The sequence below is a fragment of the Streptomyces sp. NBC_01142 genome (assembly GCF_026341125.1).
In the GTDB taxonomy this organism is placed as follows: domain Bacteria; phylum Actinomycetota; class Actinomycetes; order Streptomycetales; family Streptomycetaceae; genus Streptomyces.
The window spans coordinates 1,250,704-1,308,374 of record NZ_JAPEOR010000003.1 but is presented as its reverse complement, the minus strand read 5'-3'; the positions used below and the strand labels follow the sequence as shown (position 1 = coordinate 1,308,374).

Sequence of the window (57,671 nt, the reverse complement as noted above, 5' to 3'; positions counted from 1 at the left end):
GTGCGCTTCGATGGCCAGCAAGAATTGACGGCGGGCGCACACGATCTGGATGTTGTATCCCTGCAGGTAGCCGCCGCGTTTGCCGGGAATCAGCCGGGAGTCGGGATCGCTCAGGCAGGAACGGGACTCCGGGGAGGGGGCCGGTCGGGGTGTGCGGGCCCGCTCCAGCCAGGCCCGCATCTTCACCAGTCGCGTTCGCTGGCGAACGAGGACGGTCTTGTGCTCCATCGGGACCGGCGGCCGTCCGTTCGCTCCACGACGTCCTGCCGCCCGGTCCTCTCGGACGCGGAGCTCGTACTTCTTCAGCTTCTCCTGGTGAGCCTCGGTCTCGGCGGCCAGGCGCTTCTCCGCGCGGGCCACCATCCGCTCGGCGGCTTCGACCTTGATCCGGATCTCGGTGGGTGAAGGCATAGCCCGTTCATGCAGTCTGTCCCTGGCCAAGTGGGCCCGGGTGAGCCGGTCGCACAGCCGGGACAGGCGAGGCCAGTTGTCGCACGCGTCCTCGCCATCTCCCTGTGCTGCCGAGTCATCGGCCTCGACGCTCAGCGCGTGGTCGACTACATCCTCCATCAACGCGTGGATCTCTTTCTCGTACTGGGAGATGGTCTCCTCCAGGCGCTGGAGCCGCTGGTTGGCGTCGCGTGAGGCGTTCGCCTCCATCGGTGAGCCGTCCACGGCCACCGCCGAAAGATCGACCAGGCCACGTCGGCCGCACAGCGACAACACCTGCACGAACAGTGAGTTCAAGGCGGCACGGTGGCGTCGTACGAACCGCGCGACGGTGGAGTGGTCCACTCGGCGGTTCGCGGTGATGATTCGGCAGCCCACGTCGTCCCAGCAAGCCTGCTCGATGCGACGGGAGGAACGCACTCCCTTGCTGTAGCAGTACAGGAGCAGCGCAATCAGGCTCGCGGGAGGGTAGGCCACCCCGCCCCGCCCGTCGTCACGGTAGCTGTTCTCGAACGCCGACAGGTCAAGTAGCTCGACGACGTCGAGCACCTTCCAGCACAGGTGCTCGGGCGGCAGCCACTCCCGGACATCCCGCGGCATCTCAAGATCACGTTCACGGTCGCACGACCAGAAGTTCCGCCCCACCAGCCAAGATTCCGACGCCTCCTGGATCCTCGGAACCGAACAACGAATCGCTCTTGACCTTCACCGGGCAGGAGCCGTGCGACAGCCTCCCGACTGCCCAACCCGTGTTCCCAAACCCCGAGGCGCCGGCCCCGGACGGCCACCCGGCGCCAAGAACAAACACCGGGCACCCCGCTACGACGTCGGCAAGACCGTCAAACGCGCCGAGACCCTCAAGGCCATCGGCAAGCCCGGAAGATCTTGGTAGATAAAGAACAAGCTTAGACGGTGTCTTGATTGGCGATCGCTCGTTGCTCTGGGCATGGACATGGTTGTGCGCCTGGTGCCGGACGGGCTGTGGGAGATCTTCCAGGATGTGGCGCCGGAGCCGCCGGTACGCGCCCAAGGTGGAGGCCGCCGGAGGTGCGATGACCGCGCGGTGCTGGCCGCGATCATCTTCGTCGCTACTTCGGGCTGTACCTGGCGGCAGGTGCCACCGGTCTTCGGGGCCTCCTGGCAGACGGTCCACCGCCGTTTCACTGATTGGTCCGCGGCCCGGGTCTGGGCCAAGCTGCACCGCGTGGTCCTCGACCGGCTCGGCGCGAACGGCGAGCTGGACTGGTCGCGCTGCGCGATCGACTCGGCCAGTGTCCGAGCGGTCAAAGGGGGCCCCTGACCGGACCGAATCCGACCGATCGCGGCAAGCTCGGATCGAAGATGCACGTCATCTGTGACCGCAACGGACTGCCGATCTCGGTGGGTATCTCCGGCGCCAACCTCCACGACAGCCAGGCCCTGATCCCGCTGATGCGCGGCATCCCGCCGATCCGCTCCCGCTATGGACCCCGGCGCCGCCGCCCGGCCAAACTCCACGCGGACAAGGGCTACGACTTCGACCACCTGCGAGGATGGCTGCGCCGTCGGCAGATGGTGCCGCGCATCGCCCGCCGCGGCGTCGAACCGTCCGGCCGCCTGGGCCGGCACCGCTGGGTAGTCGAGCGCACAATGTCCTGGCTGAACGGCTGCCGTCGCCTGCACCGCCGCTACGAGCGCAAGGCCGGGCACTTCCTCGCCTTCGTCGGCTTGGCCAGTGCCCTGATCTGCTGCCGGCGCCTCAACCGATCAGGACATCCTCTTAGACGGTGTCCTATGTGGTGATCACTCGTTGGGTTATTCATGGGGCGGGGTACGTGGAGTTGGATTGTTCCGGACGGCTTATGGGAGCTCGCCAGGCCGTTGATTCCGGAGGAACGAGTGCGACCGCAGGGCGGTGGAACACCGAACACGCCTGATGAGACGTTGTTCGCAGCGATCATCTACGTGCTCGTCAGCGGCTGCGCCTGGCGGGCCCTGCCACCGTGCTTCGGCATATCGAAGTCGACCGCGCATCGCCGGTTCATGATCTGGTCGAGGGCCGGGGTGTGGGGCCGGCTGCACGAAGCGGTCCTGCACCAACTCGACGACGCAGGCCTCATCGACGTCTCCCGAGTCGTCCTCGACTCCGCCCACGTCCGGGCTAAAAAGGGGGCGAACTCACAGGTCCGAGCCCCGTGGACCGAGGCAAGCCGGGTTCCAAGATGCACGTCCTGTCGGACGCGAGCGGACTGCCCCTGGTCGTCGGGCTCTCCGCCGCCAACACCCATGACAGCGAAGGTCTGAAGCCCATGGTGGCGGGTCTCCAAACGAGACACGACCCCCACCGCGGCCGTCACTTCAGGCCCCAACGCCTGCACGCCGACAAGGCCTACGACATCCCCCACCTGCGTAAATGGCTACGAGGCAAACGCATCGGGGTGCGGATCGCCCGCAAAGGCATCGAGTCCAGCGAACGACTCGGCCGTCGCAGGTGGGTCATCGAGCGGACCATGTCCTGGCTGACCGGATACCGCCGCCTCAACCACCGCTACGAACGCCACCCCCGGAACTACCTGGCCTTTCTTGGCCTCGCCGCCGCCCTGTGCTGCTACAAGCGCCTCATCCGCCTAACCACATAGGACACCGTCTAAGTGTGCCTACGGCCGTACTGCGACCCGCTCCGCCTACTCGGTCTTGATGGCGGTGAGCATGTTCACCCGGGCCGCGCTGCGGGCGGGCCACACGGCGGCCAGCAGGCCGACCAGCGCTGCCAGCAGCAGGAAGAGCGCGAACTGGCCCCACGGCAGCACCAGCGCGTATCCGGGGATGTCCGCCTTCGTGATCTCGCAGACGGCCCAGCCCAGGAAGGCACCGAGCCCGATCCCGATCACCGCGCCGAAGAGCGAGATGACCACGGCCTCCAGCTGGATCATCCGCGTCACGCCCCGCCGGTCGAGCCCGACGGTTCGCAGCATACCGACCTCCCGCTGCCGCTCGAAGACCGACATCGCGAGGGTGTTCACCACCCCCAGCACCGCGATGACCAGGGAGATCGCAAGCAGCCCGTACATGACGTTCAGCAGGGTGTTGAGGTATCCGCTGAGATCGTTGCGGATGTCCTCCCGGTCGCCGATCTTGACCCCCGGGCGCCCGGCGAGGGCATCTCCGAGTGCCTTCTCGTTCGTGCCGCCATCCGTCTTGACGTAGATCTTCGAGATGGACGTCTCGGTGGCGTGCGGTTCGATCACGTCCGTGGAGACGACGACCGGCAGGACGACCTCGTTGAACTCGAAGACGGCCCCGACGGTCAGCTTGCCGCTCTTGCCGGATCCCCCGTACGTCACGGGCAGCCTGTCCCCCGCCTTCCAGCCGTTGGACCGGGCGAGGTTCTCGGCGACGGCTATCTGCCCCTTCGCGAGCGTGTTCTGGGAGCCGGAGACCACCGGGAGGTGGAGGGCCTTTTGGAAGTCCGCCGGGGTGACGCCGGAAATATCCTCCTGGATGCCGTCGATCCTCATCCACGCCTGCTGCTCCTGAGACACCGCCGTGACGCCCTGGACCTTGCGCAGGGCGGCGACCGCCGAGGCGTCCAGGCCCGCGCCGTTGTCCGTGACCATGTAGTCGGCCTTGACGATGTCCGTGGTCATCCCGTCCACAGACTGACCGAGGGTGACACCGAGCACGGTCAGAGCGCTGACCAGCGTGAGCCCGATGGCCAGCGCGGAGGCGGTGGCGCCGGTACGGCGCGGGCTGCGTACCGCGTTCTGGCCCGCGAGCGTGCCGCAGACCCCGAAGCCGCGCCGCAGCAGGGGCTGCACGACGGCGATCACGGGCCGGGACAGCAACGGGATCAGCACGATGACACCGATCACCGCGAGGAAGGCACCGAACCCGACGAACCCCCCGCCGTCGGAGCCGCCGACCCCGGCGCCCATGACGACGACCGCCATGCCGAACAGCGTGATGGCGGCGCCGAGCAGGTTCCGCAGAACCAGGGACCTGGCGGTGGCCGGCAGGTGCGCGCTACCGATCGCCGCGACCGGCGGGATCTTCGCGGCACGACGGGCCGGCAGCCAGGCCGTCGACGTGACGATCAGCGGCCCGTCCGAGATGTTCCCGCCGCCGAAGTCGACCGTGGAACGCGCTACGGCGGCGATGGCGGCGCCGAGCCTGAGGCCGGCGGCCGCGGCAACCGCGCCGCCCGCCATCGCCTCGATCAGCACGGACCGGGTGACCTGCCCGCGGGAGGCGCCGACCGCGCGCAGCAGAGCGATTTCCCTGGTGCGCTGGGCGGCCAGCATGGTGAAGGTGTTGGAGATCAGGAAGACACTGACGAAGAGCGCGACGCCGGCGAAGGCGAACAGGAGCCCGTTGAGCAACTCCGCGTCTCCCGCCACCAGCCTGTTCTCCTCTTCTGCGAGTTCCCGACCTGTCCTGGCCTTCGCGGACTCCGGAAGCACCTTGCCGATGGCTGCGGCGAGCTCGGAGCTCGAAACGCCGGGGGCGGCGGTGACGGTGACGTACTCATACAAGCCCGGCTCGCCGAAAACCCGCTGAGCGACCGGCGTGTCGAACAGCACCAGGCTGCCGCCTGCGGCCACCATCTCGTTCTCGGTGGTGAAGATGCCGGAGAGCCTGTACTTCTTCGTCGGCCCCTCGAGGGCCACGGACACGGTGTCACCGACGGCGTAGCCACCCTTCTCGGCGGTGTCCTTGTCGAGCGCGACCTGCCCGGGCCCGGTGGGCCCCCTGCCGTCGGTGACCGCGTAGAGCGGGTCCTTGCCGTTCTTCCCCGGCGCGAAGTTGGCGCCCGTGTTGAGCGAGCCACTGGCGATGAGACCGCCGTCCTCGTCGGCGACAAAGGCCTGCCCGGTGACGCGCCCGGCGGCCGAGGCGACCCCCTCGACTCGGGCGATCTTGTCGACCGTCTTCCGACTGATGCCGTTGGAGTCGCCGGAGTAGTCGGTGTTCTCCACGACCTGGACGTCCACGTGGGCGTAGCTCTTGGCCGTCGTGCTGTTGGAGGCGTTTTCGTAGGTGTCGGTGAAGATCAGAGTGCCGGAGACGAACGCGACGCCGAGCATGACGGCGAGCACGGTCATCAGCAGCCTGGCCTTGTGCGCGAGGACGTTGCGCAGGGCTGTACGGAACATGGCGGTGTAGTCCTGGTGAGTGAGGGAGGACGGGGGTCGATCTGGGGGCGCCGGTTCATACGGTCCGGTTCCGCCCGGTTCGGCTCAGCTCGTACGGCCTGCTCGGCTCAGCTCGTACGGAACTTGGTGTCGAAGGCCTTCATGCGATCGAGGACCCCGTCCGCGGTGGGCTCGTACATCTCGTCGACGATCCGCCCGTCGGCGAGGAAGACGACCCGGTCCGCGTAGGAGGCGGCGACCGGATCATGGGTGACCATGACAACGGTCTGGCCCAACTCCCGTACGGAGTGGCGCAGGAACCCGAGGACCTCGGCACCCGCGCGCGAGTCCAGGTTCCCCGTCGGCTCGTCACCGAAGACGATGTCCGGCTTGGAGGCGAGGGCCCGGGCGACGGCGACACGCTGCTGCTGGCCGCCGGAGAGCTGGGCGGGACGGTGGCTGAGCCGGCCGGACAGGCCGACCATCTCTATGACGATGTTCAGCCACTGCTTGTCCGGCGCGCGGCCCGCGATGTCCATCGGGAGCGTGATGTTCTCCAGCGCGGTGAGGGTCGGCAGCAGGTTGAATGCCTGGAAGATGAAGCCGACCTTGTCCCGGCGGAGAGCGGTGAGCTGAGCGTCCGTCAGGGAGCCGAGCTCGGCGTTACCGACGCGGACCGAGCCTGAGGAGAAGCTGTCCAACCCGGCCACGCAGTGCATCAGCGTGGACTTGCCTGACCCGGAGGGCCCCATGATCGCGGTGAACTGGGACTGCCCGAAGCCGACGCTGACCCGATCGAGGGCGACCACCTTGGTATCGCCCTGTCCGTAGACCTTGGAGAGCTCTGTGGCCCAGGCGGCCACGGTGGGGGCGTAAGAAGCAGCGTGCGAGGCGGTTGTCATGGGTACTACTCCGATCGGACGCCAGAGGCGGCGCAGGGCGCGGGCCGCAGACCGCATAGACGGCCCATGGACGCGGGAGTCCATGCCCCACCCCGCTGGGAACTTCTCCATCGTCCGGTTCGTACGAGCCCCTCGGATCAACCGAAATCCCGACTGCCCGGGTCTGATGCGAGAGACGGTCTCGTCATCCTCAGGTATGCCGTTGCATCAGCTCCGGGGATGACGCCCGGTCGAAACCGCCTGGGGACATGGGGCTCCCGCAGGGGGCTGACGTCCCCCTCGCCGGCGGGACGCGCCTCATGACCGACAGGACCCACCCGTCGCCGTCTCGGCCATTCGGCCGATGCGCAGCCAAGTCGAGCTGTGCTCCGCCCTCGCCGCCACGGCTGACTCGTCTCCAAAACCGTCAGCCCCGCGTCGATGTCAACTGGTCGACTGTACTGTTCAATTGCTCACTATCACCCACCTGGATCCCCTTCTCACACGGCCCGATCCACGCCGCCCTTCGCCGGTACGCGCCCGCATTCAGCCAACGCTCTCCCCCATCCGGCCGATCCGGCGGCACCATCCGGGCCCCACGACGCAGCGGGCGATGATCGTGTCACTTCTCGTGGTGTAGCTGATCATTCGGCGGTCGTGTGGTGGTGCTGGGTAGCGCGGGGGCGCTTTCGGGTCACTCGGCAGGGTAGATCTGGTCCGCGCTTCCCTCTACCGCGAGCTGGGCCCGAAGGGCGGTATCCCCGTCGTCTTCTTCGTCCACCTCGCCGCGACCCTGGACAACTGGGACCCCCGCATGCAGGTAGCGGCGGGACCAGTGCCCAAGCCCATCGTGAGGCGCTGCGGGTGGCAGCGGTCGACTGACCTGCGGCGCCGGACGCGCCATCGGGCCTCACGCGCCCGCGGCAGGGCCGCCCAGTCGTCGTGGGGCCTCTGCCGCGACCCCTTCCTCGATCCGGCGCACCGCGTCCTGCAGGTCATCCAGGTGACGACGCGCCACTTCCTGTGCGGACATGACCGTCCTGCGCCAGGTCACGTTGACGCACCCCAGCACCTCTCCATGCACACGGATCGGAACGGCGATCGAGTTGCGTCCGTCGAAGTCGTACTCCGGTGCCCGCACGCTGTACCCACGTGACCGAGTGGTCGCCAGGAGACGGCGCAGCCATCCAGCGTCGTGGGCGTACTCGTTCCCGGGGGCGTCGTGCTCGCAAAGGCGGCGCAGGACCGCTTCCCGCTCCCGCTCGGGAGAGAAGGCGATGTAGGCCCGGCCCGAGGCCCCGAGCAGCATGTGCGAGCGGAAGCCGATGGGAGCGACGGGTACGACCTCGTCGAAGTAGGCCTTCGGGCTGTTCGTGTCGATCGTCTCCATGTAATCGAGGCGTGGCACGGTCAGTACGGAGGGCCACATCACGCGTTCGCACAGCTCTTCCAGAACCTGCGACGCCAGTTCGCCGAGCCACTCGGCGTCGTCGTACGGGGCGCGCTGCGGTCTGAGGCTCGCGATGAACGCCCCGTCGGCCAGCCGCTGCCACACCAGGTCCTGCTGGTTGCACGTGTGAAGGATCCGGAGCAGCGTGGCCTTGGGGATGCCGGTTGCCTGGTGCAGATCGTGGAGGCTCGCGGCACGCATCTCCTGAAGGACCCGCAGCACCTGAAGCCCGCGTTCCAAGGAGCTGATCGTTTTCACCTGGTAGTTCCGCATGGGACCTGCTCTCACCTGCGGAGATGCCCTGTCGATTTCACTGGGTGAAAAGTTAGCAGGCGATGGTTGCCTGCGCTATGGCCTGTCGTGGACCGTTCGTTCCGTGACGCAAGGAGGCGACATGGCCGTCAAGGCAGCAGCGAGCTCACCGGTCCCTGATTCGAGGCCCGGCACGGCCGACGAGCCCGTGACAGTGGCCGAAGGCGAGCTGCTGTGGACGCCCGGCCCGCAGCGGCTTGCCGAGGCGAACATGACGGGCTTCCTGGACTGGCTGGTCCGCGAGCGCGGACAGCGGTTCGACGATTACGACGAACTGTGGCGCTGGTCCGTCACCGACCTACAGGGTTTCTGGGGTGCGCTGTGGGACTACTTCGACATCCGGTCCGCGACACCCTACTCCGCGGTGCTCGGCAGCCGGGACATGCCGGGCGCGCAGTGGTTTCCCGGGGCTCGGCTGAACTATGCCGAGCGTGTTCTGCGCCACGAACGCCCCGGGACCGACGCCTTGCTGTTCTGCTCGGAAGGCGCCGCTCCGGCCGGTTTGCCCTGGGAGGATCTCGCCGGCCAGGTGCGCATCCTGGCGACCCGGCTGCGCTCGCTCGGGGTACGTCCTGGCGACCGCGTCTGCGGCTATCTGCCGAACGTGCCGCAGGCCGCGATCGCGATGCTCGCGACGACGGCCGTGGGCGCGGTCTGGGCGAGCGTCTCCCCGGACTTCGGATCGCGAGGTGTGGTCGACCGGTTCGGCCAGCTGCGTCCGAAGGTCCTGTTCTGCGTCGACGGCTACCGCTACGGCGGGAAGACCTTCGACCGCCGGGAGGAGGCACGCCTCATCGCCGAGGCCCTGCCGGGCCTGGAGCACGTCGTCCACCTGCCCGGACCCGGCGACGGGGACACCCGGCCGGTCGTCGACGGTGGCCTGCTGTGGGAGGAGGTTCTCGACCACCCGCCCGTGTCGGCCGAGGACTTCGCGTTCGAGCATGTTCCCTTCGACCACCCGCTGTGGGTGCTCTTCTCGTCCGGTACGACAGGGCTGCCCAAAGCGATCGTCCACGGCCACGGCGGCATCCTGCTGGAGCAGCTGAAGCTGCAGACCTTCCACATGGACCTGCGCGAGGGCGACCGGCCGCTGTTCTTCACCACCACCGGCTGGATGATGTGGAACTTCCTGATCAGCTCCCTGCTGGTCGGGGCCTGCCCGGTGCTGTACGACGGGAACCCGGCCCATCCGGAGCCGGACGTGCTGTGGCGGATCGCGCAGGACGCCAGGACCACCTTCTTCGGCGCCAGTCCGGCCTATGTCGACCTCATGAGCAAGACCGGCATCGTGCCCGGCGAGCGCTACGACCTGTCGGCCCTGCGCACGGTCATGCCGGCCGGCTCACCGGTGTCGCCGCAGTGCACCGCCTGGTTCTACCGCAACGTCAAGGCGGATCTGTGGGTCACGACCGGTAGCGGCGGCACCGACTGCTGCACCGGCTTCGTCGGCGGGGTGCCCACCCTCCCCGTGTACGCCGGTGAGATGCAGGCACGGTCCCTCGGTGTCGCGGCGTACGCATATGACGAGAACGGTCACGAAATCGTCGACGGGGTCGGCGAGTTGGTCATCACCGAGCCCATGCCGTCCATGCCGGTGACGTTCTGGGGTCCGGACGGGGACGAGCGGTACCGCCGCTCGTACTTCGAGGACTTCCCCGGTGTCTGGCGGCACGGAGACTTCTTCAAGGTCAACACGCGCGGTGGCTGCTTCGTGCCGGGCCGGTCCGACGCCACGCTCAACCGGCAGGGTGTGCGTATCGGCACCGCGGAGATCTACCGCGTGGTCGAAGCCCTGGACCAGGTCGCCGCGGCCTTGGTCGTCAGTCTCGACCTGCCGGACGAGAAGTTCTTCATGCCGCTGTTCGTCGCCCTCGATGAGGGCGTGGCCCTCGACCCCGGTCTCGAGGACGCGATCCGCACCCGGCTCCGCCAGGAGTACAGCCCCCGGCACGTACCGGACAGGATCATCCAGGTCCCGGCCGTCCCGACCACCCTGACCGGCAAGAAGCTCGAGGTGCCGGCGCGCAGGATCCTGCTCGGCACACCCGTAGAGCAGGCGGCCGACCGCAGCACGGTGGCCGACTCTCGCGCACTCGACGCCCTCGCCCGGTACGCCCGTACCCAGCGCGACTATCCCCTGACCGTTGCCGCCACCACCGCTAGCTGAGCCGCACCCTTGGAGAGCACCGTGAACGATGCCAGACCCGTCTCTTCCTTCCCTCTTCCCTCAGAGCTCACCGACGTCGCGGGCGCCGAGGACTGGGCGTCGATGTACCCTAATTACACCCGGTTCCAGCCCGAGGACGACCAGCGGTTCTGGTTCTACAACGCGATGCACTTCCCCGAGCCGATGCCCGCGTTCGACGCCGTCACGGCGGAGGCGCCCTACACCGCCCTCGGCGCCAACACGGCACGCATGTTCGTCTTCCCCACCACGCTCGGCATCGAGCACCGCATCGTCAACGGCCGGGTCTACATCACCGCCAACCCGGTGACCGACCCGGAGGAGATCCAACGCAGGCTCGCGCTGTTCAGCGAGCGGGCGGGCCACTACTACGAGAACTGGGACGAGCTCTACCAGGGCTGGGTCAGCCGCATCACCGGCCTGATCGACGAGGTGCAGCGGATCGAGGTGCCCCGGCTGCCCGAGTTCGAGGACGCGGACGTGATCTTCGAGGCGAAGGGCGTGGCGCAGAACCACTACCTGCGCGAGAACTACCACCGGCTCATGGACCTGTACTCCAAGATGTGGCACCACCACTCGGAGTTCCTGATGCTGGGGTACGGCGCCTACGTGGTGTTCTTCGAGTTCTGCAAGACGTCGTTCCCCGAGATCCCCGACCAGGACGTCGCCCGGATGGTCGCGGGGATCGACGTGATCCTCTACCGCCCCGACGACGAGCTGAAGAAGCTGGCGAAGCTTGCCGTCGAGTACAGCGTCGACGATCTGTTCGTCGAGGGCTGCGACCCGGACAAGGTACTGGCCGCACTCGCAGCCCGCGGGGACGACGGCCGGAGGTGGCTGACGGCCATGGACGACGCGCGGGAGCCGTGGTTCAACATGTCGACCGGCGCCGGTTTCTATCATCACCACCGCAGCTGGAACGACGACCTCACGGTGCCGTTCGCGGCGTTGCCCGGCTACGTCGACCAGGCACGGCGCGGCGAGCTGCTCGACCGCCCCACGGAACAGCTCAGGACGGAGCGCGAACGCATCGCCCAGGAATACCGCTCCCTGCTGTCCGGCGAGGACGAGCAGGCGGCCTTCGACCAGATGCTCGGTCTGGCCAGAGCCGTGTTCCCCTTCATCGAGGACCACAACTTCTACTGCGAGCACTACTTCACCACGAAGTTCTACGGGAAGGTCCGCGAGTTCGGTGAGCTGCTGCGCGACCAGGGTGTCCTGGCCGACACCGAGGACGTCTTCCAGCTGAGCCACACCGAGGTCGGCCAGGCCCTGACCGATGTGATGCTCGCCTGGGCGGCAGGAACCAAGCCCGTCGGGTCGGCCCGGGTCCAGAGAATGGTCACCGAGCGGAGGGGGATGCTGGAGACCCTCGCGGGCTGGTCCCCGCCGCCGGCGCTGGGTCCCGTCCCCGAGGCGCTCAACGACCCGGCGGTGCGCATGCTGTGGGGCATCACCGCGGAGACCATCCAGGCCTGGTCGACACCGGCGGTGGCGGGCGACCACGAGGTGCGTGGGTTCGCCGCCTCGCCGGGCGTGGTCGAGGGCACCGCCCGGGTGCTGATGAGCGCCAACGACATCGGTCAGGTGCGGGAGGGCGAGGTGCTGGTCTGTCCGGTGACCGCGCCCAGTTGGGGGCCGGTCTTCGGCAAGATCGCGGCCGCTGTCTCGGACATCGGCGGCACCATGTCGCACGCGGCGATCGTGGCCCGCGAGTACGGGCTGCCCGCCATCGTCGGCACGGGACACGCCACCAAGCGGATCACCACGGGTCAGCGGCTGCGGGTGGACGGCGACCGCGGCATCGTCACCATTCTCGACTGACTCCTCCACCACGCAGGGAGCACCACGATGGACACCTCACTCCTCGTCAGCCGGTTCGGAGATCTCCGGCTCACCGACCGGCCCACCGTCGGCGGCAAGGGCGCCAGCCTGGGCGAACTCACCTTCGCCGGCGCCCCGGTACCGCCCGGATACGTCGTGACCACCGCCGCCTTCGAGGCCTTCCTCCACGTCCTCGACCCGGGTGGCGAGATCCGCGCCCGCGTCGAGGCTCTGGAGGCCGAGGACACCGAGGCGATCGCCCACGCGACCGCACCCATCAGGGAGCGCATCGAAGCGGCCGAGCTGCCGGAGGAGGTCGCGGCAGCGATCCGGGACCACTACAGGGACCTGGACAGCGAGTCCGACACCCCCGGTGAGCCCGCCCCCGTCGCCGTACGCTCCAGTGCCACCAGCGAGGACGCGGAGGACGCCAGCTTCGCCGGGCTCCAGGACACCTACCTGTGGGTGCGTGGTGAAGACTCCCTGGTGGAGCACGTCCGGCGTTGCTGGGCCAGCCTCTACAGCGTCGAGTCGGTCAGCTACCGACGGCGGCTGGGCCTACCGGAGCAGGACCTCGCGATGGCCGTCGTCGTCCAGCGCATGATCGACCCGCGCTGCGCCGGTGTCATGTTCACCCGCAGCCCACTCACCGGGGATCGCTCCGTCGTTGCCCTGGAAGGCTCGTGGGGCCTGGGATCGGCCCTCGTCGGGGGCGATGTGACGCCCGACAAGTACGTGGTCGGCAAGGTCACCGGGGACATCTGCTCCCGTACGGTCTCGGCGAAGCTGCGACAACACCGGATGGACCCGAGCGGGGCGGGAGTCGTCGAGGAGGACGTACCGGAGTACCTGCAAAACGAGCCCTGTCTGTCCGACGCGGAGATCCACGAACTGGTACGGATCGGCCGACAGGTCGAATCCCACTACGGGACCCCGCAGGACATCGAGTGGGCGATCTCCCGCAACCTCGTGCCCGGCCACAACATCTTCCTTCTCCAGAGCCGCCCCGAGACGGTATGGGCGAATCGTGAGAAGGCGCCGACCGCCGCACCCAAGGCCAGGGCGTTCGACCACGTGCTGTCACTGCTGGGCGGAGCCGGCAAGGGCGGAGGCACCCCGTGAGCCTGACCGGCGAGGACGTCCAGGACATCCTCCGGATCATCGACGACATGGATGTCGATCGCCTCCAACTGCGCACCGGCCGGTTCGAACTGTCGCTGCGCCGTGCAAACGACGGCGAGTGGACACAGTCCGCCCGTACGACTGCCGAGCCGGTGCTGGTGGTCCGTGAAGCGCGGGAGCAGCCGGCGGACGGGGGCGGCACCCCACCGGACAAGCAGGCGGTGTCCGCCCGCGAAGGCCTGACCGAGGTACGTACGCCGTTGCCGGGAGCCTTCTACCGCGCGCCGAAGCCCGGCGCGCCCCCCTTCGTCCAGATCGGGGACGAGGTCACCGAGACCACGGTGGTCGGGATCGTCGAGACGATGAAGTTGATGAACTCCGTGTACGCCGGAGCGAGCGGCACGGTGGCAGAAGTCGCTCTGGCCGACGGTGACTTCGTCGAGCAGGGCGCCGTGCTGATGCACATCGACACGACCTCCGCAGGAGCGGTGACGCCGTGATCCTGCGACGTGTCCTGATCGCCAACCGGGGCGAGATCGCCCTGCGGATCCTGCGTACCTGCCAGCGGCTCGGCATCGAGTCGGTGCTCGCCGCCTCCGACGCCGATCTCGCCTCCGTACCCGCCCGGCTGGCCGACCGGGTGGTCCGCCTCGGCCCTTCCGCACCGTCGGCCAGTTATCTGGATGTGGACGCCGTGCTCACGGCGGCGAAGACCGCGGGAGCCGACGCCATCCACCCCGGCTACGGCTTCCTCTCCGAGAACCAGCGGCTGGCCCAGGCCTGCGCCGAGGCGGGCATCGTGTTCATCGGCCCCACCGTCGAGCAGCTCGCGGCCGTCGGCGACAAGTTGGAAGCCCGTCGGCACGCCATCGCGGCCGGGCTCCCGGTGGTACCCGGCGGACCGCTCGACAACGCCGGGGACGCCGCGCAACTCGCCGCGGAGATCGGCTTTCCCCTCCTGATCAAGGCGGTCGGCGGTGGCGGCGGCCGGGGCATGAAGCAGGTGCACGACCCGGCCGCGCTGGCCGCCACCATCGACCTGGCCATGGCGGAGGCGGGCGCCGCCTTCGGTGACCCCCGTGTCTACCTCGAACGCTTCGTCGCGACCGGACGTCACGTGGAGGTCCAGCTCCTCGCGGACGGCGAGAACGTCGTCCACCTCGGCACCCGGGACTGTTCCGTGCAGCGCCGCTACCAGAAGCTCATCGAGGAGGCACCCGCGCCCGTCCTTGACCCGGCGCTGCGCGAGGAGATGCACCGCGCCGCGGTGACCCTCGGCAAGCACCTGGAGTACCGGGGCCTGGGCACGGTCGAGTTCCTCGTCGACGTCGACCGGGGCACCTTCTACTTCTTGGAGATGAACGCCCGTATCCAGGTCGAGCATCCGGTCACCGAGGCCATCACCGGGCTGGACCTCGTCGCCGAGCAACTGGCCGTCGCCGAAGGCCGATCGCTCTCCTTCGGTCAGGCGGACGTCTCCTTTTCCGGCCACGCCATCGAGTGCCGGATCAACGCCGAGGACTGGGCCCGCGACTTCCAGCCGAGCCCGGGGACGATGACCGAGGCGGTCTGGCCACTCGGTGAGGGCATCCGGATCGACACCCACCTCCAGGCAGGCGCCACTGTGCCGCCGTACTACGACTCCCTGCTGGCGAAGCTGATCGTCCACGGACGGGACCGGGACGAGGCACTGGCCCGGTTGCGCGGCGCCCTCGCGCGCTGCGCGATCGACGGGGTCAGCACCAACACCGCCCTGCACCAAGCGGTGCTGGAGGAAACTGACTTCGTCGAAGGCGGTGTGGACACCGCCTGGTTCACCCGGTTCCTTCGCGACCATCCGGCGACCCCATCGACCGACACCGCCGGATCGGCGACCGGAGGAGGCAGCCATGGCTGACATCCAGCTCGTCGACGTGTCGCTGCGCGACGGCAACCAGAGTCTGTGGAGCGCCACCGGACTGGACACCGGCAAGATCCTCCAGATCGCCCCCGTTCTGGACCGCGTGGGCTTCCGGGCCCTCGACTACACCTCCAGCACCCACATGGGCATGGCGGTGCGGACCCAACGTGAGGACCCCTGGGAACGTATCCGGCTCACGCACCGTGCCATGCCCAACACCCCCCTGCAGTTCATCGGCACCGGGCTGCGCTTCATCTCCTGGGAGGTCGCCCACCCCGAGTTCATGCAGCTGGTCTACGACCGGCTGGTGGCCAACGGCGTCACCCGGTACGTCGTGCTCGACCCCATGCACGACATGGACGCCGTGCGCGAGTCCGCGCGGATGATCCGGGCGGCCGGTGCCACGGAGATCGTCGGAGCGTTGACCTACACCGTCAGCGACGTGCACGACGACGCCCACTACGGCTCGCTGGCCTCCCAGATGGCGGCCTGCCCGGACATCGACCGCGTCTACATCAAGGACCCCGGCGGACTACTGACAACAGAACGCGCCACCACGCTGATCCCGGCCGTCATCCGCAACCTCTCCGGCAAACCGCTGGAGCTGCACTCCCACTGCACCATCGGACTGCCCGGCCTGACCTACCTCAAGGCGGCCGACCTGGGGGTGCAGGCGCTCCAGGTGGCCTGCGGAGCCCTCGCGGGCGGCACTTCGCTACCCAACGCCCAGCAGGTGGTGGCCAACCTGCGCGAGTTCGGCCACACCGTGGACGTCGACGACCGGCTGCTCGGCGTGGCGGCGGACTACTTCCACCACATGGCCGCGGCTGAGGGGCTGCCCGTGGGCGGTCCCCGGGACTTCGACGCCGCGTTCATGCGCCACCAGGTGGCGGGTGGCGTGATGACCACCCTGCGCCGCCAGCTCGACGAACTGGGCTTCAGCGACCGCTTCGACGCGGTCATCGAGGAGGTGACCTGGGTCCGCGCCGAACTGGGCCACCCCATCATGGTCACCCCCTTCCCGCAGATGGTCTGCACCCAGGCGCTGTACAACGTGATCGGCGCCGAACGCTACGAGAACGTCTCCGACCCGGTGATCCGATACGTGCTCGGCAACTTCGGCAGGCCGACCGGTCCCGTCGACCCGGACGTCACCGATCGCATCCTGGCCCGGCCGCGGGCCAGGGAACTCGCCGAGGAACCGCCACCGCCCACCGTCGCCGAGCTACGCGGCCGATTCCCCCGCGGCATCAGTGACGAGGAACTGCTCCTGCGGGCCACGATGCCCGCCGAGCAGGTGGACGCCATGGTGGCCGCCGGCCCCGCCCGGCAGCACTACAACCCCCGGCTGAAGCCCGTGCTCGACCTGCTCAACGGCATGCGCACGCGCCCGGCGACACCCGAACTCATCCTGGAACGCCCCGACTTCCGACTGGAGCTGCACCGTGACCGCCGAGCCGACTGACGTAGGCGCCGTCTCCCTGACCGATCGTCTGCAAAGCGTCCGCGGCATCGTGTTCGATCTCGACGGCACCCTCGTGCTGGGCGACCGGCGCAACCACGGGCTCACGCCCCTCCCCGGAGCCCTGGAGCTCACCGCCGCGCTCACCGCACGCGGCCTTCCCTGGCTCACCTTCACCAACGGAACCACCCGCACACCCGAGGCATACGCACAGACACTGCGCGGGATCGGCTTCGACCTGTCCGACGACGCGATGCTCACCCCCGCCACCAGCGCCGTCGACCACTTCCTGGCCAAGGGCCACCGAAGGGTCCTGGTGCTGGGCGGCGAAGGCCTCAAGGAGCCGCTGCGCCAGGCCGGCATCGAGATCGTCGAGCCGAAGGGGAAGCCGGAAGCCGACGCCGTACTGGCCGGCTGGTACCGCGAGTTCACCATGGACGACCTGGAAGCGTCCTGCCATGCCGTCCTCGGCGGCGCCACCCTGTACAGCTGCTCACAGTCGGTGTTCTTCGCCACCGCCGACGGCAGGGCCCTGGGCACCTCCCGGGCCATCTGCGCCATGATCAGCAGCATCACGGGCGTCACCGAACAGGTCGTGGGCAAACCGTCGCTGATCGGGCTGCACTGCGCCGCGCAACGGCTGGGCGCCGCCCCGCAGGAACTCGCCGTCGTCGGGGACGACCCGGAACTGGAGATGGCGATGGCCCGTCGCGCCGACGCCCTCGCCATCGCGGTGGCCACCGGTATCCACCCAGCGGATCACTTCATGGCACTGCCGCAGGAGCGGAGACCCCACCTCACCATTGACGGTGTGGGCAAGCTCCTCGTACTCCTGCCCCCGGCCGCCTGACCGCAGCCGCCAACTGCATGCTCTGCCCTCGCTGCAGTTTGCCGCACCGGCGGCCCCGCCGACATTGCCGAGGCAGCCTCTTCCTGTGCTCACCCGGCGCCTGTTACATCGCCGGCGTCGTCCTCGATGTCGACGGGTGCCTCAGCATCGGGTCCTCCATCCGCTGACCCTTACGCGGGCGCAGAGCCTGGGCCCGCCCCGGTAGGAGGCGGGCCTCGGCTCGATCAGTGTCGGCTTCTGGCCGAGGACTCAACGAGGTCTTTCAGGTGGGGGTGCTGTCGCCGTGTATTGGGCGAGCTTTTCACCCTCCAGGTCGACTTGGGGCAGGATGCGGTCGAGCCAGGCCGGCAGAGACCAGGCACGGTCACCCAGCAAGGCGAGGGCCGCGGGCACGATGGTCATACGGACGACAAAGGCGTCGAAGGCGACAGCGGTCGCCAGGCCGAAGCCCAGGGCCTTGGTGACCACTTCGGAGGCGCCCACTAAGCTGGCGAACACGCTGATCATGATGAGGGCCGCGGCGGTGACGACCTTGGCGCTGTGCTGGAAACCGGCGGTGATTGCGGCTGACTGCCACTCCGAAGACACCAGCCATGCGCGCACCCGCCCGGCCAGCAAGCGCGAGGCCGACCGCAGCCAGTGTCGACCGCAGCCGCTCGGTCCACCGGCCGTACCGCCGCGTCAGCCCGGCTATCTGTTCGACGAGGGTCCGCCGTTCGCACGACGCGTTCCCGCAGACGAACCGGCGGACCCGCAGACACAGCCGAACTCGCTTCCCCGCGCTGGGGACGTCAGCAGGAAACCGCAGATAGAAGCTGTGAACCCGCTCCGACCAGCCTCTGCACCCAGCACAGTTGGCCCCGGCCATCGTGCACCGGGCCTCTATCAGTACCGCCTCATCGTTCACGTCGACCGACAGCACCGCGATATCCGCGATCGACGGGAACAGCAGCTCCTCCAGCCGGAGCACCGTCTCCTCCACGGACCCGAACTCTGAGCCCATCCAAGATCGCCGCTGATGATTTTCAGGCAACTTCCCGACGGCCAGGACGGCCTCCAACCGTCACCCACGGTGCCGCTTCACGGAAAGTGAGCCAGAGCCGCTACCTGTGAATAAAGCCAGATGGCGTAAGCAGACCACCTGGCCGCCGGACCTCGTGGTTGGAGCATGCGTCCGTCGGCAGCCGATGCGTACTCTCCGACTGCGGACGGAGGGCGCCGGGAGTCACGTGTGCATGTCGCGGGGAGAGGGCGGGGCGCTGGGCCGGGACATCATCCGCGTCCGCGGTTCCGGGTCTCAGCGGAAGAGCGTGCCCGGCGCAGGACCGGGCAATCACAGAACCACTCGTCGTCCTGACGGTCCCAGACCATCCAGACTCTCGTCAGAGTCCGGCGGCAAGACCACGCAGGCGATGTGCATGCTCCTGCACGACGTCACTGCGGCAGTTCAACCACAACGGCTGGTAGCCCGCGATGCCAAAATCGAACATTGCGTCATCTTGTCAGAGCTGCCTCACGTCGCAGCCCACGCGACAAGCGACCAACCACTTCTCAAACACTCCTGCCGGGTCAAAACGCTCTTTCAAGCCTGTGGGGACCTGTGCTCTTGCGGCATGAGGACAGCAGCCGATGGCGGGTTCATTCACCGTTCAGCGGCCATCGTGGGCCCGTCTTCGCGTCATGGGCCCACGCGTACTGATGGTCCGGCTCGACTGTCAGCCCGTAGTCGTAGACGTCAGGCATGTCCTGGTCCAGCCACGTGTCCCAGGCTTTGTCCAGCTCGTCGGCCAGGCGGCGTGGGCCGCCTTGGTGGGCGACGGTCGTGCCGCCGCCGAGGGCGGAGAGCGACGCCCACGAGCTCTTGGAGTCGTGGAGCCAGGCATTGAGTCCGTCGGCATCGGCGGCGACGGTGATGTGCACGTCGGGAAGGGCGACGCGCAGGGCGAACCTGAGGTTCCAGTCATCGCGCAGCGGTCCGATGTCTCGTTCGTAGGGTCGCTCGTCGTCGACCGGATCGGTGCCGCGTACCTGGCTGAAGTCCCGATCGGCTCGCGTGCCTCGTGGCGGCATGAACTGGGCCAGGCCCTGTACCCAGCCGGTCGCTGACTTGCCGTCCTCGGCGACGGTCAGGGCCACATGCCCCAGTCGGCCCCAAGGGGTGACGATGCGGCCGCCCGGCCGGGTCTGAGCCACCCATGCCCACGGGACCGAGGGGACCGCGTACGTGGACATCACGAGGTCGTACTGTGCACGCGGAGGCCACCCCGCCTCGCCGTCGCCGATCTCCACCGCTACCTGAGCGTCCACCGCGTCCAGCCGCTGAAGGGCGGCGGCAGCCAAGGCCGGGTCCAGTTCCACGCTGGTCACCTGCCTTCGGCCCGCCCGGAAGGCGAGGAGTGCGGCGTTCCAGCCTGTCCCGGTTCCCAGTTCCAGCACGCGGTGTCCCGGCTCCACCTGGAGGGAGTCGAGCATGTCCACCACCACCGCCTGGCAGGACAGGCTGGAGGAGGGCCTGCCGTCGGTGACTTGAGTGACGGCCGCCGCGTCCGGATCGCCGTACACCTCGGCCGCCCACTGTTCGGCGTCGGTCCGGCGGTCCACCGGCAAGTAGGCCTGACCGTTCCAGCGCCACAGACGCTGGGGGGCGAACAGGTCCCGGGGCAGAGCATCGACAGCCTGGCGGATCCATGCAGAACGGGCAGGCCAGGCATCCCGACGCTCCATGGCGGCCGCCAGGCGTCGACGTTGGTCACCGAACTCGGACACAGCCCCTACTTCTTGTGCTTGCCGCTTGAAGGCTGAGCCGGCGGCACCTGCCCGTCGGAATTCCCGGGTGGCGGCTTGCCCTGCGAGGGGGCAGGCGGCGGCTTCTGATGCTTCCCCACAGTTCAGTTCCCCCTTCATCACCTGTTGGCGAGTCCATGGTGACGCACAATCAGGCCGCTCGGTAGACGGCACCGCCCCAGCCCCAGCTGCGCCGGTCCTCGGCCGTAGCCACCACGTTGGTCACGGCCGCGTGCGAGGCGGTAGCGGCCGAGCGCGCGGTTCATGAGGAGTCGCGTGCCCTGAGCGCGGCAATCGGCGGCGGTTTCGGATACGGGTGGTGGTCGGCGGATTGTGGGCGATGGCCCGCGGTGCCTGGACAATGGCGCGTGAACAGGGAAGTGCCGCGGGCGGTGCCCTCGACTTCGCGACCGCGGTGGTGTCTCGTGAGTGGGGCAGGGCTCGGGTGCGGGACGTCTCCGCCCTGCCCCTGCCATCTGCTGGACCCGGTTCCACGTCACCCCCAAGGCAGCCGCTCGACATACCTACTGCTCGCCCCGCTTTGTCTCCGCGAACGCTGTGTCCCATGGGGCTTGTGTCGCTTTTTGACGGCGGTCAGGTTGGGGTTGCCCACACAGGCTCGTGGGAGCACGCGTCTCGTTTCCGGGACAGGTAGCACGTCTTTGCCGCCCGGCGGCTTCACTCGGATGGGGGACCTCCAGACCGGGCTGTGGATCCGTTCATGAGACTCAGTGCAGGAGCTGGGTCACTGTTCCCGACCCGGCAGCGCGTCCGTGGAGACGGAAGGCGAATGACTGGCCGTCCTCAAGAGCGACGGGCCGTTCGAGCGTGACCGTTACCGCACCCATGTGAAGCGGTTGCAGCGCGTCCGTTTCACGAGGCAGCGTCACCACGCCCCTCACTGCGGCAGCCCGGATGTAGAAGTCGAGGCTCTCGCCGGTGAGCACTTCCGTCCCGCCCTGTTCCTCCGGCAGCAGCGTGATGTCCGCAGCGAAGGCGACGTGTGCGCCGATTGAGCCCGGTGCCGCGAGAATCTGCCCCCGCTCCACTGCTCCAGCCATCGCACCAGGTAGCAGTAGCCCCACGTTCATGCCCGCACTCGCCTCGTTGACACGCAGACGGCTCACGTCGATGTCAGTGACATGAGCGAGCGCATCGCCGCCGAAGCTGACCAGCTCCACCACGTCGCCCTTGCGAATCCGCCCGCGCTCGATCCGGCCCGTCGGCATGACCAGCCTGCTCTGCCTCCTCGGGGAGGAGACATCCTCGACAAGCATCAGGAACGGCTTCTCCATGGCACTCACCAATGCTCCCCCGAGGACCTCGCGCGTAGTTGCGAACAGGTGTCCGAGACTAACAACGGTCACGGGTCGTCCAGCGCACGCTGGATAGATACCCCCGCCGCGACTCAGCCGGCAGATGTCTCCACTGCCGCGCGAAGAACGCCTTGAGTCGCAGCAGGTTCGCCGCGTGCCGCGGAGAGAACACCGCGAGCGGACAGAGCAGGCAGACCCACGGCCGGGCCGGGCACGGCTTGCCGACCGGACCGTGCAGGCCCGTGAGCTGGTCTGCGCAAGCGGCCGTGGACACGTCGCGCTCGCCACCGACCAGCATCGTCGTCCAGGCCCAGCCGGGCTGAAGCCTGCGGGAGGTCGCGGATCACCGCGGTGATGTCGTCGTCGGCGAGTACGACCGGTGGTTGGGCGCGTCGCAGCAGGTCCGCCTGGGCGTCCTCGATGATCGCTTCGACTGCCTGCCGCTGGGCTGCGGTCCCGACCGTCAGGTAGCGGTCTCCTTCGACCTGCGGGGAGTGGTTGGGGTCGATCGTGGCGCGGCTGCTGCCGTACCAAGCTCGCCGATCCCGTCGGACGTGGTAGGTCGTCCGGATGCGCTGCCGGTGGATTGCCATCAACTGGCCATTGTCGTCGAGGAGTTCGTAGCGGCGGATCCAGGCCCGGACCGAGATGTCGGAGATTCGCATGGTCTCGGCGACGACACCGGCGCTGGGACGGTGGCGGACCCACAGACGCTCGCGCGCTGATGGCGGACAGAAGGACCGGAGCAGGGCGGAGTGCTCCAGCCAGCGCTCCAGCAGGCCGATCGCCCGTTTCGGCAGGTTCACGCTCTCCTTGGCCGTCCGGCCCTTGACGTAGTCGAGCAGGACCGTGCTGTCGCCGGCCCAGTCGATGTCTCCCAGCCCGAGCCCGTCAATGCCGTCGGGGACGATGCCGGTGTAGGCGCCGAACAGCAACTGATAGGCGATCACCACCTCCGGCGTCGGGAACAGTTCGGCGCGGGCCTCGGGCAGGCCGAACCGCGTCCTCGTGGTCTTGGACGACTGCCCCAGAAGACGACCGACCTGATCCCTGGCCAGCGGATCGTGCTGTGACAGGAACCGCCGCAGATCGTTCGGTGACGGAGGCCAGTGGCAGCCGAGCGGCAGGTCGGCGCCTTCCGCTGCTGCGGCCAGCGCCGCCCGGTAAGAGGCGAGGGAGCTGTCGGCCAGTGTCCGACACGCTCTGATCAGCCGGTCCCATTCCGTCTCGCTGTAAGGAGTGAACGGCTGGGACTTCGGGCGGTGGAAGTGCCGGCGGCCAGTGACTATCTGCCGGACCTCCGGCCGCAGGCCCGAGGTTCCCGCATCCCGACTTTCGAGCATGCGCCGGGTCTCCGACTCCCGCTGAGCGTCGGCGCCGAGCCAGTACTCGGCCAGCACAGAGCGCGTCAGCTGGCCCGCACCACCGGTGAAGCCGGCGTTCCCAAGCGCCTTCGTCATCGGCCGGACCGCGATCACGAACTTCTCCACCGAGCCCCACGACCGCAGCGTGCCGTGCGGATAGATCAGGTCCACCAGGCCCAGGAGAAGGTCCCGCGCCAACTCCGGGCAGTCGGACGTGCCCAGCGCCATGCCCGAGCGGTAGGAACGGACCCCGGAGGGGAATGTGCAGGCGATGCCCAGGGGGGGTGTGTCAATTTAACGGCCCTGTCTCACATTCGGTGGTGACGAAGGGTGAGATCATCCGAGGAGGATGCGGTGGCGGAGGAGGGTGAAGCCTGCCCGGCCGTGCATCTGCCGCGCGATCAGTTTGGTCTTGGTGTTGACGCCCTCGGTGGGTCCGTTGCTGTACGGGAGTGTGAACGCGGCGATCACAGCGTCGCGGTCTCGTTCCAGACCTCGGGTGAAGGCGTGCAGATGCGGCAGATCGGCTGTGCGGACCTGGGTGATCCAGAGTTCGAGCGCGTCGGCATTTCCTGGGTGAGGCTTCAGGAGCTGGGCGAAGGTCCGGATACAGGCGGACAGTTGAGTCGTTTCGGGGCAGGCGGCCGTGAGCCGGGCCAGGAGGTGTCGGTGCTCGGCCTTGAGGTTGTCGGGCCTGGTGAGCAGCATTCGGGCGAATCTGCGCGGCGAGATGTGGCTGCGGTCGGCGTCCGCGCGGCCTTGGTTGATGTACTTGTGCAGAAGGTTGAGACAGCCCGTGAACCCGAGGGCTTTGATCTCTTCGAAGAGGTGCAGGACGGGGACGGCGGGGTCCTCAGCCCGGCGTTTGCGCAGGTGCTCGCGGTAGGGATCGACGAGACTGGCACGGTACTTGGGGACGCGGAGCATCCGTTCGGGCTGGTCGGCGCGGGCGTAGCGTTTGACGGTGTTCAGGGCCAGTTGCAGTCGGCGGGCGCATTCGAGCAGGCCCACGCCCGCCTCGAGCAGGTCGTGGACCTGGTGCCAGCGTTCCAGGGTCGTCTGTGCACGCGGCCCCGCATACAGGGGCGCGTCCAGCACGGTAGCCCAGCAGCTGCTGTGGGCCTTGACCTCGCTCAGGGCGGCTTCGCACAGGTTGTGCCACAGGTGCCAGCGATCACCAACTTGCACCGCGTCGGGCAGGGCGCGGCGGATAGCCTCGGCGTAGGTCGCGGAGCCGTCACGGCACACGACCTCGATGCCCGGATGCTCACGCAGCCAGGCTTCCAGGGTGTCGGCCGTGCGGTCGGGCAGCACGTCGATCCGTTCATGGGTCTCGGCGTCGATCACCACGGTGGCATAGCGGTGCCGCCGGCGCAGGGCGAAGTCGTCGACCCCGATCACGCGGGGCGCCCGCCCGGTGGGCAACGGGATGCGCAACAGGGCGCGCAGGGCAGTGTGACGCGACAGTCCCATGGCAAGTATCGCCAGCAGCCGTGCCCCCGCCCGGCCTGCTAACTCCTTGACCACAGCCTTGATTTGCCTGGTCAGACGGGTCGTGCGTCGCTGGTAACGCTCCAGCACCCCGGGCACCTGCTCGCGGAAGGTCTGCCGGCAGCCGCGCGTGGGACATACCAAGCGTCGCACCCGCACCCGCACCACCACCCGCCGTCCGTCGACCGGCACGTCGGCCACCGTCCGCAGGTGAGATCCGTGCACCCGCCCCGACGACGCGCCGCACACCGGACAGACCGCGGTGCCCTGCGGAGTCCGTGCCCGCACCAGAATCCGCTCGCCCTCGTCGGTCACCTCCTCGATGACCAGCGGCGACAGCCCCGAAAACACCACATCCACAAGCTCGTTGACATTCCGCACGTCATGTCAACGACAAGCCAGCACGCTCTGTCACCACCGAATGTGAGACAGGGCCAATTTAACGGGTCTGTCCCGTAGTCGGTGGTGACGCTGGGTGCTGTCCGTGGTCATGATCTTGTGATGGATCTCAACTCCCTTGTTGCGACGGTGTTTTCCGGGTTGTCGGTGCTGGTCATCCAGGACGTGACGGATGGCGGTCACGCGGTTGTGGTCACGGCCCAGACCCGGGATGTGGCGGTTCCGTGTCCGATGTGCGGGACGCCAACGGCGAAGGTGCATGGGTACCACGGTCGGACGGTGGCGGACGTGCCGGTGGACGGCCGCCCAGTCGTCGTCTACCTGCGTGTTCGGCGTCTGGCTTGTCCAGTCCTGGACTGCGGGCGGCAGACTTTCCGTGAGCAGGTCCCGGGGCTGCTGGAACGTCATCAGCGTCGGACGGTGCGGCTGGTCGGCCAGATATCCGAGGTGGCGCGGGAGTTATGCGGCCGTGCGGCCTCCCGTCTCGCCCGCGTCCTGGCCGCGCCGGTGTCCCGCAGCACGGCCCTGCGTCTGCTGCGGCGTCTGCCGCTGCCGCGGCAGACGGTTCCGCGGGTGATCGGCGTCGACGACTTCGCCCTGCGTCGCCGCCACCGCTACGCCACGATCATCATCGATGCCGAGACCGGCAGGCGCGTCGCGGTGCTGCCCGACCGCGAGGCCGCGACGTTGGAGTCCTGGCTGCGCGAACACCCCGGTGTCGAGGTCGTCTGCCGCGACGGATCAGCCGCCTACGCCGAGGCCGTCCGCCGCGTTCTGCCCGATGCGGTGCAGGTCAGCGACCGATGGCATCTGTGGCGCAACCTGTGCGACAAGGCCCTGCCCGAGGTCCGCGCGCACGCCGGCTGCTGGGCCACCATCAACCCGCCCCGTCCCGGCGGGGTCCGCGAGCAGACCACCCGCGAACGCTGGAACAAGGTCCACACCCTGCTCGACCAGGGCGTCGGCCTGCTCGACTGCTCCCGCCGCCTGGGCCTGGCCCTGAACACCGTCAAACGCTACGCCCGCATGCCCGAACCCACCGCCCTGCGCATAGCCCCCGCCTACCGGCCCACCCTCGTCGACCCCTACCGCGAGCATCTACGTGTTCGCCGTGCCGCCGATCCCGCCGTCCCCGTCACCCAACTACTGCGGGAAATCCGGAAAGTGGGCTATCCGGGCAGCGCCAACCTGCTGGTCCGCTATCTCAACCAGGGCCGCGCCGAAGGCGACCGCCCCGTCACCACCCCGCGCCACGCCGGCCGCCTGCTGCTCACCGATCCTGAAAATCTGCGGCCGAAGGAAACGGCCCTGTTGGAGAAGATCGCCGCGGCCTGCCCGGAGATGACCCAACTCGCCGGTCTCGTACGCGGCTTCGCTACCCTGCTGAATCCTGCCGAGGGCAACGACGTGAAACTCACCAAGTGGATCACGTCCGCCCACGCCGTCGCCCTGCCCCACCTGCACAGTTTCGCCAACGGCCTTGAAATCGACCGGCTCGCCGTGAACGCCGGCCTCACCTTGCCCTACCACAACGGCCGCACCGAAGGCGCCAACACCCGCACCAAGAGGATCATGAGACAGATGCACGGACGCGCCGGGTTCGACCTCCTCCAGCACCGCATCCTCCTGCCCTGAGGGACACCCAGCGTCACCACCGACTACGGGACAGACCCGTTGATTAGACACTCCCTTATGTGGAACGCCCTGGCCGGGTACGCGGGCCTAGTCTCAGTGGGACAGCAGGCGTTCATCGGCTTCGGCGCGTACGGCACGATCCTGCTCACCCAGCACAGTGTGCAGCCGTACCTCGCCGTGGTCCTGGCTGCAGTCGCCTCAGCTCTCCTCGCCGCCGTACTCTCCCTACTCGTACTTCGGCTGCGCGGCGGCCAGTTCGCCGTCGGCACCTGGGTCGTCGCCGAGGGCATCGCCCTGTTCGTCATGCTCGACCAGAGCCTTGGCGGCGGCACCGGCATCTCCCTCCAGGGCCTGAGCAGTTACGCCCCCGACGTCCGCCGCACCTTCACCTACTGGCTCACCCTCGGCTTCGCCGTCCTCCTGCTGGTGCTGCTCTTCCTCCTGCTCAGGCATCGAACAGGCGCCGCCTGCAGGCGATCCGCGACGACGAGGACGCCGCCGCCTCGCTCGGCGTCCGGGTCAGACCGCTCAAACTCATGCTCTTCGTCCTCGCCGGATTCGGATGCGGCGCCGCAGGCGCCCTGACCCTGGCCAACACCCTGTTCATCCAGCCCCAGTCGATCTTCGGGGTGCAGTGGTCGGCGTACATGATCTTCATGGTGCTGGTCGGCGGCATCGGCACCTTCGAAGGCCCCCTCATCGGCGCCGTCCTCTTCTTCACCGTGCAGTACCTCTTCGCCGACCAGGGTGCCTGGTACCTCATCGGACTCGGTCTGACCGCCGTGGCCTTCGCCCTCTTCCTCCCGCGCGGCCTGTGGAGCCTGCTGAGCGATCGGCTGCACGTCCAGTTGCTACCGGTCGGTTACCATCTGCGGCCACAGGAGACCCCGTCCGAGCTCGCCGTTGAGGGAGACTTGACCAGGTGAATATTCCTGACCCCACGGCGACGGCAGCACCCGATCGGCGACCCCGATCACGGTCCGTCACCACATCGCTGGCGAGTGGACCGAGCCACTGGGCGGAGGAACCTACCCCAACCACGACTCCTGGACCGGAACCGTCCTGGCGACGGTCGCGCCAGCGACGCGGAGGACGCCCGCCATCCGGTGGACGCCGCCTGGGCGGCGTCCACCGGATGGGCCGAAGCCCCTTCTGGCCAACCGCGAGCACATGCTGCTGAGCGTGAGCGATGTCCTCGACCACGGCCGCGAGAAGATTATAGGCATGCTGACCAGCGAAACGGGATGCGGCCGCCACTACGCCACGGTCCAGGTCGACTTCACCGTCTCGCTGCTGCGCCAGGCCGCCGGACTCCCGTACACGGCCGTCGGACAGGTCCTGCCGTCCGATAACCCCGGCACCCGCGCCCTCGCCGTCCGTCAACCGGTCGGTGTCGTTGCGGCCATCGCCCCGTGGAACGCCCCCTGGTCCGTTCCGGCCGCAGCATCGTGGGCCCCATCGCCCTCGGGAACACGGTCGTGCTGAAGCCCTCCGAGGAATCCCCCCTCACCGGCGGCACGCTGCGGGCAGAAATCTTCGCCGAAGCCGGACTTCCCGCAGGCGTGCTCAACGTGTTCACCCACGCCCCCGGCGACGCGCCATCGCCGACGCGCTGATCTCCCACCCGACGGTCCGGCGCGTCAACTTCACCGGCCTCGACGCCCACCGGCCGCCGCCTCGCCGAGACGGCCGCCGCCACCTCAAGCGCATCGTCCTGCAGCTCAGCGGCCTCAACCCGCTCCTCGTCCTGGCCGACACGGACCTGCCCCACGCGGTCGACGAGGCTATCTACGGCGCTCTCGTCCACCAGGGGCAGCATGTGCGCCCGCCGCATCTACATCTACGTCGAGCGGCCGATCGCGGAGGAGTTCACCCGCCTGTTCACCGAGAAGGCGTCAGCACTGCCAGTCGACGACCCGCACGATCCGCGCACCGTCATCGGCCCGGTGATCAACAAGTGGGCGCTGTCCCTCTTGGAGCGCCGCGTCGAGGAGGCCGTCTCGAGGGGCGTCCGCCCCTGGCGCCATCACCTGTATCGACCCGCCGTCAGAGCCTTCCTCCGGCCCCGCCCGGTCACCGCGCAGTGCGAGCACCCGCTTCTCCCCGTGCCAGGCGAGCCGGCCGAGCAGCTGTACCGGCGCGCTTCGGTGGTGACCGCCTCGTGGACGAACCGCAGGTGCGGCAGTCCGCCGAGGAGGGCGGCGGCGCCGTGCAGGGCCTCGCTCGCGCCGAGCACCACCACCGCGCCCGGGTCTTCTGCGAGACGGCGAGCCGTGCGCAGGCACGCTGCTTCGGTCAGGCACCGCGCGATGAGCGTGATCTGGTGCGGGGAAAAGCCGCAGGTTGAACTCCTCAACCGCAGGCCAGGGCTGTTGCAAAGTCTTTCGATCTTGGGTGAGTGCAGGTCAGGCGAGGTCGAGAAGGTCCAGGGGGTGGCGGAAGCTGTCGTAGGGCATCTCGCGGAGTCCGGCCGCGATGTTCGCGTGGTCGGCTGCTCGGAGCGTGTTGATTGCGAAGCTGCGGAGGGTGGCCACGTTGTCGGGGCCGTGTCCGGTGCGGACCTTGGAGGCATCCTCGGCGAAGGTGGTGTCGCGTACGAAGTGGAGCCGGTTCTCGGTGATCCACTGCGAGCGGACGATCTTCGCGAGGCGTTCGGGGGATGCTTGGTGGCTGGTCAGGTCGGTGATGACGTAGACGGTCTCGCGGCTTCGTTTGCTGGTCTTGCGCTGGGTGCGGTGCCGGACGATCTTCGCGACCTGGACCGCGTGGGGGAAGTCGACGCCGAGTTCGCTGATGGTCAGGGCCTGCACGACGCGGGTCTCCAGGCGGCCGTGTGCGTCGGTGCGGTCGTAGAACTTCGCGCTCGCCTTCTCCCAGGGCAGGGAGGCGAGTTGGCGGTGCAGGTTCTTCTGGCGGTGAAGGCGTAGTGCGCCTTCTTCTCGTCGACGAGGAACCGGGCGTGATCACGCTGGCAGTGCAGAGCATCCGCGGTGACCATGACGCCGGACAGGTCGTAGGGCGCCAGCAGGGGGCATCCGGAGCAGGTGATCTCGTTCGTCTTGTCCGGCACGCGCAGCTGGGTGACGGTCAGGCCCGCTCCGGTGATCGCGGCCAGCAGATGGGCGGCCGGGATCTCGGCGTGGCGTGAGCCGCGGGCACTCTTGCCGTCCACCGCCAGGGTCTCGGCCCCGGCCAGATCCTGACCGAGCAGGTCGGCGAGCCCGCCGGGGCAGGCTTCAGAGTGTCCACACCACGGGAGTCACCTCAGTCCAGCTTTGCGACGAGGTCGGCTACCTGGCCGGGCATCGACAAGAACGGCGAGTGAGAGGAGTCCAGCGCTATGACGGAGGTCGGATTGTCCGGGAAGGCAGCATCGGCGTCGGCGATGAACTTCTGCTGGAGGGCCGGGCGGACTGTCATGTCCCGTGCACAAGTGACGTAGGTGCGAGGAGTGGAGCCCCAACCGTCGTGGGTCAGCGTGGTGGCGCCGAGCGCGATGCCGACCGGGGCATCGGGCGTCAGCAACCCAATGGCGGCGTCGGCGACGGCCGGGGCGACGTCACCGAAAAAGGCGTCCCGAAGCTGCTGACGGTAGCCGACGTCGTCCGAAGCAAGATCGAGTCGCACTGCTCCGATCGCGGCGGGATCGGCCCGAACGGACGGCGCGACGAGCTCGCCCGCGTTCTCCGGCATCTGAGCGTAGGCGATCGCCGGGACACCCGAGGCCGGCATGAACGCGGTCAGGTACACCGCGTGAGCCACCAGCTCGGGTGCCTGCTGCACCGCCCGCGTCAGCACAGTGCCGCCCATACTGTGGGCCACCACCGTGACCGGGCCACCGCGGCCGAGCTGCCTGATCTGCGAAATCAGCAGGTCACCCGCCTGGTCGAGGTCCACGTCCGCCACCGGCGAGACTTCGGTGGCCAGCGCCTCGGAGTCGTACGGGCGTCTGGTGAGGCACTCCGGCCGACGGGCGCGCAACCCATGCCCTGCCATGTCTACCGCGAGAGCGAGGCGGCCGGCACCCGCCACCTGGGCGATGACCTCGTTCCAGCACCAGGAACCGTGCCAGTAACCGTGAACGAACAGCAGCGAGGTAGAACCAGCGGACATGGCCACTCCTTTGTGACGGTCGGCATCGGGGCGAGACTCCACCCCCTCACCGAACGGACTATCCGTACTCCGGGAGAGCGAGTGGATAGGAGAGCCGAATTCTCACATCAGGAACCAAGACCGATCAATGCGACTTCCATCACGCGGAAGTAAATTGCGCATTTAGGGCTCTCAGAGAATCAACGTGTAGCTTCTTGCTTTCGTGCTCGTTGAATCTCAATGAGCCTTTTCCAACCTCATGCTGAGGCGTGGTGAAGGACGAGGACGGCCTTCACGATGTCGGTGATCCGGTTGGTGCTGCAGCGGAGCTTGGGTAGTAAGGCGCCAGCCTTTCAGGATGGCCATGGCCTGCTCGTCGATGCACCGGATCTTGGCGTGGGTGGTGTTGTGCCGTCGCTTCCATCGCTTGAGTCGGCGGCCCCGGAATGCAGGGCTGTTGCAAAGTCTTTCGATCTTGGGTGAGTGCAGGTCAGGCGAGGTCGAGAAGGTCCAGGGGGTGGCGGAAGCTGTCGTAGGGCATCTCGCGGAGTCCGGCCGCGATGTTCGCGTGGTCGGCTGCTCGGAGCGTGTTGATTGCGAAGCTGCGGAGGGTGGCCACGTTGTCGGGGCCGTGTCCGGTGCGGACCTTGGAGGCATCCTCGGCGAAGGTGGTGTCGCGTACGAAGTGGAGCCGGTTCTCGGTGATCCACTGCGAGCGGACGATCTTCGCGAGGCGTTCGGGGGATGCTTGGTGGCTGGTCAGGTCGGTGATGACGTAGACGGTCTCGCGGCTTCGTTTGCTGGTCTTGCGCTGGGTGCGGTGCCGGACGATCTTCGCGACCTGGACCGCGTGGGGGAAGTCGACGCCGAGTTCGCTGATGGTCAGGGCCTGCACGACGCGGGTCTCCAGGCGGCCGTGTGCGTCGGTGCGGTCGTAGAACTTCGCGCTCGCCTTCTCCCAGGGCAGGGAGGCGAGTTGGCGGTGCAGGTTCTTCTGGCGGTGAAGGCGTAGTGCGCCTTCTTCTCGTCGACGAGGAACCGGGCGTGATCACGCTGGCAGTGCAGAGCATCCGCGGTGACCATGACGCCGGACAGGTCGTAGGGCGCCAGCAGGGGGCATCCGGAGCAATGCTCAAGACCTGTGGATCGGGGCTCGGGTGGCACACGAAGGGCGTACCTTCCCGAGTGATCGATTGAAGGTCACCGAGTAGGCCGGCGTTCGCAGCGCCGGTCGGGAAGGCACGCCCGTGCTCACCGTAGTCAACCCTGACGGTTCCACGCCAAACGGCTCCCTGATCGACGAGATCGTCCGCGAGGGCGCCCGGCGGATGCTGGCCGCCGCACTGGAAGCCGAAGTCAACAGCTACATAGCCGAGCTGGCTGGTGAACGGGACGAGAGCGGTCGTCGTCTGGTCGTGCGCAACGGCTATCACCAGCCGCGGAAGGCCACCACCGCCGCCGGAGCGGTCGAGGTCAAGGCCCCGCGCGTGAACGACAAGCGCATCGACGAGGCGACCGGTGAGCGCAGGCGGTTCTCCTCGGCGATCCTGCCGCCCTGGGCCCGGAAGTCCCCGAAGATCAGCGAGGTGCTACCACTGCTCTACCTGCACGGCCTGTCCTCGGGCGACATTGTGCCCGCACTCGAGCAGTTCCTCGGCAGCTCGGCCGGGCTCTCACCCGCCACGGTCACCCGGCTCACCCAGCAGTGGCAGGCCGACCACAAAGCCTTCGGCGAGCGCGACCTGACCGGATCCGACTACGTCTACGTCTGGGCCGACGGCATCCACCTGCGCATCCGCCTGTCGGAGGCCAAGTCCTGCGTCCTGGTCGTGATGGGCGTGCGCGCGGACGGCACCAAGGAGCTGATCGCGATGGCCGACGGCTACCGCGAGTCCGCCGAGTCCTGGGCCGACCTGCTCCGGGACGCCGCCCGGCGCGGCATGCGCGCGCCCGTCCTCGCGGTCGGCGACGGCGCGCTCGGTTTCTGGAAGGCCCTCGCAGAGGTGTTCCCCGAAACCCGCCACCAAAGGTGCTGGGTTCACAAAACGGCAAATATCCTCAACGCTCTGCCGACGTCGGCCCAGCCCGGCGCCCGCAAGGCACTCCAGGACATCTACAACGCCGAGGACCGCGACCACGCCGTCAAGGCCGTCGCCGCATTCGACAAGACGTACGGCGCGAAGTGGCCCAAGGCGGCTCGGAAGATCACCGACGACGTCGACGACTTGCTGGCGTTCTACGACTTCCCCGCGGAGCACTGGATCCACCTGCGTACGACCAATCCCATCGAATCGACCTTCGCAACGGTGCGGCTGCGGACCAAGGTCACCAAGGGCGCCGGCAGCGCGGCCGCCGCCCTCGCGATGGTCTTCAAGCTCGTCGAATCCGCCCAGGCCCGCTGGCGAGCGGTCAATGCACCCCACCTCGTTGCCCTCGTGCGAGCCGGAGCCCGCTTCGAACGCGGCCACCTCGTCGAACGCCCCGAGACTCACGCAGCCTGAACAACCTCAACCGACCCACAGGTATTGACAATTACTCACAGTTTTTTGTTTGCTGGTGCAGATCTTCAAGATTGCACTGCTCTTCACCGCCATGGCGGTCATCGCCGTCATGGGCGACGGCGTGTCCTGCCGCACCGTACCCGTACCCGTCACTTTGCCGTACGTGCCGCCTGGTGACTCCCCGCAGTGGGACACCCTCCGTGTGGCATTCGTTGGGGATATCCACCTACCGGTCCGCGCCCTTCCGCGCACCACCATCCGCAAGTCAGCTGGGTAGTACCTGCTCGGCCCAGATGGTCTTACCGCGTGCGTGGTAGCGGGTGCCCCAGCTGTGGGTCAGCTGGGTGACCAGATAGAGGCCGCGGCCTCCCTCGTCGGTGTGCGCGGCGCGCCTGACGTGGGGAGAGGTACTGCTGCCATCGGAGACCTCGCAGATCAGGTTGTCCGCACGGATGAGCCGCAGGGTGATCGGTGGCTCACCGTAGCGGATGGCATTGGTCACCAGTTCGCTGACTACCAATTCGGTGACGAACGCCTCTTCCACCAGCCCCCAGCGCTCCGTCTGCTGGGTTGTCAGTTCTCGTATTCGGGGGACGACTTGCGGATCCTTCTCGACGTCCCAGGTGATACAGCAGTCTGAGGGCAGTCCGTGCGTGCGCGCAACCAGGAGCGCCACGTCGTCCTCGTGCTGCGCCGGCAGCAGTTCGCTGATCAGGCCGTCACACAGCTCGTCCAGATCGGCCGACTTCGGCGCTCGGGAGAGACGTCCGCGTAGCAGCTCAAGGCCGGCGTCGAGGCTCTGTTCCCTGGATTCCACCAGGCCGTCGGTGTACAGGACCAGCAGGTCCCCGTCGGAGAGCTTGATCTCGGCCGATTCGAAGACGACGCCGCCCAGGCCGAGCGGAGGACCCCCGGGCAGGTCGACGAAGTCGACCTTGCCTTCGCCCGACACCACCGCGGGTGGAGGGTGGCCCGCCCGGGCCATGACGCACTGGCGCGAGACAGGGTCGTAGATCGCGTACGCGCAGGTAGCACCAATTGCTTGGTCGGCATCGAGTGTGTCGTCACCGCCGCGCTCGTCAGCGAAGCGGTTCACCTGGTCGTCGAGATGGGCAAGCAACTCTTCCGGTGGCAGGTCGAGCTCCGCGAGGGTGCGCACAGCGGTCCGAAGACGCCCCATCGTCACCGCAGAGTGCAGGTGGTGCCCCTCTACGTCACCCACTACCAGCGCCACTCGGGCACCCGAGAGGGGGATTACGTCGAACCAATCCCCTCCCAGGCCCGCATGCCCGCTTGCCGGCAGGTAGCGCGAGACGGCCTCCACCGCCCGGGAAGACGGCAGGCGCTGGGGGAGGAGATTGCGCTGCAAGGTCAGCGCGGTCGTCCGCTCCCGGCCGTATCGGCTGGCGTTGTCGACGCACACGGCAGCACGGGCGACGACCTCCTGGGCCAGCAGCACGTCGTCGGTGTCGAACCCGTGGGCGTCGCGGCAGCGTGCGAACACCGCTGTGCCCAGCGCGGCGCCGCGAGCGAACATCGGGACGAGCAACCAGGAACGCACGGCGAGCTCGTGTGCCGAAGGTGTCCGACCGGGAGCGACAGCGGCGAGCGCCTCGCGGAACTCATCCCTTCTCAGCAGTACCGGCTTGCCGTGCGACAGCGCGGCCGTGGACGGCGAGTCGGCCGCAGTCGCGAACGCGTCGACGTCCCCCACCGCCACCGGCGTCCCCAGCTCCAGGGTGTCTCCGGCCCCCTGGCCGTCTTCGAACACGCTGCGGTGCACGGCGCGGCGCAGCACCATGGTTTCCGGCCGCTTGCGGTTCGGCGGATCCTGCTCGCTGAAGACGCCGTCCAGCAGGTTGACGTAGGCGAAGTCGGCGAAGCGGGGCACCGCGACGTCCGCCAGCTCCCGCACGGTCTGCAGCAGGTCCAACGTGGTGCCGATGCGCGTGCTGGCCTCGTTGCCCAGCACCAGCCTGTCGCGGGCACGTGCCCGCGCGGTCACGTCGGTCACCGCGTGGGCCAACGCGATCACGTCACCGGACCGGTTCTTGAGCGGAAGGATCGATTCCGACCAGACATAGTCGCGGCGGGACTCGTGCTGCCCGCTCTTGGACACCACGTGGCCGACGACCTCCGTGCCGATGAGGGCGTCACCGCTGTCCAGGACCTGTCGCTGCCTGGCTTCGAGAGCTTCGAAGTCCAGCAGGTCGACCGCTTGGTATGCTTCGCGCATTGTCTGTCCGACGACACTCGGCCTTCCGGCCGCGCCCCAGCGACGGTTCTGTGCAAGGAACCTGATGTTGCTGTCAAAGACATCTATATACAATGGGGAGTTGGTGAATAGTCCCTCCAACAGCGCCTGACCCAATTCGTAGGCCTTGATCGCGTCGGTGCGCGCGGCCTGGAGTAGCCACTGGCTCTCGCCGAATGGGGGCACTAGGGGGCGCGCCCACACCTCGGCCTGCACCGGGTCCCCGTCCCGGCGCCGCAATGCTATCGATCCGAGACGGGCTACGGCGTCTTTGTCCGGCCGCCGGATCAGCGCGTCGAAGTCGGCCTCAATGCCCAAGAGGCTGCTCACCGGGCGGCCGAGCGCCTCCTGCGCCGAATACCCCAGCATGCGCGCGGCTCCTGCTTCCCACCCGACCACCACGCCGCGTGCGTCAAGGAGGACGTCGACTTCGCCCCCGGGCTCAGGGAACTCCCCAGAATTGCCCTGGAAGGAAAATTCGCGCATAGAATCACATCACCCTCGATGCCTCATTTATCCACCATGGCAGTGGGTATGCGCAAGACCTATCACGGCAGGGCAAACCCGGCAACGCTGATCGCTCATGGCGAGGCCGCTCTGCACAACACGGCCACGGTGGTCCGAGGTCGCCGAGCCTCGTGACGGGGAGGGCTGGACGGAGGGCGCGCCCGCCTTTCGTCAGTCCGCCGGCTCGTCCGGCACGGTGTCGAGCATGCGGTCCGCCATCACCCGGGCCGGGCCCGAGACCCTGTCGTGGACCTGCTGGAACACCCGCTGCGCGGGCACGGCCGGCCAGTCCATGGGCAGGTGCTGCACAGGGAGCCGCGGATCGGTTCTGACCCCCTCACCACGGCCACCGACCGCCTTCCAGACCTTCCTGGACCAGCACAGCATCCCCGGTCGAAGTCCTGGCGAACGCTGGGCAGTTGAACCCCTCATGAACCATCATTGAAAACGGCGCAATGCCATGGGCCGGGACTCAACTGTGCCCCGGGCCGCAGACACCGGCCGGGGCACAGTCCGCAGGAGGTGGGGCTCAGCCGCCCGGCACCGTGACGGTGTGGGCCTCGGTGAACGCGAGCAGGCCGTCCGGGCCCATTTCGCGGCCGATGCCGCTCTGGCGGAAGCCGCCGAACGGGGCGCGGTCGTCGCACACGACGGCGTTGGCGTGGTTGATCCAGGTGGTGCCGGTGCGCAGACGCTCCGCGAGGGCGGTGGCGCGGGCAGGATCGCCGCTCCAGACCGACGAGCACAGCCCCGACCAGTCGTTGTTGACGTGGTCCAGGATGGTCTCGACGTCGTCGAACGGAAGGATCGGCAGGGCGGGCCCGAACTGCTCGTCGGTGACGATCCGCAGGCCGGGGTCGGGGTCGAGAACGAGGGCCGGACGCAGGAAGTGACCGCCGGAAGCGGCCGCGCTGGGGGCCAGGGTGCCCAGCTCGCGGATCTCGACTCCGGCGTCGGCCGCCTCGGCCAGCATGGCGGTGACCGTGTCGCGCTGGGTGGCGCTGTTGAGGGGGCCCATGGTCGAGGCCGGGTCGGTGCCGGGGCCCACGTGCTGGGAGCCGAGGGCGGTGGTGAGTTTGTCGACCAGTTCGTCGTAGCGCGACCGGTGGACGTACACCCGCTTGACGGCCATGCAGACCTGACCGCTCGTCAGGAACGTGCCCTGTACGAGGCGGCCGATGTGTTCGTCGTCCAATTGGGCGTCGTCCAGGAAGATCGCGGGGTCGTTGCCGCCGAGTTCGAGGGTGACCGAGGCGAGGTTCTGCGCGGCGGCGGTCATGATGTGCTTGCCGGCGGCGGTGCTGCCGGTGAACACGATCTTCCGTACACGCGGGTCGCTGAGGACGGGCGCGACGGCGTCGTTGCTGCCGGTCACGACGTTGAGCACGCCGGCCGGCAGGCCCGCGGCGAACAGTTCCAGGGTGCGAACCATCGACAGCGGGACGGTGGGCGGTGGTTTGACCACGGAGGTGTTCCCGGCGAGCAGCGCGTACGGCAGGCTCGCGCCGAGGATCGCGATCGGCCAGTTGAACGGCACGATGAAGGTGACCACGCCCATGGGCAGTTGGTGGATCCGTGAGGCCAGCGGCGGGCCGTCGAGGTGCCGCACTCGGTCGAGGGTGTCGACCAGCTCCAGTGCCGCCCGGGTGCGCCCGGCGAAGACCGCCATCTCGACCTGGCTCTCGAAGGAGATCTTGCCGTTCTCGCGGGTCATCAGGGCCGCGCGTTCGGCGGCGCTGTCCACGAGCAGCGTGAGGGCCTGGTCGATGATCTCGGCCCGTCGGCGGGCGGGCGTGGCGGCCCAGCCGGGGAACGCGGCGTCGGCCGCGGCGACCGCCGCACGGGCGTGTTCCTGGGTCGCCGCGGCTGCGTACCCGACGATCCGGTCCGGGGCGGCGGGATCGCGGACGGTGGTGTGGGCGTCGGTCTCGACTGTCTTGCCGTCGATGAGCAGTCCGGTCCGCACGACCGCGGCCGACTGCTCCTCTGGTCTCGAATCAACCTCGTGGGACATGCGGCTCTCCTAGCGGTTTCGGGGCGCGGCCGGCCGGCCGCGCTCACAGGGGTCCAATCCGGCCGTGGTGCCGGCATGCGGGAAGTTCCAGGTGGTGCCCGGGGCGAGGTCCGACTCCGGGAGGGGCCTGAGCGAAGCCGTGGCTGTGCGGCCACGGTTCATGCCGACCTTCGTGTTCCGGTTGTGGAGTTTGTGGCGTTGTGGAGGGGGGAGAGCGGGTCAGATTCTTCCGATGGCTTCGAGGTCGAGCGGCACGGGCCTGAAATCCTGCAGACGGTCCGCGTACGCGCCGGCGAAGAGCTCGCTCACCGAGGACGTCGTCCAGCCGTTCGGGCGGAACCGCTCCGGGGTGGGTCCACAGAGCGATCCGGTCGCCTCCGGCGGCGATGGCCTGCCCGGTCACGCCGGCCGACTCCCTCGACGCGAGGTACACGATAACCGGGGCGACGTCGTCCGCCGAGCCCAGTCCCTGGCGGCGGGCTCCCTCGGGGATCGGCTGACCGGAGTCCACCTGCGCCACGAGGTCCCCGATGCGGGGCACGGTGGCGACCATGCGGGTCAGCGCTGTGGGCACGATGGCGTTGACGGTGACATCGATCTTCGCGAGTTCCAGCGCCCAGGTCCGCGTCATCGCGACGATTGCGCCCTTCGAGGCCGAGTACGCGGTCTGGCCGAAGCTGGCCCGCTGCCCCGCGGGGGACCCGACGAGGACGAGTCGGCCGCCGTCGCCCTGCTCACGGAAGCGTGCCGCCGCCGCCCGGCCGCAGGTGAACGTGCCGCGGAGATGGCTGGTGACGACGAGGTCGAAGTCCTCGTCGGTGGTGTTGCGCAGCGTTCTGTCGCGCAGCGCGCCGGCGTTGGTGACCATGACGTCGAGGCGTCCGAACTCGTCGATGGCACGCTTGACCAGCGCGTCGGCGAACTCCGCGCTGCCCACCGCTCCGACCTGCGTGACGGCCGAGCCGCCCGCGCCCGTGATCGCGTCGACGGTCTCCGAGGCCACGTCGGCGTCCAGGTCGTTGACGACGACGGCGGCTCCCGCCGCTGCCATCGCACGGGCGTAGGCCCGGCCCAGGCCTCGGCCCGCACCTGTGACGATGGCGACTCGACCGTCGAGCATGTTGTCCTCCTGTGCCGGTACATCGGTGTCGCGATTCCTCGAGCCTAGAAACGTTCGGGGGCGAGCGGACGATGTCGTGGCTGACCGGCTACCGCAGACTAAACCACCGCTACGAGCGCCACCCGGGCAACTACCTGGCCTTTCTCGGGCTGGCAGCCGCCATCTGCTGCTACAAACGCTTCCGCACCCTCACCATGTAGGACACGGTCTTAGCTTCGTGAGGCGTCTTCGCTGCGACAGGTCAACAGCGGGGATGGCTTCCGCGCCTGGGCCGACGTGTCGCTCACGGAGCGGTCAGGGCACCTCTCTCAACTCATTTGTGAGAGACGGAGTGAGCCCATCACCAAGTTGGCGGTCCGGTAGTGGCCGTTACGTGGACGAGTATTGGCTTCTCAACCAGGTGACTGCCGCCAATACGCGATTGTTTACATTCGGAGACCCGGAGAGATGCATTTTATGCATGATTACCGAAACATGCCTCTCTACCGTGCGCTGGCTAATGATGAGCTGCTCTGCGATCCCCCTGTTTGAATATCCTTCACCGATTAGGTGCAGGATCTGCAGTTCGCGTCCCGATAGGCCGTACGAATTAGACGAGACCAGCGCCACCCTCATATCTGCATCTCCGCATCTAGTCCTAACTTCCTTGCCTGGACGCCGTTCGCGGCAGGTCGGACTGCTTTCCGATCTCCTTGTCCGCGAGCCAGGGAGATGAATTTTCCAAGTCTCGAAGCGAGGAAGTCAGATTCGTTGGTCGGCTTAGCTACATGGTCACCTGCACCGCCGCCATGGCTGTGCAGGGCATGCTGTTGACGGCCAAACCCATCAACAGCGCCGCGATCAGGGTGCGCCACGCCCTGGTGATCGTGACCGGGGGCGGCAATGTATCTCCGGTGGTTGGCTGGAAACATCCCCTGGCGTATGTCTATGTGTCATAGATCCTTGTGGAGGGGAGGTTGCGCAGGCCGGTCGGATGTGTCCCTCGGCCCGGGCCTTCTGACGGTGGCGCAGTTCCAGGTTCGCGATGGGTGCGCCGGCGGTGTTGGTGGCAAAGCAGGTCAGCCGCATGCCGTCGGCGTCGGCGAAGCACAACTGGGCACAGGGGTGCGGGCGTTCTTTGCGGACGATCAGCCGCATCCCCTTCGGCCAGCCCGGCCAGGCAGTCGCCCGGCGAGTTCGGCCACCCAGGCGCCGTCGCGGATGCCGCCGTCAGGTTCGACGGCCGGACTCCACGCCGAGGCCGGGACCTTCAGGACGGCCTGCTGGATGGCGTCGGTGATGGTCATGCCGACCGAGTACGACAGCCACCGCCCGCGCCTGGTGAGCCAGGCGACGAACTCGTGGGTGCCGCCTCCGGAGTCGGTGCGGATCAGCGTCTGCCGTCCCCGTCGGAACCGTTTCGGCAGCTGGGCCAGGGCCAGCTGCGTGGCCTTGATGTGGTCCGCGGCGGTGTTGGAGCCGCATTGCGGGCCGCAGCAGACCCACGACCGGTTCGCCCGGACCCGCCGCGGCCGTGGTCGACGCACCCCATCAGCGGGTGGTGCCCGAAGGACTCTTCCGCGTCGCGGCGGCGTCCTGCTTCTCGGAATGCGCCAGGACGAGGACGCCGTCCAGGTCGACGGTCACCTGCCCGCCCGCATCCGGCGCCGCTTCACCGGCCAACCGCCAGACATATTCGCGTACTTCGGCCGGGCGGTGCGCAGCGCGGCCAGCTCCCACTGTCCGAGGCCAGTTTGCTGATCAGCCGGGAGACCGTCGGGTCGGAGGCCACCGGCCCGAAAACCGCCAGCTCGGCCCTCAGCCGCCACGTCCGCCAGGCAGTCCCCGCCGAGCGCGACCGCGAGCGCCGCTGCCACTTCCCACCTGCGGGGCTTTCTCTCACGAGACGTCATCGAGGGTTCACGGTTGTTCACCCGTCCGGTCTTCCCCTCGCCTGTTGCCCTCGGGTGGAACGAGGGCACTTGGGCTTTTCCCCCGGAGCTTCACACCCCGCCGTTACCAGCGACGCATGTCCGGGTGGGGACAGGTCATCGGACACTGCCCCGGGGCCACTCTGTCGCCGACGCCATCGCCGACCCCCTCCCCAAGAGAACCCACTCAACACACGCGACCTCGTGTCACACCTTCACCTGAGAGTTGCTTCTTCCCTCGCAGCCAACAGGACTTTCGACGAGCCCTATCGTTGCAGGTCAGGTCAGGTCAGGTCAGGAGCACTTCTCGCGTTTCTGATCAGCCCTCGGACAGCCCACCGCGTAAAAGCGCGAGCCTAAGTTGTAAATGAGTAGTTCCACGTATATGCAAGAACTCCGGTTGAAGCGCAAGATGTTGCCCTCGCCGAACGGAAGGCAACCCTCCTGAACCGGAATTGGACACCCGGAGGCGTAATGATTTTCCTTCCGGCCTCGGTGAAAAGGGACGATCTCAGGTCCGCCTGATCGACCCTGTCGGGTGAATCGATCACCCCTACCTCGCCCGCAATCTCAAACCGTGCTGTCTGGCCAAGGACCAGAAACGCAAGTCAGGCAGGCGAGTGCTGCGGGTCAGAACCAGCGTTTCGGCATGGCCGAGACACGGAGCCAACTGGAGTACGCAATGAAGTCAAGAATCCGCCGCGCGAGCCTGGGTCTCGCCGCCATCGCCCTGCTCATCGGCGCTCCCGTCGCAACCAGCCAAGTGGTTGCTGCTGCCCCGAGTAACCAGGGCTCGTCGACTGAGAGCCACGTTGAGGCCTTTTGTGATCCCGGGCCTTTCGGCTACCTCTGCCTGCGCTGATAAGCGCTACGCATTACCTGCGCCAGGCGCGTTGGACCAGCGCCGGAAGTACGCCGTCTTCCACACCGCGGGCGATGTCTGGGCGTCGGCCTGCGGCGCCCGTCCGCCGAGCGCGGTTTGCACGGCCGCGACTCCATCGGCACCCACCTCGCCCGCGCCTACGCCATCCCCACTGCCTGACCGGCCCCGCGTAAAGGTGCACTCGGCCCCGGCGCCGCCCTTCCCTTCCCGTGGGGCGCCGCCGGGGCCGATCGCCGTTCACGGCTCACTTTTCCTGGCCGTCGTCGTCGAGGTCGACCGCGTCCGGGTCGTGCAGGGGCCGCAGCCCGTCGACAGGCTGGGAGGCGGTGAAGCTGTAGCGGCCGAGACAGTTCAAATTCCGGTGCCTGAGTGGGGACAGCCGGGCCACGTCCTCGTCACGGATCTCGTGGCCCTCGGCACGGAGCTGGGCGACGGCGGCGTCGATCCCCGCCCATCGCCTTGTGCACCGGCACCGCGAACGCTACGCGCTGATCGCCCGTAGATGACCCCCCGAGCCCTCGTGCTGGTGTCCTGCGGCATGGCCGCAGGACACCAGCACATCAAGAGACCTCTGCAGCCAGCCGGGTGACGGCGGATGGTCGTCATCATGACGACGATGAGGATGATGTTGTTCGCGGTCAGGCGGCGGCTGGCATCGGGGTTTGGACGGCCGGTGGCCGTGCCGACTTTCGGGCCGGTTTGCGGGTGAGGCGGCGGGTCATCAGCGTGATGGACGCCCAGGTGATGAGTGTCTCGCTGACCTGCGGCAGCCTCTCGTGGTCCCGGCAGTGCCGACGGGCCCGCATGATCCACGACAGCGACCTCTCCACCACCCAGCGGTGTGGAAGTACGATGAAGCCGCTGGTGTTCGGCGGTCGACGGACCGTTTTGATCGTGAGATCGAGTTGTGTCTTTGCCCAGGTCACGAGAGTGCCCGCGTAGGCGGAGTCCGCCCAGACGGTGGCGATTTCGGGGTGCATCAGGTGGAGCCGGAAGAGGACTTCGCGGGCGGCGTCCCGGTCGGTGACATCGGCCGGCGTGACCAGGACGAGCAGGACGAGCCCGCGGGTGTCGACGACGATGTGGCGCTTTCGGCCGTTGATTTTCTTCGCGGCGTCGTAGCCGCGGCTGTCCTTGCCGACGGTCTCGGAGGCCTTCACGCTCTGGGAGTCCACGATGACAGCCGCGGCCTGCGGGGTCTTTCCGCTGCGCGCACGTTCCAACGCCGGGAAGAACTCAAGCAGTTGGGCCCGCAGCCGATTGGTCTGGCGAGTCCGGTCGTTGACCAGGTCCAGGCGGCGGGCGGTCAAAGTACGCAGATCAACTGCTATCTCATCGCCAGGGCGAAGGAAGCCGAGGTCCTGGCGCATGCGCGCCTGGTCGGCGATGACGAAGGCGTCCTTCTCATCCGTCTTGCCCTGGCCACGGTAGGCGGTCGATGCCTGATGCACGGCCAAGCCGGTGATGTAAACCATCGGCTGATCGTGGCTGAGCAGGAGGCCGATGAGCAGAGCGGCACCACCGTGATTGATGTCCACCGCCCACAAGGTGTTCTCGGACAGTGCGAGGATGTCAGAGATCAGCTCCAGCAGGGCCGACTCGTCGTTGAGGACGCGGCGGGAGAGAGGGCGATCTCCTCGCTCATCGAGCACCACGCAGTGGTGGTGTTCCTTGCCGATGTCCACTCCGGCCCAGATCTGGGGCACGGTCACCTCCGCCAGCTCGTCGTCCAACAGCAGTCCCGCAGACGACCTCGCCGACGTTGTCCTACGAAGCGATCAAGTCGCGTATCCCAATTAGCGGTCGAGTCGTCGCGGGGCTCCGGGCGGCCAAGTTCTTTGAGCCATCCAACGGCGACAAGCTCACAGCCATACCCAGAACCCCCGGGCCCACCGATCTTACGAATGACCGGCTCAGACCCACGCTTGGAAGGTAGGACAAGCTGAGGCCCCCGGGAACTGGACCGCGGTCACACGAACCTTCCGTGACGGGCACACCGCTACCTGGCGGGCCGCCGACGCACAGCTGGGCTGGTGGGGACCGGATGGCACCACCCGCCTGGTGGTGGCCACCACCGACCCGGCCACCCTGCCCGCCCAGTCCACCTGGTACCTGGCCACCGACCTGCCCGGCCCGGCGGACCACGGGAGGCGGACAGCCCGTGCCGTTGTCGTCGTTCGCGACGACCACCGGCCGCTCACCGTACGAGACTTGGGCGACTGCGGCGGCACCGGTCCGCGCGCAGCCCGAAGCCACAGGCGGACCGGACCCGCGGCTTCGGCGACTGGGCTCGTCGCGGCGAGGAGCTCCGGTGCCACGCGTCCTCCGCCCGGCAGTGGCCGCCTCGATCCGGGTGAACTGCTCCTCGGCGAGCCGGACGTCGAGCGCGGCCGTGTTCTCCCCCAGATGCGCGGGCGAGGACGTGCCCGGGATCGGGAGGACCGTTCGGTCCGCAGCACCGGCGCCTCCGGCTGGGTCTACAGCGGGAACCTTACCGACGGCGGCAGCGAGTACGAGTGCTGAGCAGGACGTGGCCCGCAGGCCTGAGGTGTCCAGCGCCTGCCGGTCTCGCGATCTACATCGGCCAGATCGGCCCCCGCTACTGGCACACCTGCTGCCGGTCGTGCTGCGCGAGCTGGATGACCTTAAAAGCGCGCCGGCCGGACCCAGACGCTGCGCGAGGCTGCGAAGAAGGCCGACCGGAGCCTGAAGAGGCTGCGCAACAACGGCGCTGTCACCCGCGGCGTGAAGGTCGCCGGCGACGTCCACGCCATCTTCGAGTACATCGAACCCAGGTCCGACGCGCGGCCCGACTGGCTCGACCTGACCGTGCCGGAAGACTGGTTCATCGCCTCCACGCTGCTGTTGCAGTCCCGGCACCCCGCCTCCGCGTGGTTCGTCGCCACCAGCAGCCCCTCCCCGCGTTGGCTCTCCTCCGGAGCATAGGAGGCCGCTAGTAGGGCTTGGTCAGGTGTACGCGCTGGTGGCGTGTCTTGGTGTCCGTGGGCGCGTTGATGGTGTGTGACACCTGGGGAGATGGATCAGGTCCGGGAGGGTCTGGAGGCGTTCACGGCGGAGATGTTCGAGGCGTTCACGCGCGCGGATCAGCACCGCTGGGGGCAGGCGTATGTGCGTGGGTTGCTGCTGGACGGACGGCGCAAGTCGGTGGAGCCGATGGCTGCTCGGCTGGGCGAGGACGGCAACCGGCAGGCCCTGGCGCATTTCGTCACCTCCAGTCCGTGGAGCCCGGCCCAGGTGCGGGCCCCGCTGGCATGGCGGATGCACGAGGTCATCGCCCCGACCGCGTTGATCGTCGATGACACCGGTTTCCTGAAGGACGGCGACGCCTCGGCGTGTGTATCGCGGCAGTACACCGGCACCGCGGGCAAGGTCACCAACTGCCAGGTCGGGGTATCGGTGCACCTGGCCCATGACCACGCCTCGACGCCGGTGAACTGGCGGTTGTTCCTGCCCAAGTCCTGGGACCCGGCCTCGCCGCAGGCCGACCCGCTCAAGGTGGCCCGCCGCGAGCGGTGCGGCATTCCCGCCGACCTGGGCCACGTGGAGAAGTGGCAACTTGCGCTGGACATGATCGACGAGACCCGGTCCTGGGGCGTCGATGTCCCACTGGTGCTGGCGGACGCCGGCTACGGCGACGCGGTCGCGTTCCGCTTGGGCCTGAACCAGCGCGGTCTGCACTACGTGGTCGGCATCTCCACCACGCCCACCGTCCACCCGGCCGCCGCCAGTCCGGTCACCCCGCCCTACAGCGGCATCGGACGGCGGCCGGTCGCCCGGTATCCGGACCCGCCCCGCAGCGTGAAGGCGCTGGCCATCGAGGCGGGTCGTGGTTCGGCCAAGCCGGTGTCCTGGCGCGAGGGCTCGCGCCCGGGCAAGGGCCGCACCGGCTTGAAGCGCATGTATTCGCGGTTCGTCGCCCTGCGGATCCGCCCGGCAGGACGCGAGATCCGTGATGCCGCCGAAGGTGTTGAACTGGCCGAGTGCTGGCTGCTGGCCGAGTGGCCCGCCAAAGAGGCCGAGCCGGTGCAGTTCTGGCTCTCCGACCTGCCCGCTGACACCCCGCTGACCACCCTGGTCCGCCTGGCCAAGCTCCGCTGGAGAATCGAGCACGACTACCGCGAGATGAAACAGGCCCTGGGGCTTGCCCACTTCGAGGGCCGCACCTTCAACGGCTGGCACCACCACGTCACCCTCGCCTCCCTCGCCCACGCCTTCTGCACCCTGCGGAGGCTGACCCACGCCCCAAAAGACGCGGCACCGGCCTGAGCCTCTATCAGATCGTCCGCGAGCTGCAGTTACTCCTCGCCACCTGGGCCGGCGCATGCCCCACCTGCCACCGCGACATACCAACACCCATACGAACCTGACCAAGCCCTACTAGGGTCTGTTGCGAAAGTGGATCTTGATCGGTGATGATCATGCGTTGTGGCGCATGGAGATCTGACAGATGCACAGTGGTCGCGGCTGGAGCCGCTGCTGCCGATGGGCAAGAAGGCCGGGAGGCCGCCGGTTTGGACCAGGCGGCAGCTCATAGACGGCATACGGTGGCGGACGCGGGCGGGAACGCCGTGGCGGGATGTGCCCGAGCGGTACGGGCCGTGGGACCGGGTCTACGACCTGTTCCGCCGGTGGCAGCGTAACGGCACCTGGCACCGGATTCTGGAGCAACTGCAGGCCGATGCCGATGCGAAGGGCCTGATCACGTGGGACGTCAGCGTGGACTCCACGGTCTGCCGTGCTCATCAGCACGCCGCCGGGGCACGTAAAAAGGGGACCTTCAAAAGGAATCGCCCGGCGGCTTCGTCACCGAGCCCGACGATCACGGCCTCGGACGTTCCCGCGGCGGTCTGACTACGAAAATCCACCTCGCGACCGAGCAGGGGCAGAAACCACTGTCACTGCTCATCACCGCCGGCCACCGGCACGACAGTCCCTACTTCCGCCCGGTCCTGGAGAAGATCCGAGTACCCCGTCCAGGCCCCGGACGGCCGCGAACCAGACCTGACAAGGTGCGGGGCGACAAGGCCTACGGTTCCCGAGCGAACCGTGCCTATCTGCACGGACGCCGGATCGCCTGCACCATGCCGGAGAAGGCGGACCAGATCCGTAACCGCAAGAACCTCGGCTCCCGCGGAGGCAGACCACCGAAGTTCGACAGGGAAGACTACAAACAACGCCACGCGGTCGAGTGCGGCATCAACCGCCTCAAGAGACACCGCGCAGTGGCCACGAGGTACGACAAACTCGCCGTCCGCTATGAGGCAACCGTGCTGATCGCGGCCATCAACGAGTGGCTGTGACCAGCACTTTCGCAACAGACCCTAGCTTGATCTTTAACCTGTGCGGTGGGGCCGTGGGGTAGTTGGCTTCTTCGTTGACCCTTTCGCTGGCTGCGTCTTGCGTGGTGTGTGCACGTCGTGGCGTGGGGTGGGGCGAGTGTTCTTGCGGCCTGGTGGTCGTCCGGGGCCGGCTCGGGTTGGTTTCGGTGCTCTGGCTGGGCAGTCGGGAGGCTGTCGCACGGCTCCTGCCCGGTGAAGGTCAAGAGCGATTCGTTGTTCGGTTCCGAGGATCCAGGAGGCGTCGGAATCTTGGCTGGTGGGGCGGAACTTCTGGTCGTGCGACCGTGAACGTGATCTTGAGATGCCGCGGGATGTCCGGGAGTGGCTGCCGCCCGAGCACCTGTGCTGGAAGGTGCTCGACGTCGTCGAGCTACTTGACCTGTCGGCGTTCGAGAACAGCTACCGTGACGACGGGCGGGGCGGGGTGGCCTACCCTCCCGCGAGCCTGATTGCGCTGCTCCTGTACTGCTACAGCAAGGGAGTGCGTTCCTCCCGTCGCATCGAGCAGGCTTGCTGGGACGACGTGGGCTGCCGAATCATCACCGCGAACCGCCGAGTGGACCACTCCACCGTCGCGCGGTTCGTACGACGCCACCGTGCCGCCTTGAACTCACTGTTCGTGCAGGTGTTGTCGCTGTGCGGCCGACGTGGCCTGGTCGATCTTTCGGCGGTGGCCGTGGACGGCTCACCGATGGAGGCGAACGCCTCACGCGACGCCAACCAGCGGCTCCAGCGCCTGGAGGAGACCATCTCCCAGTACGAGAAAGAGATCCACGCGTTGATGGAGGATGTAGTCGACCACGCGCTGAGCGTCGAGGCCGATGACTCGGCAGCACAGGGAGATGGCGAGGACGCGTGCGACAACTGGCCTCGCCTGTCCCGGCTGTGCGACCGGCTCACCCGGGCCCACTTGGCCAGGGACAGACTGCATGAACGGGCTATGCCTTCACCCACCGAGATCCGGATCAAGGTCGAAGCCGCCGAGCGGATGGTGGCCCGCGCGGAGAAGCGCCTGGCCGCCGAGACCGAGGCTCACCAGGAGAAGCTGAAGAAGTACGAGCTCCGCGTCCGAGAGGACCGGGCGGCAGGACGTCGTGGAGCGAACGGACGGCCGCCGGTCCCGATGGAGCACAAGACCGTCCTCGTTCGCCAGCGAACGCGACTGGTGAAGATGCGGGCCTGGCTGGAGCGGGCCCGCACACCCCGACCGGCCCCCTCCCCGGAGTCCCGTTCCTGCCTGAGCGATCCCGACTCCCGGCTGATTCCCGGCAAACGCGGCGGCTACCTGCAGGGATACAACATCCAGATCGTGTGCGCCCGCCGTCAATTCTTGCTGGCCATCGAAGCGCACGACAATCCCTCGGACAGGACGGCCCTCGTTCCGATGGTGAAGAAGACCCAGCACAATCACCAGGCCGCACGGCTCCCCGGCGACATCCAACTCTGGCTCGCCGACAGCGGGTACGCTTCCGCCGCGTCCTTCGAGGCCCTCGCCGACCTCCCGCTACTGGTCTCGGTCACCAGCGATGCCGACCAGGCAGGCTTTCCCGCGAAACGTCAGCAGGCCCCTGCCGGCCAGCAGGACATGGCGGCCCGCCTCGCCACCCCAACAGGACGGGCCCAGTACCGTCAACGCAGTGCCCTGGTCGAGCCGGGATTCGCCCAGATCTTCCAACGCTTCGGACGGCACCTCAACTACCGCGGCCGCCAGGCGGTGGACGCCGAGATCAAGCTCCTCGGCACGGTGCACAACCTCAACAAGCTCATCAACCACACGCCCAAGAAGCACTCTTGACCTTCACCGGGCAGGAGCCGTGCGACAGCCTCTGGCCAGCACAGCCGGTGTCACGAAACCCGGGACAGCCCTGCTCACCTGCGTCGGGCACATTCGCGACCTGCGGAGCTGAGGACTGGCTCTCCTCCAGGAGGTTAAGACTCAAGTCAGGATCCGTCTTCAAAAGATCCTTTGCGCAGTGGATCATGGCGGGATAGCCGTCGCCATGAACTGACCGACCGGGAGTGGGAGTTACTGGCTCCATTGATACCGAGCGCCACCAGGGGGCGGCCTCGGGCGGAAGACCGGCAGGTCATCAACGGGATGGTCTACAAGATCCGGACCGGGGTCTCCTGGCGTGACCAGCCCGAACGTTACGGCCCGTGGAAGACGGTCTAACCCGCTTCCGCCGCTACGCCATCGACGAGGTTTCGGATGCCACCGAGCGTGTGCACTCGGCGGCCCAGCCGGCGGGGGGTTGATCCCAAGACCGTGCTTCGGTGCGCACGGATCGCTCAGATGGGCCCCTCGGCAGGAAACGGAAGAGGCCCCGCCGGCAGCCAGGGCGGCGGGAGCTGCGCGCCTTTCCGGGCGACTACCAGGCGACTACCAGGCGATGGGGAGCCCGCTCGGGCAGTCGCTCCGTAAACCCTTGCCGGGGGATACTGTTCGAAAAAGTTGTCCAACACCCGCACACTGCCGCCCAGTTCAGCAGAGCTGGCCGGTGTACCAGGCGTTGCGGATCTGCTGTGTGGTTCCGAGTTGAGTGGTGCCGGGGTCGACGCAGTGGGTGGTGTCCCACCAGTTGATCCGGTCGATCTTGATCTTGATGCGGGAGCCGTCGTTGGTGCAGTGGTTGTAGAAGGCCAGGTGGTTGCGGGTGAAATACCCGCAGGGGTCGGCTGCGGGGGCGGCCGTAGCTGCCGGAGCGATAGCACCCAACAGGAGCGCGGTCAGAGCCAGGGGGAGCAGTCGTCGTGTACGCATGACGGGAACGGTACCCACACGGCGAAGCCGGCGAACACTGCCCGCAGTAACAGAAAAGCCCCCGCCTGGTCCGGATCTCTCTTCAGTTCCAGGGTCCGTCTTCAAATTGATCTCGCCCAGAGCAGGAGTGAGGCGAGTGTGACCGCTGCTTCATAGGAGGTGGCGGTCTTCTCGTAGCGGGTGGCGATGCCGCGGAAGCCCTTGAGCTGGTTGAAGCATCGTTGGACGGTGTTGCGGCGTCGGTAGATCCCGGTGTCGAAGCCCGGTGGCCGGCCACCGGGCTGGCCACCGTTGCGACGATGCTGCTTCTGGTCTGGCTCGCCACCCACCATGCCCGCTGCACGACCGCCGTGGTGCAAAGGCAGGCTCCGGCACGGCCGGCAGCACGGAGAACTGCCAGATCGGAGGTTCCCGCCTACGCATCGGCCACAGGCCGAGCGCTGGTGGACCGGGAGTTGTACCTGCCGAAGTCCTGGACCGGTGATGCGGACCGTCGCCGGGCGGCGAAGATCCCCGAGAGCCTGGTGTTCGCGACAGGGTGCTGAATCCCGTGGGTCTCAAGTCCCCTCGGCATCCACCGAGCACCCACCTTCCCCGCTCCACGTACCTGGGACACCGTCTGAGGCCCAACCGTGGTTACCGTCGCCCGTGGGCATGACCGAACCCGTGGTCAGCCGCAGGCTGACCACGGGTCGGGTTAGTGAACAGGCTGAGTGGCACGCAGATGCTCATCCACAGTGGCACTCAACGCTGGTCGACAAGCGGTGTGGAGGGCCGGTGGGTCAGCTGCGGCTCCATTTCTGGCTGGACTCGGTTGGGCTGGTGCAGGCCTGGAGGACAAGGCCGGGGGTGGGGTTCTTGCCGGCGGCTCCGGTGTCCAGGCCCAGGCACAATCGGGACTGCACGCCTCGGATGGATCCGTCTTGGTTGAACGTCCACTGCTGGTTCGAGGCGCCGCACTCCATCATGATGACGGGAGTGCCCCGTCCGACGTTGCCGGAGGCGCCCAGGCACTTGCCCGCGCTGGTGAGCTCCTTGCGCGAGGTGACGCTCCACAACTGGTTATAGGGGCGCTGGGCGGTGTAGCAGAGTTGGGTGACCGCACTTTCCCGGTTCGAGGTCCACTGTCCTGCGACACTGTCCAGACACCTTCCCGAACCCTGATTCACCAGCATGAAGTCAGCCGGTCCGGAAGCCTGATCCGGTGCGGGAGCCGTTTCGGGAGCAGGGGCGGAAGTGCGGGGCGGTGCGGGAGTCCGGTCTGGTGCGGCTTGATGTGACGTGATGGGGCCGTATACCTCCAGTTCGTAGACGCTCGAGGTGTTGTTGTTCCTGTCGTTCGTGGGCTGGGTGATGGCCAGCTTGACGTAACGCGCCGTCACGGGCGAGCTGAGCGTGTGGTGGGTGCGGCTGTCCTGTGAGCCGGACACCGTCGCGGCGGGAGTGAAGTCGGTGCCGTCGGTGCTCGTCTGGATGGTAAAGGCCTTGGTGTTCAACTCGGTGCTCTCCGTGCCGAGACCCGCGTGCTTGACCACGAACGACGACACCGCCTGGGGGGTGTCCAGGTCGACCTGGAGGTAGCTGGACGACCCGGTCGAGCACCACTTGCTGTTGAGGTCCCCGTCGACGGCCTTGGCCGGGCTCTGGCCCTCGCTGCAGGGCGCCGAGCCACTGGCCGTCTTGCCTCGGGCCAGGTTCGGGCCGAGGTCCGCTGCAGCGGGTGGCTGGGGATTCTCAGCGGTGAACCCGTCGTTGAACGAGGGTGGCACGTCGTCAGGAGCAGTTCCCCAGGTGCTCGGGGAGGTGCCCATGGCGAAGTCGAGGGTGCCTCCGTCGGCGATGTCCTGGTATCGGATGAAGTTGTGGCTTGTCTGGGCGTCCTTGACGGACAGGCGCTGCACATACTGCCCGTCGCCGGTGCTGTTGATCTGGATGTTGCGGTTCTCCGGGCGCTGGATGAGCACCGAGGAGAACAGCGGGCCGTGCAGGGCGAGAGTGTCCGCGCCCGGGGTGGGCGGGTACATACCCAGGGCCGCCCATACGTACCACGCGGAGGTGGCGCCCAAGTCGTCGTTGCCGGGCAGGCCGCCCGCACCGGTGGTGAACTCGCTCATGATCCGTCGCACGACATCGCTCGTGCTATCGGGTGTGGCCGCGAAGTTGTACGCCCACGGCACGTGGTGCTCGGGCTCGTTGCCGATGTAGAAGTACGGATTCGAGATACCGGCGTTCAGCTTGGTGAAATGCTGGTCGAGACGCTGGATCGCGGTCGCCCGGCCGCCCATGAGGTCGAACATGGACTGGTGGTTGAAGGGGACCATCCAGGTGTACTGCGAGGCGTTGCCTTCGGTGAAGCCGTGATGGCCGGCCGGGTCGAGCGGCGAGACCCAATCCCCCTCTTTGTAACGCGGCTGGACATAGCCGGATGCGGAGTTGAAAACGTTGGTCCACTTCTGCGCGCGCTGGAGGAGCGTGATGGAGTCCCCGTCTTTCAGCGCCTTGGCGAACTGGCCGATGGCGAAGTCCGACGCCGCGTATTCCAGCGTTGTCGACGGCTGACGGGGGATGAAGCCGTGGGTCTCGTAGGGCACCGACTCGTCCCGGATCTTTCTTCCGGGGAACCAGGAGTAGGAGTCCGGAGGGTTCTTCGCGTCGGGTTGCGGTTCTGCGTAGGACGCGCCCCCTGCGGTGTCCTTCATCAGCCTTAGCGCCTCTGCCGTGTCGAAGTCGCGAATGCCGAACGCGTAGGCGCTTGAGATCACGATCGGCCCGGGGTCACCTGGCATGGTGTACGTCTCGGTGTTCTGCTGCGACCAGCGGGGCAGCAGGCCGCCCTGCTGTCCGCCGAGGACCATGGACTTGACGATGTCTTTCATGACGTCGGGTGCGATGAGCGAGGTGAGCGCGGCCCAGGACCGGTAGATGTCCCATCCGGAGTAGTTCTGGTACACGGCTGACATGCCACTGGGGACCGTGTGGACCTTGCCGTCGAAACCCATGTACCGGGCGCCCACGTCCTTGGCGTTGGTGTCCTTGTACCCGAGGTCGCTGGCCGTGTTGGGGCTCTGCATCACGTGGTACAGCGCCGTGTAGAACTTCTTCAGATCGGTGGCGGAGCCGCCGGTGGCCTGGACGTTGTTGAGCTTGGTGTTCCAGGCGACCAGGGCTGCCTTCTCCACCGTGTCGAAGGCGGAATGGTCGGGCTGCTCCTGGGCCAGGTTCTGCCGGGCGCCGTCGATACTCACGAACGACAGGCCCACCTTCAGGGTGACCGGCCTCCCGCTGTGTGCGTCGAACGTGAGGTAGCCGCCGCTGTTGGCGCCCTCGCTCGTCAACCGGCCACTGGTTGCCTGGCTGACCTTGCTGCCCTCCCAGGTGCCGAACCCGGTGGGTGGACGGTCGAACTTCATCACGAAGAAGATGCGGAACGCGTTGGCCTTTCCACCCGCGGGTGTGCAGAAGTCGCCGCCCGTCGTCCAACCCGCCACCTCGTCGCCGCTGACGGTCGTGTGCGCGGAGCCTGTGCCACCGGTGGCGTTGCCGCTGGTGTTGAGCAGAACCCGCGCCGTGCTGGCTGCGGAGGGAAAGGTCAGCCTCGCCGCGCCGGTGCGCTGGGTGGCGCTGAGCTCCACCTTGGTGGAGTCGCCCAGGATGGTCCGGTAGTAGCCGGGGTGTGCGATCTCGTTGTACTTCTCCGCCTTGAACCGTGCCCAGTTCTCCCCCGGTGAGTTCGTTCCGTCGAGGGACGCGGTGGTGGGCATGATCCCGAGATTCTCGTTGTTGGCGCAGCCGGCGCCGTCGAAGTGGGTCATGCTGAACTGGTCGATCGTCTTGTCGCTCTTGCGGTACCCCGACGGCTTGGCCGTGGGGGTGTCCGGGCTGAACTGGACCATTCCGTACGGGTAGACCGCCCCCGGGTACGTACTGCCGCCGGCGCCGTCGGGCACCGGGTCGGGCGAGGTGCTGTCATCGGTACCGATGAACGGGTCGACGTACTGGGTCAGGTTGAGCGGCTCCGCGTGTGCCCGCCCGTTGAACGTCGGCGAGATGACGACGCCGAACGTCGCGGCGCACAGCGCCAGGACGAGGGGAATCACGTGACGGCGCCGGACATGCCGGCCGCCACGTCTTATGCGAAGTGGTTGACTGATGTGTGCCGTGGTCATGGCAAATCCCTTCGGATACTTTGCCGTTCCGAGCGAGCGCGTCCTGGTGTCTCCCCGGCGGCCGCCCGCCTGTGTGAGAGACGGGACGGCTGGCTCGCAGTGCGCCGACGCGAACATGACCCCCGCTTGCCTGCTATGTGATGCTCAGGTCCGCTGGGGGAACCATCGGATCAGCACGCCAGGTTGCGGAAGCGTCAAATTACCTGCCCCTGTACCTGCTTCAGCTCGTCGATGTGCTCTGCGACTGGGCAGAGTGCGGTCCCTTCCGGCCGTTGAGAGAACGCCCCACAAGTCGGTAACCTTGGACCGTTTCCGACATGCGGGGGCGCTGAGAGCACGGCGCCCTGTTGCGCCGTTCACCGTGCGGCCGCTGAGCCGAGTCCGGAAAGAGGGAGTTGAGCCCAGTGGGGGCGGCCCTGCCGGGCCGTCCACCTTCAGCAGCCGCTCGAGCTGCCGCATCCGCAGCCGCGTAGACGTCTCCACCCACAGCGAGGCACCCTCAACACCCCACCCGTACAGGGAAAATGCCCGTGCCACCAGGATCTAGCGAGGGAGTACCGGGCTTCAGCCCGGTAGGGAATCGCTTCTCAATCCTGCTCTGACCCGCAGATCACAGCGGACGGTTCTGGTTCTCGATGTACCGGCGGACGATTGCCAGGGGCGCTCCGCCGACTGACCCGGCGAAGTAGGAGCCAGACCAGAGTTTGTTGGCCCGGTAGTAGTGCTGCACGAGGTCGGGGAACTCCTGACGGAGTCGGCGGGAGGAGACGCCCTTGAGGGAGTTGACCAGCTTCGATACGGCGACCTTGGGCGGGAAGCTCACCAGCAGATGTACGTGGTTGGACTCGCCGTTGAACTCGGTCAGCTCGGTCTCGAAGTCCGCGCACACGGCCCGCATGATCTCTTCCATGCGGGTCAGGTGCCGGTCGGTGAAGACGTGGTGCCGGTACTTCGTCACAAAGACCAAGTGGGCGTGCATGAGGAAAACGCAGTGTCTGCCAGTGCGGATGTTCTGATACTCGGCCATAACCCAACTGTAGTACGGTGATTGGCATGCAACTCCGTTACCAGTACCGCGTCTCCCCGACGCCCGCTCAGGCGATCAACGCCCGCCGGGTGTTCGGGTGCAAGCGCGTGGTCTGGAACGATGCACTGTCCCGGATCAAGCCGGTCAAGGCGTCGAACAAGCTGCTCGGCAACCCGCGCCGGCGGACCGCCGAGGGCCCCTACCTGCGGGTCCCGAAGAACCCGGACCTGTCCAAGGAACTGATCACCACCGCGAAGAAGACCCAGGAGCGGGCCTGGCTGTCCGATGCCCCGGTCGGTGTGCTACAGCAGACGCTGAGGGACCTGGACAAGGCGTGGGCCGCGTATGAGGACTCCAAGACCGGCAACCGCAAGGGCCCCAAGGTTGCCCTGCCGCGCTTCAAGTCCAAGAAGGACAATCGGGAGTCCGCCCGATTCACCGCCTCCGACCGGTTCAAGATCCTCGGTGATGGCAAGCTCCGGCTGCCGAAAATCGGAGACGTGCGGGTCAAGTGGACCCGCGATCTACCCTCCGTCCCGTCGAGCGTGACGCTGATCAAGGACCGATCCGGGAGGTACTGGGCCTCCTTCGTGGTCGAGACCGACCCGGCCGCCGACATCCTTCCGCCAGCTGATTGTGACCAGGGCATCGACCTGGGCCTGACCCGGTTCGCGGTCCTCGCGGACGGTTCGCACATCGCCTCACCAAAGTACCTGCGGCGGGCGGAGAAGAAGCTGAAGAAGCGGCAGCGGGAACTGTCGCGGAAAAAGAAGGGGTCGAACAACCGGGACAAGGCCCGAATCAAGGTCGCCCGCGCTCACGCCCAGGTGGCGGATGCGCGCCGGAACTTCCACCACCAGTGGTCTCACAGGCTGACGAGCGAAAACCAAGCTGTCTTCGCGGAGACCCTGAACGTGCGTGGAATGGCGCGTGGCCGCCTGGCCAAAAGCGTGCACGACGCGGGCTGGTCCCAGTTCCTGATGTTCTGCGAGTACAAGGCGATCCGGCACGGACGGAAGTTCGTCAAGGTCGCCCGCGACTTCCCCAGCTCCCAGATATGTTCCGCCTGCGGATTCCGCGACGGCCCCAAGCCCCTGCACATCCGGGAATGGACCTGCGGCAACTGCGGAACCCGGCACGACCGGGACTGGAACGCCGGACGGAACGTCAAGTATGAAGGCCGCCGCATCCTCGCAGCGGCACAACCACCCACCCCTGGACTGGGGGCCTCACGCCGGTAACGGCGCGAGTAAACGCCTGCGGAGCGCATGTAAGACCAGGCAGCAGCCCGGCAGCGCGCACAAGCCCCACTCCGGTGGGGAGGAAGCAGGAACCCACCCGAAGCGGGTGGTCTCCCAAACGGGTGACCACCCGCAGGCGGAGAATCCACGCCCTCCAGGGCGATCGGAGGAGGTCAAAGCCTTCTGCAACACGCTTGGACAACGTTTCCTTCGGTGCCGGTGATGGCTTATGGGTCCTCTGCCGGCGTTCGGTGCCAACCACGGAGGGCAAGCTCCCCGCCTGGCGGCGGCTCAGGTAATCGCAGGGCGCCGGCCGCGAGCACATCGGGCACAAACAGCGATTGAGGGCCGCACCCCGGGCTGGGGTGCGGCGCTCGGCGCATGTGCTTACGCGGTCCAGCCGCCGTACGGCACGGTGATCAGCTCCATGCCGTGGCCCGCCGGGTCCATGAAGTACACCCCGCGGCCGCCGTCGTTGTGGTTGATCGCGCCGGGCTGCTGCCGGTGCGGATCGGCATAGTGCTCGATGCCGCGCTCGCTGATCCGCGCGTACGCCGCGTCGAACTCCTCCTCGGAGACCAGGAAGGCGTAGTGCTGCATGGCGATGTGGTCCGCGGGGATCGTGGCGAAGTCCAGCGTGACGCCGTTGCTCAGGCCGACCGCGATGAACGGGCCCCACTCCGCGGTGATCTCAAGGCCCAGCAGGTCCGCGAAGAACTGGGCGGACTCCCGGTTGTCTCGGGCGTGGACGATCGTGTGGTTCAACTCAACTGACAAGGAATGCCTCCGAAGGCACCTCCCGACACCTCCATGCCTCACCCAGCCGGTGATCGACACGCGATGTCCCGGTAGATCCTAGTCCCTGTTGTCTACGAAGTGAGTCGGCGGTAGTTGATGAGCGCTGCGGCTATACCAACGAAAGCGAGGAAGTGCTCGGCTTTGAGTTCGTAGCGGCGATGCAGGCGCCGGCATCCAGCCAGCCAGGAGACCGTCCTCTCGACGACCCAGCGGTGGCGGCCCAGTCGTGTGGAGGGCTCGATGCCCTTACGGGAGGCGGCTCGAGATCCCCTCCAACTCCGGCCCCGGGACAGAGGGCGCCGCGGCGGCCCGTCCAGCTTCGCTGTCGGCGGCGAACGCGTCGTCGTCCCCTGCGGGGCCGTCCTCCGCCCCGGATGCGAGTGACTCGCTCTGGTACTCCTCCAGCGGGCCGGCAGGTCGTGATGCCTGCCGCGGATCCGGCGCATGTAGTCGCACATGTTCCGCAGACGCCGGCGCGGCGCCTCCTCGTCCGGGCCCAGC

General features: G+C 67.8%; 42 protein-coding genes and 15 pseudogenes (1 of these 57 running past the window's edge). 28 read left to right on the top strand and 29 right to left on the bottom strand.

From position 1 onward, the window contains the following. Nucleotides 1-1,050, bottom strand: the 5' portion of a protein-coding gene (locus tag OG883_RS40095) for a transposase (protein WP_266552026.1). 444 nt of this gene lie to the left of the window's left edge; only the first 1,050 of its 1,494 coding nucleotides appear in the window; its start codon is at nucleotides 1,048-1,050; the stop codon falls past the left edge of the window. Between the two features lie 139 nt (nucleotides 1,051-1,189). Here OG883_RS40095 and OG883_RS46935 point away from each other — a divergent pair. The 3 genes and pseudogenes from OG883_RS46935 to OG883_RS40085 all read left to right on the top strand — a co-directional run. Continuing rightward, nucleotides 1,190-1,342: pseudogene (locus OG883_RS46935) on the top strand (transposase); the annotation flags it as partial. A 60-nt stretch (nucleotides 1,343-1,402) separates the two neighbouring features. Then, nucleotides 1,403-2,232 (top strand): IS5 family transposase gene (locus tag OG883_RS40090; protein WP_266553257.1). Its coding sequence is split into 2 segments (ribosomal slippage): nucleotides 1,403-1,748 and nucleotides 1,748-2,232, totalling 831 coding nucleotides; the frame shifts between segments, so codons are not numbered across the junction. An 18-nt stretch (nucleotides 2,233-2,250) separates the two neighbouring features. Next, nucleotides 2,251-3,068 (top strand): IS5 family transposase gene (locus OG883_RS40085; RefSeq protein ID WP_266552023.1). Its coding sequence is split into 2 segments (ribosomal slippage): nucleotides 2,251-2,593 and nucleotides 2,593-3,068, totalling 819 coding nucleotides; the frame shifts between segments, so codons are not numbered across the junction. A gap of 45 nt (nucleotides 3,069-3,113) precedes the next feature. Here OG883_RS40085 and OG883_RS40080 read toward each other — a convergent pair. From OG883_RS40080 to OG883_RS40070, 3 genes are all read right to left on the bottom strand, one after another. Continuing rightward, the gene (locus OG883_RS40080; RefSeq protein ID WP_266552021.1) at nucleotides 3,114-5,582 is read right to left on the bottom strand and encodes an ABC transporter permease; all 2,469 of its coding nucleotides are present in this window, start codon (nucleotides 5,580-5,582) and stop codon (nucleotides 3,114-3,116) included. Between the two features lie 107 nt (nucleotides 5,583-5,689). Then, nucleotides 5,690-6,463 carry an ABC transporter ATP-binding protein gene (locus OG883_RS40075; protein ID WP_266552018.1) on the bottom strand — a complete coding sequence of 258 codons (774 nt, stop codon included), beginning with the start codon at nucleotides 6,461-6,463 and terminating at the stop codon, nucleotides 5,690-5,692. 889 nt (nucleotides 6,464-7,352) lie between these two features. After that, complete coding sequence (locus tag OG883_RS40070) at nucleotides 7,353-8,165, bottom strand: IclR family transcriptional regulator C-terminal domain-containing protein (RefSeq protein ID WP_266552015.1); 813 nt, start codon at nucleotides 8,163-8,165, stop codon at nucleotides 7,353-7,355. Between the two features lie 121 nt (nucleotides 8,166-8,286). On the opposite strand from OG883_RS40070, the gene OG883_RS40065 reads away from it, so the two are divergent. From OG883_RS40065 to OG883_RS40035, 7 genes are read left to right on the top strand one after another with little or no spacing between them, the layout of a single operon-like run. Then, complete coding sequence (locus OG883_RS40065) at nucleotides 8,287-10,371, top strand: acetoacetate--CoA ligase (protein ID WP_266552012.1); 2,085 nt, start codon at nucleotides 8,287-8,289, stop codon at nucleotides 10,369-10,371. A gap of 21 nt (nucleotides 10,372-10,392) precedes the next feature. Continuing rightward, nucleotides 10,393-12,213 (top strand): PEP-utilizing enzyme, encoded by a 1,821-nt coding sequence (locus tag OG883_RS40060; protein ID WP_266552009.1) that lies wholly within the window; start codon nucleotides 10,393-10,395, stop codon nucleotides 12,211-12,213. Between the two features lie 27 nt (nucleotides 12,214-12,240). Further along, the gene (locus tag OG883_RS40055; protein WP_266552006.1) at nucleotides 12,241-13,335 is read left to right on the top strand and encodes a PEP/pyruvate-binding domain-containing protein; all 1,095 of its coding nucleotides are present in this window, start codon (nucleotides 12,241-12,243) and stop codon (nucleotides 13,333-13,335) included. Continuing rightward, complete coding sequence (locus OG883_RS40050; protein ID WP_266552003.1) at nucleotides 13,332-13,835, top strand: biotin/lipoyl-containing protein; 504 nt, start codon at nucleotides 13,332-13,334, stop codon at nucleotides 13,833-13,835. Before OG883_RS40055 ends, OG883_RS40050 begins: the two co-directional genes overlap by 4 nt. Next, on the top strand, nucleotides 13,832-15,232 hold the full coding sequence (locus OG883_RS40045; protein WP_266552000.1) for an acetyl/propionyl/methylcrotonyl-CoA carboxylase subunit alpha: 1,401 nt from the start codon (nucleotides 13,832-13,834) through the stop codon (nucleotides 15,230-15,232). Before OG883_RS40050 ends, OG883_RS40045 begins: the two co-directional genes overlap by 4 nt. After that, nucleotides 15,225-16,700 carry a biotin carboxyl carrier protein gene (locus OG883_RS40040; protein WP_266551997.1) on the top strand — a complete coding sequence of 492 codons (1,476 nt, stop codon included), beginning with the start codon at nucleotides 15,225-15,227 and terminating at the stop codon, nucleotides 16,698-16,700. Before OG883_RS40045 ends, OG883_RS40040 begins: the two co-directional genes overlap by 8 nt. Continuing rightward, the gene (locus tag OG883_RS40035; RefSeq protein ID WP_266551994.1) at nucleotides 16,681-17,547 is read left to right on the top strand and encodes an HAD-IIA family hydrolase; all 867 of its coding nucleotides are present in this window, start codon (nucleotides 16,681-16,683) and stop codon (nucleotides 17,545-17,547) included. The genes OG883_RS40040 and OG883_RS40035 overlap by 20 nt, the downstream gene beginning before the upstream one ends. Nucleotides 17,548-17,796: 249 nt before the next feature. On the opposite strand, the pseudogene OG883_RS40030 reads toward OG883_RS40035, so the two are convergent. The 5 genes and pseudogenes from OG883_RS40030 to OG883_RS40010 form a co-directional block, all read right to left on the bottom strand. Next, a pseudogene (locus OG883_RS40030) lies at nucleotides 17,797-18,111 on the bottom strand (MMPL family transporter); the annotation flags it as partial. Between the two features lie 1,074 nt (nucleotides 18,112-19,185). Then, nucleotides 19,186-20,313: a methyltransferase domain-containing protein gene (locus tag OG883_RS40025; protein ID WP_266551991.1), complete on the bottom strand. Its 1,128-nt coding sequence runs from the start codon at nucleotides 20,311-20,313 to the stop codon at nucleotides 19,186-19,188. A gap of 746 nt (nucleotides 20,314-21,059) precedes the next feature. After that, nucleotides 21,060-21,626 (bottom strand): EF-Tu/IF-2/RF-3 family GTPase, encoded by a 567-nt coding sequence (locus OG883_RS40020; protein ID WP_266553254.1) that lies wholly within the window; start codon nucleotides 21,624-21,626, stop codon nucleotides 21,060-21,062. Nucleotides 21,627-21,739: 113 nt separating this feature from the next. After that, nucleotides 21,740-23,239 (bottom strand): hypothetical protein, encoded by a 1,500-nt coding sequence (locus OG883_RS40015; RefSeq protein WP_266551988.1) that lies wholly within the window; start codon nucleotides 23,237-23,239, stop codon nucleotides 21,740-21,742. Nucleotides 23,240-23,347: 108 nt separating this feature from the next. Continuing rightward, complete coding sequence (locus tag OG883_RS40010; protein WP_266553238.1) at nucleotides 23,348-24,853, bottom strand: ISL3 family transposase; 1,506 nt, start codon at nucleotides 24,851-24,853, stop codon at nucleotides 23,348-23,350. A 177-nt stretch (nucleotides 24,854-25,030) separates the two neighbouring features. Between OG883_RS40010 and OG883_RS40005 the strand changes: the two genes are divergently transcribed. The 6 genes and pseudogenes from OG883_RS40005 to OG883_RS39980 all read left to right on the top strand — a co-directional run bounded on the left by OG883_RS40005 (nucleotide 25,031) and on the right by OG883_RS39980 (nucleotide 28,883). Continuing rightward, nucleotides 25,031-26,536 carry an ISL3 family transposase gene (locus tag OG883_RS40005; RefSeq protein WP_266553251.1) on the top strand — a complete coding sequence of 502 codons (1,506 nt, stop codon included), beginning with the start codon at nucleotides 25,031-25,033 and terminating at the stop codon, nucleotides 26,534-26,536. Nucleotides 26,537-26,593: 57 nt separating this feature from the next. Continuing rightward, nucleotides 26,594-27,462, top strand: a pseudogene (locus OG883_RS47105) (branched-chain amino acid ABC transporter permease). Between the two features lie 244 nt (nucleotides 27,463-27,706). Beyond that, nucleotides 27,707-28,152, top strand: a pseudogene (locus OG883_RS47100) (aldehyde dehydrogenase family protein). Beyond that, nucleotides 28,035-28,292 (top strand): annotated as a pseudogene (locus OG883_RS47095) (hypothetical protein); the annotation flags it as partial. The pseudogenes OG883_RS47100 and OG883_RS47095, both read left to right, overlap by 118 nt. A 61-nt stretch (nucleotides 28,293-28,353) precedes the next feature. Beyond that, nucleotides 28,354-28,539, top strand: a pseudogene (locus OG883_RS47090) (aldehyde dehydrogenase family protein); the annotation flags it as partial. A 158-nt stretch (nucleotides 28,540-28,697) separates the two neighbouring features. Beyond that, nucleotides 28,698-28,883: a hypothetical protein gene (locus OG883_RS39980; RefSeq protein ID WP_266551979.1), complete on the top strand. Its 186-nt coding sequence runs from the start codon at nucleotides 28,698-28,700 to the stop codon at nucleotides 28,881-28,883. A 58-nt stretch (nucleotides 28,884-28,941) separates the two neighbouring features. On the opposite strand, the gene OG883_RS39975 is transcribed toward OG883_RS39980, so the two are convergent. The 5 genes and pseudogenes from OG883_RS39975 to OG883_RS39955 all read right to left on the bottom strand — a co-directional run bounded on the left by OG883_RS39975 (nucleotide 28,942) and on the right by OG883_RS39955 (nucleotide 31,538). Beyond that, nucleotides 28,942-29,361, bottom strand: coding sequence for a hypothetical protein (locus OG883_RS39975; protein WP_266553244.1), 420 nt, complete (start codon nucleotides 29,359-29,361; stop codon nucleotides 28,942-28,944). Further along, nucleotides 29,334-29,708 (bottom strand): hypothetical protein, encoded by a 375-nt coding sequence (locus OG883_RS39970; protein ID WP_266551976.1) that lies wholly within the window; start codon nucleotides 29,706-29,708, stop codon nucleotides 29,334-29,336. Before OG883_RS39970 ends, OG883_RS39975 begins: the two co-directional genes overlap by 28 nt. Before the next feature lie 92 nt (nucleotides 29,709-29,800). Then, nucleotides 29,801-30,649: an alpha/beta fold hydrolase gene (locus tag OG883_RS39965; protein ID WP_266551973.1), complete on the bottom strand. Its 849-nt coding sequence runs from the start codon at nucleotides 30,647-30,649 to the stop codon at nucleotides 29,801-29,803. A gap of 236 nt (nucleotides 30,650-30,885) precedes the next feature. Continuing rightward, a pseudogene (locus OG883_RS39960) lies at nucleotides 30,886-31,048 on the bottom strand (IS5/IS1182 family transposase); the annotation flags it as partial. A gap of 70 nt (nucleotides 31,049-31,118) precedes the next feature. Further along, nucleotides 31,119-31,538 (bottom strand): hypothetical protein, encoded by a 420-nt coding sequence (locus OG883_RS39955; RefSeq protein WP_266553244.1) that lies wholly within the window; start codon nucleotides 31,536-31,538, stop codon nucleotides 31,119-31,121. 337 nt (nucleotides 31,539-31,875) lie between these two features. Here OG883_RS39955 and OG883_RS39950 point away from each other — a divergent pair, with 337 nt between their 5' ends. Then, nucleotides 31,876-33,129: an IS256 family transposase gene (locus OG883_RS39950; protein ID WP_266551971.1), complete on the top strand. Its 1,254-nt coding sequence runs from the start codon at nucleotides 31,876-31,878 to the stop codon at nucleotides 33,127-33,129. 49 nt (nucleotides 33,130-33,178) lie between these two features. Beyond that, nucleotides 33,179-33,406: a hypothetical protein gene (locus OG883_RS39945; RefSeq protein WP_266551968.1), complete on the top strand. Its 228-nt coding sequence runs from the start codon at nucleotides 33,179-33,181 to the stop codon at nucleotides 33,404-33,406. Here the strand turns inward: OG883_RS39945 and OG883_RS39940 are convergent. From OG883_RS39940 to OG883_RS39925, 4 genes are all read right to left on the bottom strand, one after another. Continuing rightward, nucleotides 33,395-35,869 carry a SpoIIE family protein phosphatase gene (locus OG883_RS39940; RefSeq protein ID WP_266551965.1) on the bottom strand — a complete coding sequence of 825 codons (2,475 nt, stop codon included), beginning with the start codon at nucleotides 35,867-35,869 and terminating at the stop codon, nucleotides 33,395-33,397. The genes OG883_RS39945 and OG883_RS39940 overlap by 12 nt on opposite strands. Before the next feature lie 192 nt (nucleotides 35,870-36,061). Continuing rightward, the gene (locus OG883_RS39935) at nucleotides 36,062-36,277 is read right to left on the bottom strand and encodes a PaaX family transcriptional regulator C-terminal domain-containing protein (RefSeq protein ID WP_266551963.1); all 216 of its coding nucleotides are present in this window, start codon (nucleotides 36,275-36,277) and stop codon (nucleotides 36,062-36,064) included. A 142-nt stretch (nucleotides 36,278-36,419) separates the two neighbouring features. Beyond that, a complete protein-coding gene (locus OG883_RS39930; protein ID WP_266551961.1) occupies nucleotides 36,420-37,904 on the bottom strand; it encodes an aldehyde dehydrogenase family protein in 1,485 nt (494 codons plus the stop codon). A gap of 43 nt (nucleotides 37,905-37,947) precedes the next feature. Next, entirely contained in the window at nucleotides 37,948-39,024 is a 1,077-nt protein-coding gene (locus OG883_RS39925) for an SDR family NAD(P)-dependent oxidoreductase (protein WP_266551958.1), read from the bottom strand. 62 nt (nucleotides 39,025-39,086) lie between these two features. On the opposite strand from OG883_RS39925, the pseudogene OG883_RS39920 reads away from it, so the two are divergent. After that, nucleotides 39,087-39,224: pseudogene (locus OG883_RS39920) on the top strand (IS5/IS1182 family transposase); the annotation flags it as partial. A gap of 169 nt (nucleotides 39,225-39,393) precedes the next feature. Here the strand turns inward: OG883_RS39920 and OG883_RS47085 are convergent. Further along, on the bottom strand, nucleotides 39,394-39,639 hold the full coding sequence (locus OG883_RS47085) for a LuxR C-terminal-related transcriptional regulator (protein ID WP_353963146.1): 246 nt from the start codon (nucleotides 39,637-39,639) through the stop codon (nucleotides 39,394-39,396). A 152-nt stretch (nucleotides 39,640-39,791) separates the two neighbouring features. Here OG883_RS47085 and OG883_RS39915 point away from each other — a divergent pair, with 152 nt between their 5' ends. Continuing rightward, nucleotides 39,792-39,962: a hypothetical protein gene (locus tag OG883_RS39915; protein ID WP_266553335.1), complete on the top strand. Its 171-nt coding sequence runs from the start codon at nucleotides 39,792-39,794 to the stop codon at nucleotides 39,960-39,962. A 16-nt stretch (nucleotides 39,963-39,978) separates the two neighbouring features. Here the strand turns inward: OG883_RS39915 and OG883_RS39910 are convergent. The 3 pseudogenes from OG883_RS39910 to OG883_RS39900 all read right to left on the bottom strand — a co-directional run. Then, nucleotides 39,979-40,871, bottom strand: a pseudogene (locus tag OG883_RS39910) (transposase); the annotation flags it as partial. A gap of 1,190 nt (nucleotides 40,872-42,061) precedes the next feature. Then, nucleotides 42,062-42,280: pseudogene (locus OG883_RS39905) on the bottom strand (Tn3 family transposase); the annotation flags it as partial. A 238-nt stretch (nucleotides 42,281-42,518) separates the two neighbouring features. Beyond that, nucleotides 42,519-43,523, bottom strand: a pseudogene (locus tag OG883_RS39900) (transposase); the annotation flags it as partial. 355 nt (nucleotides 43,524-43,878) lie between these two features. Here OG883_RS39900 and OG883_RS39895 point away from each other — a divergent pair. The 4 genes from OG883_RS39895 to OG883_RS39880 all read left to right on the top strand — a co-directional run bounded on the left by OG883_RS39895 (nucleotide 43,879) and on the right by OG883_RS39880 (nucleotide 47,138). Continuing rightward, complete coding sequence (locus OG883_RS39895; protein WP_266551955.1) at nucleotides 43,879-44,340, top strand: hypothetical protein; 462 nt, start codon at nucleotides 43,879-43,881, stop codon at nucleotides 44,338-44,340. A gap of 222 nt (nucleotides 44,341-44,562) precedes the next feature. Next, nucleotides 44,563-44,763, top strand: coding sequence for a hypothetical protein (locus OG883_RS39890; RefSeq protein ID WP_266551952.1), 201 nt, complete (start codon nucleotides 44,563-44,565; stop codon nucleotides 44,761-44,763). Nucleotides 44,764-44,838: 75 nt separating this feature from the next. Further along, a complete protein-coding gene (locus OG883_RS39885) occupies nucleotides 44,839-46,104 on the top strand; it encodes an IS701 family transposase (protein WP_266551949.1) in 1,266 nt (421 codons plus the stop codon). A gap of 159 nt (nucleotides 46,105-46,263) precedes the next feature. Beyond that, a protein-coding gene (locus tag OG883_RS39880; RefSeq protein ID WP_266551946.1) for an IS5 family transposase occupies nucleotides 46,264-47,138 on the top strand; the annotation gives its coding sequence in 2 pieces (ribosomal slippage) (nucleotides 46,264-46,608 and nucleotides 46,611-47,138; 873 coding nt in all). A gap of 33 nt (nucleotides 47,139-47,171) precedes the next feature. On the opposite strand, the pseudogene OG883_RS46925 reads toward OG883_RS39880, so the two are convergent. Further along, nucleotides 47,172-47,339, bottom strand: a pseudogene (locus OG883_RS46925) (transposase); the annotation flags it as partial. 139 nt (nucleotides 47,340-47,478) lie between these two features. Between OG883_RS46925 and OG883_RS39875 the strand changes: the two are divergent. Beyond that, nucleotides 47,479-48,972 carry a transposase gene (locus tag OG883_RS39875; protein WP_266541001.1) on the top strand — a complete coding sequence of 498 codons (1,494 nt, stop codon included), beginning with the start codon at nucleotides 47,479-47,481 and terminating at the stop codon, nucleotides 48,970-48,972. Between the two features lie 171 nt (nucleotides 48,973-49,143). Next, nucleotides 49,144-49,347, top strand: a pseudogene (locus OG883_RS39870) (transposase); the annotation flags it as partial. A 312-nt stretch (nucleotides 49,348-49,659) separates the two neighbouring features. Here the strand turns inward: OG883_RS39870 and OG883_RS39865 are convergent. Both OG883_RS39865 and OG883_RS46920 read right to left on the bottom strand, forming a co-directional pair. Further along, nucleotides 49,660-49,938 (bottom strand): DUF6355 family natural product biosynthesis protein, encoded by a 279-nt coding sequence (locus OG883_RS39865; RefSeq protein WP_266551943.1) that lies wholly within the window; start codon nucleotides 49,936-49,938, stop codon nucleotides 49,660-49,662. 101 nt (nucleotides 49,939-50,039) lie between these two features. Next, nucleotides 50,040-50,270, bottom strand: a complete 231-nt coding sequence (locus OG883_RS46920) for a transposase (protein WP_323181056.1) — start codon at nucleotides 50,268-50,270, stop codon at nucleotides 50,040-50,042. A gap of 35 nt (nucleotides 50,271-50,305) precedes the next feature. Between OG883_RS46920 and OG883_RS39855 the strand changes: the two are divergent. Then, nucleotides 50,306-50,474: pseudogene (locus OG883_RS39855) on the top strand (transposase); the annotation flags it as partial. Nucleotides 50,475-50,720: 246 nt separating this feature from the next. Here OG883_RS39855 and OG883_RS39850 read toward each other — a convergent pair. Continuing rightward, a complete protein-coding gene (locus OG883_RS39850; RefSeq protein ID WP_266551940.1) occupies nucleotides 50,721-54,035 on the bottom strand; it encodes a GH92 family glycosyl hydrolase in 3,315 nt (1,104 codons plus the stop codon). Nucleotides 54,036-54,714: 679 nt separating this feature from the next. Beyond that, nucleotides 54,715-55,131, bottom strand: a complete 417-nt coding sequence (gene tnpA / locus OG883_RS39845) for an IS200/IS605 family transposase (RefSeq protein ID WP_266551937.1) — start codon at nucleotides 55,129-55,131, stop codon at nucleotides 54,715-54,717. Nucleotides 55,132-55,157: 26 nt separating this feature from the next. On the opposite strand from tnpA, the gene OG883_RS39840 reads away from it, so the two are divergent. Then, nucleotides 55,158-56,372, top strand: a complete 1,215-nt coding sequence (locus tag OG883_RS39840; protein WP_266551934.1) for an RNA-guided endonuclease TnpB family protein — start codon at nucleotides 55,158-55,160, stop codon at nucleotides 56,370-56,372. Nucleotides 56,373-56,759: 387 nt separating this feature from the next. Here the strand turns inward: OG883_RS39840 and OG883_RS39835 are convergent, their stop codons facing one another. Next, a complete protein-coding gene (locus OG883_RS39835; protein ID WP_266551931.1) occupies nucleotides 56,760-57,149 on the bottom strand; it encodes a VOC family protein in 390 nt (129 codons plus the stop codon). 92 nt (nucleotides 57,150-57,241) lie between these two features. Next, a pseudogene (locus OG883_RS39830) lies at nucleotides 57,242-57,424 on the bottom strand (transposase); the annotation flags it as partial. Between the last annotated feature and the right edge of the window lie 247 nt (nucleotides 57,425-57,671).

Bases quoted from the DNA above. Each gene is read 5' to 3' on its own strand.
- OG883_RS39915 (WP_266553335.1), top strand. From the start codon at position 39,792: ATGGTCACCTGCACCGCCGCCATGGCTGTGCAGGGCATGCTGTTGACG.
- OG883_RS40070 (WP_266552015.1), bottom strand. From the start codon at position 8,165: ATGCGGAACTACCAGGTGAAAACGATCAGCTCCTTGGAACGCGGGCTT.
- OG883_RS40075 (WP_266552018.1), bottom strand. From the start codon at position 6,463: ATGACAACCGCCTCGCACGCTGCTTCTTACGCCCCCACCGTGGCCGCC.
- OG883_RS39865 (WP_266551943.1), bottom strand. From the start codon at position 49,938: ATGCGTACACGACGACTGCTCCCCCTGGCTCTGACCGCGCTCCTGTTG.
- OG883_RS39930 (WP_266551961.1), bottom strand. From the start codon at position 37,904: ATGTCCCACGAGGTTGATTCGAGACCAGAGGAGCAGTCGGCCGCGGTC.
- OG883_RS39935 (WP_266551963.1), bottom strand. From the start codon at position 36,277: ATGCTGTGCTGGTCCAGGAAGGTCTGGAAGGCGGTCGGTGGCCGTGGT.
- OG883_RS46920 (WP_323181056.1), bottom strand. From the start codon at position 50,270: ATGGTGGGTGGCGAGCCAGACCAGAAGCAGCATCGTCGCAACGGTGGC.
- OG883_RS39925 (WP_266551958.1), bottom strand. From the start codon at position 39,024: ATGCTCGACGGTCGAGTCGCCATCGTCACAGGTGCGGGCCGAGGCCTG.
- OG883_RS39840 (WP_266551934.1), top strand. From the start codon at position 55,158: ATGCAACTCCGTTACCAGTACCGCGTCTCCCCGACGCCCGCTCAGGCG.
- OG883_RS39875 (WP_266541001.1), top strand. From the start codon at position 47,479: ATGCCGCGGGATGTCCGGGAGTGGCTGCCGCCCGAGCACCTGTGCTGG.
- OG883_RS40055 (WP_266552006.1), top strand. From the start codon at position 12,241: ATGGACACCTCACTCCTCGTCAGCCGGTTCGGAGATCTCCGGCTCACC.
- OG883_RS40065 (WP_266552012.1), top strand. From the start codon at position 8,287: ATGGCCGTCAAGGCAGCAGCGAGCTCACCGGTCCCTGATTCGAGGCCC.
- OG883_RS47085 (WP_353963146.1), bottom strand. From the start codon at position 39,639: ATGAGGGTGGCGCTGGTCTCGTCTAATTCGTACGGCCTATCGGGACGC.
- OG883_RS39965 (WP_266551973.1), bottom strand. From the start codon at position 30,649: ATGTCCGCTGGTTCTACCTCGCTGCTGTTCGTTCACGGTTACTGGCAC.
- OG883_RS40015 (WP_266551988.1), bottom strand. From the start codon at position 23,239: ATGGCGCTGGGCACGTCCGACTGCCCGGAGTTGGCGCGGGACCTTCTC.
- tnpA (WP_266551937.1), bottom strand. From the start codon at position 55,131: ATGGCCGAGTATCAGAACATCCGCACTGGCAGACACTGCGTTTTCCTC.
- OG883_RS40020 (WP_266553254.1), bottom strand. From the start codon at position 21,626: ATGGAGAAGCCGTTCCTGATGCTTGTCGAGGATGTCTCCTCCCCGAGG.
- OG883_RS40040 (WP_266551997.1), top strand. From the start codon at position 15,225: ATGGCTGACATCCAGCTCGTCGACGTGTCGCTGCGCGACGGCAACCAG.
- OG883_RS39940 (WP_266551965.1), bottom strand. From the start codon at position 35,869: ATGCGCGAATTTTCCTTCCAGGGCAATTCTGGGGAGTTCCCTGAGCCC.
- OG883_RS40080 (WP_266552021.1), bottom strand. From the start codon at position 5,582: ATGTTCCGTACAGCCCTGCGCAACGTCCTCGCGCACAAGGCCAGGCTG.